The organism is Limosilactobacillus reuteri (genome assembly GCF_002254085.1).
In the GTDB taxonomy this organism is placed as follows: Bacteria; Bacillota; Bacilli; order Lactobacillales; family Lactobacillaceae; genus Limosilactobacillus; species Limosilactobacillus reuteri_K.
In genome coordinates this window covers 1-57,671 of sequence record NZ_NGPY01000002.1, presented here as the reverse complement: position 1 = coordinate 57,671, position 57,671 = coordinate 1, and the positions used below count along the sequence as shown (strand labels likewise).

At 39.8% G+C, this 57,671-nt stretch carries 45 protein-coding genes and 1 pseudogene (1 of these 46 running past the window's edge); 4 read left to right on the top strand and 42 right to left on the bottom strand.

What is annotated here, in order from left to right:
* From purK to CBG10_RS00600, 4 genes are all read right to left on the bottom strand, one after another.
* Positions 1–1,014 carry the 5' portion of a 5-(carboxyamino)imidazole ribonucleotide synthase gene (gene purK, locus CBG10_RS00615; protein WP_094511325.1) on the bottom strand. 141 nt of this gene lie to the left of the window's left edge, so only the first 1,014 of its 1,155 coding nucleotides appear in the window; its start codon is at positions 1,012–1,014; its stop codon lies beyond the left edge, outside the window.
* Positions 977–1,462, bottom strand: a complete 486-nt coding sequence (purE, locus tag CBG10_RS00610) for a 5-(carboxyamino)imidazole ribonucleotide mutase (protein ID WP_094502693.1) — start codon at positions 1,460–1,462, stop codon at positions 977–979. The genes purK and purE overlap by 38 nt, the downstream gene beginning before the upstream one ends.
* Before the next feature lie 152 nt (positions 1,463–1,614).
* A complete protein-coding gene (gene thrB, locus CBG10_RS00605; protein WP_019253968.1) occupies positions 1,615–2,475 on the bottom strand; it encodes a homoserine kinase in 861 nt (286 codons plus the stop codon).
* 11 nt (positions 2,476–2,486) lie between these two features.
* Positions 2,487–3,761, bottom strand: coding sequence for a homoserine dehydrogenase (locus CBG10_RS00600; RefSeq protein WP_029507535.1), 1,275 nt, complete (start codon positions 3,759–3,761; stop codon positions 2,487–2,489).
* A gap of 106 nt (positions 3,762–3,867) precedes the next feature.
* Here CBG10_RS00600 and thrC point away from each other — a divergent pair, with 106 nt between their 5' ends.
* Positions 3,868–5,361 (top strand): threonine synthase, encoded by a 1,494-nt coding sequence (thrC, locus tag CBG10_RS00595; protein WP_019253966.1) that lies wholly within the window; start codon positions 3,868–3,870, stop codon positions 5,359–5,361.
* A gap of 1 nt (position 5,362) precedes the next feature.
* Here the strand turns inward: thrC and CBG10_RS11385 are convergent, their stop codons facing one another.
* Positions 5,363–5,554: a helix-turn-helix domain-containing protein gene (locus CBG10_RS11385; protein WP_231122420.1), complete on the bottom strand. Its 192-nt coding sequence runs from the start codon at positions 5,552–5,554 to the stop codon at positions 5,363–5,365.
* A gap of 750 nt (positions 5,555–6,304) precedes the next feature.
* Between CBG10_RS11385 and CBG10_RS00580 the strand changes: the two genes are divergently transcribed.
* Complete coding sequence (locus CBG10_RS00580; RefSeq protein WP_225360447.1) at positions 6,305–6,466, top strand: hypothetical protein; 162 nt, start codon at positions 6,305–6,307, stop codon at positions 6,464–6,466.
* A 127-nt stretch (positions 6,467–6,593) separates the two neighbouring features.
* Here the strand turns inward: CBG10_RS00580 and budA are convergent, their stop codons facing one another.
* From budA to CBG10_RS00560, 4 genes are all read right to left on the bottom strand, one after another.
* Positions 6,594–7,310, bottom strand: coding sequence for an acetolactate decarboxylase (budA, locus tag CBG10_RS00575; RefSeq protein ID WP_065867260.1), 717 nt, complete (start codon positions 7,308–7,310; stop codon positions 6,594–6,596).
* A gap of 16 nt (positions 7,311–7,326) precedes the next feature.
* Positions 7,327–9,006 carry an acetolactate synthase AlsS gene (gene alsS, locus CBG10_RS00570; protein WP_094511323.1) on the bottom strand — a complete coding sequence of 560 codons (1,680 nt, stop codon included), beginning with the start codon at positions 9,004–9,006 and terminating at the stop codon, positions 7,327–7,329.
* Between the two features lie 194 nt (positions 9,007–9,200).
* On the bottom strand, positions 9,201–10,862 hold the full coding sequence (locus tag CBG10_RS00565; protein ID WP_094502696.1) for a formate--tetrahydrofolate ligase: 1,662 nt from the start codon (positions 10,860–10,862) through the stop codon (positions 9,201–9,203).
* 168 nt (positions 10,863–11,030) lie between these two features.
* Positions 11,031–12,074 (bottom strand): AI-2E family transporter, encoded by a 1,044-nt coding sequence (locus tag CBG10_RS00560; RefSeq protein WP_094511321.1) that lies wholly within the window; start codon positions 12,072–12,074, stop codon positions 11,031–11,033.
* Positions 12,075–12,245: 171 nt separating this feature from the next.
* Here CBG10_RS00560 and CBG10_RS00555 point away from each other — a divergent pair, with 171 nt between their 5' ends.
* Entirely contained in the window at positions 12,246–13,421 is a 1,176-nt protein-coding gene (locus tag CBG10_RS00555) for an SAM-dependent methyltransferase (RefSeq protein WP_094511319.1), read from the top strand.
* Positions 13,422–13,583: 162 nt separating this feature from the next.
* Positions 13,584–14,243 carry an HAD hydrolase-like protein gene (locus tag CBG10_RS00550; protein ID WP_094511317.1) on the top strand — a complete coding sequence of 220 codons (660 nt, stop codon included), beginning with the start codon at positions 13,584–13,586 and terminating at the stop codon, positions 14,241–14,243.
* A 70-nt stretch (positions 14,244–14,313) separates the two neighbouring features.
* Here CBG10_RS00550 and pyrE read toward each other — a convergent pair whose 3' ends face one another.
* The 33 genes and pseudogenes from pyrE to CBG10_RS00390 all read right to left on the bottom strand — a co-directional run.
* Complete coding sequence (gene pyrE, locus CBG10_RS00545; protein ID WP_094511315.1) at positions 14,314–14,955, bottom strand: orotate phosphoribosyltransferase; 642 nt, start codon at positions 14,953–14,955, stop codon at positions 14,314–14,316.
* Positions 14,952–15,698 (bottom strand): orotidine-5'-phosphate decarboxylase, encoded by a 747-nt coding sequence (pyrF, locus tag CBG10_RS00540; protein WP_094511313.1) that lies wholly within the window; start codon positions 15,696–15,698, stop codon positions 14,952–14,954. The genes pyrE and pyrF overlap by 4 nt, the downstream gene beginning before the upstream one ends.
* On the bottom strand, positions 15,680–16,606 hold the full coding sequence (locus tag CBG10_RS00535; RefSeq protein ID WP_094511312.1) for a dihydroorotate dehydrogenase: 927 nt from the start codon (positions 16,604–16,606) through the stop codon (positions 15,680–15,682). Before CBG10_RS00535 ends, pyrF begins: the two co-directional genes overlap by 19 nt.
* Positions 16,606–17,898, bottom strand: coding sequence for a dihydroorotase (locus CBG10_RS00530; RefSeq protein WP_094511310.1), 1,293 nt, complete (start codon positions 17,896–17,898; stop codon positions 16,606–16,608). The genes CBG10_RS00535 and CBG10_RS00530 overlap by 1 nt, the downstream gene beginning before the upstream one ends.
* A gap of 13 nt (positions 17,899–17,911) precedes the next feature.
* Positions 17,912–18,841, bottom strand: a complete 930-nt coding sequence (locus CBG10_RS00525; protein WP_003669696.1) for an aspartate carbamoyltransferase catalytic subunit — start codon at positions 18,839–18,841, stop codon at positions 17,912–17,914.
* Between the two features lie 344 nt (positions 18,842–19,185).
* Positions 19,186–19,821, bottom strand: coding sequence for a LysR family transcriptional regulator substrate-binding protein (locus tag CBG10_RS00520; protein ID WP_225361564.1), 636 nt, complete (start codon positions 19,819–19,821; stop codon positions 19,186–19,188).
* On the bottom strand, positions 19,725–20,057 hold the full coding sequence (locus CBG10_RS11380) for a helix-turn-helix domain-containing protein (RefSeq protein ID WP_225361563.1): 333 nt from the start codon (positions 20,055–20,057) through the stop codon (positions 19,725–19,727). The genes CBG10_RS00520 and CBG10_RS11380 overlap by 97 nt, the downstream gene beginning before the upstream one ends.
* A 95-nt stretch (positions 20,058–20,152) precedes the next feature.
* Positions 20,153–20,497: an AzlD domain-containing protein gene (locus CBG10_RS00515; RefSeq protein WP_003665402.1), complete on the bottom strand. Its 345-nt coding sequence runs from the start codon at positions 20,495–20,497 to the stop codon at positions 20,153–20,155.
* Positions 20,498–20,499: 2 nt separating this feature from the next.
* Complete coding sequence (locus CBG10_RS00510; protein ID WP_019253194.1) at positions 20,500–21,408, bottom strand: AzlC family ABC transporter permease; 909 nt, start codon at positions 21,406–21,408, stop codon at positions 20,500–20,502.
* A gap of 135 nt (positions 21,409–21,543) precedes the next feature.
* A complete protein-coding gene (locus CBG10_RS00505; RefSeq protein WP_065867276.1) occupies positions 21,544–22,689 on the bottom strand; it encodes a sensor histidine kinase in 1,146 nt (381 codons plus the stop codon).
* 31 nt (positions 22,690–22,720) lie between these two features.
* Complete coding sequence (locus tag CBG10_RS00500; protein ID WP_003665397.1) at positions 22,721–23,410, bottom strand: response regulator transcription factor; 690 nt, start codon at positions 23,408–23,410, stop codon at positions 22,721–22,723.
* Between the two features lie 179 nt (positions 23,411–23,589).
* A complete protein-coding gene (guaB, locus tag CBG10_RS00495) occupies positions 23,590–24,732 on the bottom strand; it encodes an IMP dehydrogenase (protein ID WP_094511309.1) in 1,143 nt (380 codons plus the stop codon).
* Positions 24,733–24,815: 83 nt separating this feature from the next.
* A complete protein-coding gene (locus CBG10_RS00490) occupies positions 24,816–25,748 on the bottom strand; it encodes a sugar-binding transcriptional regulator (RefSeq protein WP_019253197.1) in 933 nt (310 codons plus the stop codon).
* Positions 25,749–25,857: 109 nt separating this feature from the next.
* Positions 25,858–26,568, bottom strand: coding sequence for a purine-nucleoside phosphorylase (gene deoD, locus CBG10_RS00485; RefSeq protein ID WP_003665392.1), 711 nt, complete (start codon positions 26,566–26,568; stop codon positions 25,858–25,860).
* A gap of 21 nt (positions 26,569–26,589) precedes the next feature.
* Positions 26,590–27,888, bottom strand: coding sequence for a pyrimidine-nucleoside phosphorylase (locus CBG10_RS00480; protein ID WP_094511308.1), 1,299 nt, complete (start codon positions 27,886–27,888; stop codon positions 26,590–26,592).
* Between the two features lie 28 nt (positions 27,889–27,916).
* On the bottom strand, positions 27,917–29,110 hold the full coding sequence (locus tag CBG10_RS00475) for a phosphopentomutase (RefSeq protein ID WP_094511307.1): 1,194 nt from the start codon (positions 29,108–29,110) through the stop codon (positions 27,917–27,919).
* 52 nt (positions 29,111–29,162) lie between these two features.
* Positions 29,163–29,837 (bottom strand): deoxyribose-phosphate aldolase, encoded by a 675-nt coding sequence (deoC, locus tag CBG10_RS00470; RefSeq protein ID WP_003665386.1) that lies wholly within the window; start codon positions 29,835–29,837, stop codon positions 29,163–29,165.
* A 210-nt stretch (positions 29,838–30,047) separates the two neighbouring features.
* Positions 30,048–30,818: a DUF1129 domain-containing protein gene (locus CBG10_RS00465; RefSeq protein ID WP_094511305.1), complete on the bottom strand. Its 771-nt coding sequence runs from the start codon at positions 30,816–30,818 to the stop codon at positions 30,048–30,050.
* Between the two features lie 32 nt (positions 30,819–30,850).
* Entirely contained in the window at positions 30,851–31,948 is a 1,098-nt protein-coding gene (ychF, locus tag CBG10_RS00460; protein ID WP_094511304.1) for a redox-regulated ATPase YchF, read from the bottom strand.
* Positions 31,949–32,031: 83 nt separating this feature from the next.
* Positions 32,032–32,229 (bottom strand): DUF951 domain-containing protein, encoded by a 198-nt coding sequence (locus CBG10_RS00455; protein WP_003665382.1) that lies wholly within the window; start codon positions 32,227–32,229, stop codon positions 32,032–32,034.
* Positions 32,230–32,242: 13 nt separating this feature from the next.
* Positions 32,243–33,127, bottom strand: a complete 885-nt coding sequence (locus tag CBG10_RS00450; protein WP_019251490.1) for a ParB/RepB/Spo0J family partition protein — start codon at positions 33,125–33,127, stop codon at positions 32,243–32,245.
* A complete protein-coding gene (locus tag CBG10_RS00445) occupies positions 33,114–33,884 on the bottom strand; it encodes a ParA family protein (RefSeq protein WP_004562448.1) in 771 nt (256 codons plus the stop codon). Before CBG10_RS00445 ends, CBG10_RS00450 begins: the two co-directional genes overlap by 14 nt.
* Before the next feature lie 12 nt (positions 33,885–33,896).
* Positions 33,897–34,865: a ParB/RepB/Spo0J family partition protein gene (locus tag CBG10_RS00440; RefSeq protein ID WP_019251489.1), complete on the bottom strand. Its 969-nt coding sequence runs from the start codon at positions 34,863–34,865 to the stop codon at positions 33,897–33,899.
* A 17-nt stretch (positions 34,866–34,882) separates the two neighbouring features.
* Positions 34,883–35,608, bottom strand: coding sequence for a 16S rRNA (guanine(527)-N(7))-methyltransferase RsmG (rsmG, locus tag CBG10_RS00435; protein ID WP_003665378.1), 726 nt, complete (start codon positions 35,606–35,608; stop codon positions 34,883–34,885).
* A gap of 175 nt (positions 35,609–35,783) precedes the next feature.
* Positions 35,784–36,668, bottom strand: coding sequence for a 3-hydroxyacyl-CoA dehydrogenase (locus tag CBG10_RS00430; protein ID WP_094511303.1), 885 nt, complete (start codon positions 36,666–36,668; stop codon positions 35,784–35,786).
* 102 nt (positions 36,669–36,770) lie between these two features.
* Positions 36,771–37,679, bottom strand: a complete 909-nt coding sequence (rihC, locus tag CBG10_RS00425; protein ID WP_094511302.1) for a ribonucleoside hydrolase RihC — start codon at positions 37,677–37,679, stop codon at positions 36,771–36,773.
* An 80-nt stretch (positions 37,680–37,759) separates the two neighbouring features.
* Positions 37,760–38,965: a NupC/NupG family nucleoside CNT transporter gene (locus CBG10_RS00420; protein WP_035161956.1), complete on the bottom strand. Its 1,206-nt coding sequence runs from the start codon at positions 38,963–38,965 to the stop codon at positions 37,760–37,762.
* A 957-nt stretch (positions 38,966–39,922) separates the two neighbouring features.
* Positions 39,923–41,272 carry an amino acid permease gene (locus CBG10_RS00415; RefSeq protein WP_094511300.1) on the bottom strand — a complete coding sequence of 450 codons (1,350 nt, stop codon included), beginning with the start codon at positions 41,270–41,272 and terminating at the stop codon, positions 39,923–39,925.
* A gap of 304 nt (positions 41,273–41,576) precedes the next feature.
* Positions 41,577–42,320 carry an amino acid ABC transporter ATP-binding protein gene (locus CBG10_RS00410; protein WP_003665372.1) on the bottom strand — a complete coding sequence of 248 codons (744 nt, stop codon included), beginning with the start codon at positions 42,318–42,320 and terminating at the stop codon, positions 41,577–41,579.
* 1 nt (position 42,321) lies between these two features.
* Complete coding sequence (locus tag CBG10_RS00405) at positions 42,322–43,785, bottom strand: ABC transporter substrate-binding protein/permease (RefSeq protein WP_094511299.1); 1,464 nt, start codon at positions 43,783–43,785, stop codon at positions 42,322–42,324.
* Positions 43,786–44,051: 266 nt separating this feature from the next.
* Positions 44,052–45,359 (bottom strand): serine--tRNA ligase, encoded by a 1,308-nt coding sequence (gene serS, locus CBG10_RS00400; RefSeq protein WP_094502715.1) that lies wholly within the window; start codon positions 45,357–45,359, stop codon positions 44,052–44,054.
* 1,655 nt (positions 45,360–47,014) lie between these two features.
* A complete protein-coding gene (locus CBG10_RS11640; RefSeq protein ID WP_263851419.1) occupies positions 47,015–57,556 on the bottom strand; it encodes a mucin-binding protein in 10,542 nt (3,513 codons plus the stop codon).
* Positions 57,557–57,574: 18 nt separating this feature from the next.
* Positions 57,575–57,671 (bottom strand): annotated as a pseudogene (locus tag CBG10_RS00390) (IS30 family transposase); the annotation flags it as partial.

Here is a 57,671-nt window from a genome sequence, read left to right as displayed (position 1 = left end):
CTGAATCTGTTGTCGGACTCCATTAACATGCTGACCTAAAACATTTACCATTACCACCGGCTTTAATAACTCTACTTGTGGGAGCGGCCAGTTACAAATTGCTCGGTTATGGATGGCGAACTGGGAGAAGTTACAAGCTTCAATTGAATAATGGCCGGAATTGTGCGGGCGGGGAGCAAGCTCATTAATATAGATCTCTCCATTATCTGTTACAAACATTTCAACCCCTAAAATTCCTCGTAAATTAATCGTTTGGGCAATCTGTACCGCTATTTTTTGCGCCCTTTGTTGTAATTCAGAAGAGATCCTTGCTGGGACAATGCTTAAATGTAAAATTTCATCATGGTGAATATTTTCTGAAACCGGAAAAACCGTTATTTCTCCATTTTCATTACGTCCGACCATCACTGAACATTCGCGGCTAAAAGGCACCCATCCCTCTAAGATACAGTCGCCAGTGGCTAAAATAGGGGCACACTTATCAAGATCGTCCTTATTACGTAACACTTCTTGCCCATGTCCGTCATATCCCCCTTCACTGGTTTTCAAAACTGCTGGGTAACCGATTTTCTTTACCGCATCTTTTAATTCAGCCAAAGTATGCACTGCCATGAAAGGTGCTGTTTTTACCCCTGCCTGACGTAAGAAATTCTTTTCCCGTAAACGATTTTTGGTCGTGTAAAGCAAGTTAGTTCCTTGGGGAAGATAAACGCGATCCTGCACATCTTCCAAAGCGCTTAAATCAACATTTTCAAATTCGTAGGTTAATACATCCGCTTTATCAGCCAACTTTTCAATCGCTTTAGTATCGGCATAAGGAGCAACGATTTGTTCATCAGCAACCTGCCCCGCTGGACAATGAGGGGTTGGATCTAAAATAATAACCTTCATCCCCGTCTGTTTGGCATCCAATGCCATCATCTGTCCCAATTGTCCACCACCAATAATGCCAATCGTTGAACCTTGTGGAATAAATTTATTCAAGATACTGCCCACTTTCTTTTGCTTGATCATGCATCGCCTGTCGATATTCGATGATTTGTTGTTGGATATGCTTATCTGTGATCCCCAGAATTTGCAATGCTAATAACGCAGCGTTTTTAGCTCCTGCTTTTCCAATCGCAGTAGTTGCCACCGGAATTCCCGCTGGCATTTGAACAATTGATAAAAGCGAGTCCATTCCACCGAGAGCTTTCGTCTGTCCTGGGATCCCAATTACTGGCAGGGGGGTATTGGCTGCAATCATGCCCGGAAGATGGGCTGCTCCCCCGGCACACGCAATAATTACTTTAACCCCATTATCAACCGCATTTTGCGCAAACGCGAACATTTCATTTGGCATTCGATGAGCAGAAATCACATCCTTTTCATATGAAACACCAAATTCATCTAAAATATCACAAGTTTCTTTAACAGTTGGCCAATCTGATTTACTGCCCATCACAACACTAATATCACTCATAACAATGCCTCCTCAAATCTGCTTTAAGGATAGCAAAGATTTTTTATAATTCAATGTAAAAATCGAACTTAATCAAGTTAAAGCATAAAATAGTTCGTTAAAATTCACAAAAAAGAAAAAGGGCCGAATTCATTTCCAGCCTCTTTCCTAAATTATATTAGTTTAACTCCTTCAACATCTGGGTGTAAACGGACTACTTTTCCCTTTAGCCCCGCAGCATGTACTGCCTGTTCAAATAATCCGTAATCGTCATTATCGATAACTGTCATTACTGTTGGTCCGGCGCCGCTTAAATATGTTGCTAGTGCTCCATGTTTTTTTCCTAATTCACGAATTTGATCTAATTCTGGAACTAGTTCTTTGCGATATGGTTCATGAAAGCGATCTGCCTCCATTAATTTAAACGCTACATCATAGTTTTTAGCAAACAAACTAGCAACAAAGGTATTAGCAACCGCGCTCGCATGAACAGCTTGGGAATATTCTAGTTGATATGGCAAGGCAGCTCGCGCATCAGCTGTTTTTAGATTATAAGGCGGGATATATGCAGCAAAAGCATAGGGGAATAAGGGCGCTTCAATCGCAGAAAAATGCCCATTAATATGTGTCCCCACTACTAATCCCCCTAGAATAGTCGGTGCGACATTATCAGGATGGCCTTCAATCTGGCTGGCAATCTCAACTTTTTCTTCCTTGCTAAGGTTCAGGTTCTTAAGCTGATTTGCTAATTCGATTCCAGCAACAATTGCGCTTGAACTACTTCCTAATCCATGTGCTATCGGAATTTCACTGACTACCCGCAGGTGCTGTGGCAGCAAATCCGGTGCAACACTTAATGCCGTTGTTACAATCATATTCGTCTCATCATGAGGGAGCTTCCCAAGCTGGTGATCAACTTGCCAGTTATCGCTTGGACCAAGGACTTCTAATTTTAAATACAAAGAGACTGCAATCCCAATCGAGTCAAATCCCGGACCAAGATTAGCACTGGAAGCAGGTGCTTGAATAATCATTATACTTCCTCCTATCCCATCACTTTATAAGCCGCCGACAAGTTAATTGACTGATCATTAGCCACTTTAGTTAGTAATGTCTGTAATTGTTCTTTGCTCATCCGGTGAGTAATGATTGCAATGTGCGCAATTTTGCCATCTTTTGTTTGGGTTATTTCACGAAAACTAGCATTAATATTCGTCATCATCTGGGTTAGCTTCAACATTTGCCCAGGAACATCCGGCAAGGTTAACGATAAATAATATGGATATTTTATATCAGCAAGTTTTGCCGGAATATAAGGTTGTTGGTAATTATTAAAGAGATTCCCATTAGTTCCCAGGATAATGTTTTTCGTTACCGTTGTAATATCACTTAACACACTGTTAGCAGTTGGCAAGCCCCCTGCACCGCGGCCATAAAAGAGCGTATCACCGACCGCTTGGGCTGTAACCATTACTGCATTAAATTCATTATTGATTGTTGCTAAAGGATGATCACGGGGGATTAACACTGGGCCAACTTCGACAAATACTCCATTATTAACCAGCTTGGTAATCCCTAGTAATTTAATTACGTATCCAAATGACGCTGCTTGTTGAACATCAGCGTCATTCAATCGGTCAATCCCTTCTACCGCAATGTCCTTAATATCTAGTTGAGTTCCAAATGCAAATTGACTTAATATAATCATCTTGTAAGCCGCATCCTTACCCGTCACGTCATTGGTTGGATCACTCTCTGCAAATCCCAGCTGTTGTGCTTGAGCAAGTGCTTGGTGGTATGACCATCCCCGCTGACTCATTTGCGTTAAGATGTAATTCGTTGTTCCATTTACAATTCCCTTTACTTCAGTAACCTTATCTGCCGTAAAGCTATTAGCAATCGTCCGCAAAATAGGAATCCCACCAGCCACACTCGCTTCAAACATTAAGTCACAGTGATTTTCATGCGCGACAGTCATCAATTCTGGGCCATAAGACGCAATCAAATCCTTGTTCGCTGTGACCACGTTCTTATGATTTTTTAATAAGGTTGTAATATATTCTTTAGCCGGATGAATACCACCCATAAGTTCAACGACAATTTTTATTTCATCATCATTCAAGATTTCATCAAAATCAGTTGTTAAAGAAGTTTCATCAGCATACTTATTATAGTTACCAAGGTTTCGAACTAAAGCTGTTTTAACTGTTAACTTGCACCCAGTAACATCGATAATTTTATCCGCATTTTGTTGAACCATCTGTAAGACTCCTGACCCGACCGTACCCAGACCGAGCAGTCCCAGTTTAATGTTTTTCATTTTCCCGCCTCAGTTTCTCATTGTTTTTTCATTTTCAGCATTGTACCATAGCATATAAGAAACATACAATTAAAATAAAATCACCTTTGAAATTGGAGGAATTATCATGGACTACCGTAGCACTCAGGGAGACTTATCAACGATTTTAAAATCACCAACTGCTATCTTACAAGGACTTTCTCCAGACGGCGGTCTTTATGTACCGCTTCATTTTCCTCAACCAACTTATAACCTTGCAACCTTAATTTCGTTGCCGTACCAACAACTTGCTGCAACTATTCTTAACTGGTTTTTTGATGAATTTACGAGCGACCAACTACTGAAAAATGCAAATACCGCTTATGGTAGTCAGTGGGATAACCGTTTAATTGCCCCATTAACGCCCAAACACGCCAGCAATTATTATCTTGAGCTTTTTCACGGGCCGACACTGGCATTTAAGGATATCGCCTTACAAATGTTACCCCAATTAGTGTCACGTGCTGCACAAAACACCCAACTAGAAAAACAAATCGTTATCCTTACCGCAACTTCTGGTGATACTGGAACAGCCTCAATGCGAGGGTTTAGCAATCAAAAAGACACACAGGTAATCGTCTTCTACCCTGCTGGCGGGGTTAGTCCGGTTCAATTACGCCAAATGCTGGGGCAGCCTGGATCAAACCTTCACGCAATCGCAATTAAGGGTAATTTTGATGATGCCCAAACAAGCGTTAAACATATTTTCAACGATCAAGCATTTAATGACCGCCTTGCGCAAAATAATAACTGCTTTTCCTCAGCTAATTCAATGAATATCGGGCGGCTTATCCCCCAAATTGTGTACTATTTTGCTGCATACGGACAGCTTGTTCATACAGGCGGGATCCAACTAGGGGAGAAAGTTAATTTCACCGTGCCGACTGGTAATTTTGGCGATATCCTCGCTGGTTACTACGCTAAAAAATTAGGCTTACCAATTAATAAGCTCCTGTGTGCTTCTAATGAAAACAATGTATTGACCGACTTTTTCAAGAGCGGAAAATATGAGCGGCGACGCAACTTTTACCTAACTAACTCACCAGCAATGGATATTTTAGTATCAAGTAATCTTGAGCGGCTCCTCTTTGATCTTTATGATGAAAGCTGCGTAACAGTTGCTAAATTAATGAAGCAATTAGCTACTGACGGTCACTACCAGGTAGATTCCACCGTATTAAATAAGCTTCAGGAGCAATTTGTGGCTGGTTTTGCGACCCCAGATGAAGTTGAAGCCGAAATTAAACGAGTATATTTAAATGATGGATATGTTATTGACCCGCATACTGCAGTGGCATCACATGTAACACATCAATATCAGCAACAAAGCCATGACACAACTCCCACAGTTATCGTGTCAACTGCCAGTCCATATAAATTCCCTGAAACCGTCTACCACGCACTAACCAACCAAAAAGTTAGTCAAAGCGGGCTTCCTGCTCTTCAACAGTTACATGATCTTCTGGGAGATCAGCTTAGCGCTGGTGTCCAAGCGTTAGTAGACCAAACGCCGCGCCAAGAAAAAGTCATTAACCCAGCAGACATGGAAACATTGATAAGTAAAATTTTAAACTTAAAGTAAGCTACCCTTGACGCTGCCGGTATTCCCGTAGTGTCATCCCTACCCGTTCCTTAAATATTTTACTAAAATAGGCACTCGTACTAAATCCTGCCCGCAAAGCAATATCCGTGATCGAAAGCTCCGAATGCCGCAATAATTTCTTTGCCTGCTCAACCCGGTAATTTAATAAGTATTCAATTGGCGTTTGGTGAATGTTTTTCTTAAATGACCGAATACATTCTTTGGGACTAATATTGACCGCAGTTGCACTATCATTAATCGTTACCTTTTCCGCATAGTGTTTAAATACGCTAAAATATTTTTGCTGCGTTCACGTGGGATAACCGTCAATTGCTGGTGTTGTTCTTGAAACTTAATTTCAGCAATTAGTGTCAACCAAGCTTGTGAAAGGAGATTGCGGATTTAAAATTCCTTATCAGGCTGGTCCGCCACATCTGTTAGCTGGTGGAGTAAGGTAATGAATTTTTTGACGGTCGGGTTAGATTCTTGAATCACCAAAACTTCAACTGAACGATTTTTTAAAACAGGATTTAGGTATTTAGTGTAAAAAGCACTATTGAAATACCTGCCAAGCAGAAATGGAAATGTCACAATCATGTCCTAATGCTACCGGTGGGCACAAGGGATCAGAAAGTTCTTTATTATGATGACATGGTACAAATCTACAAAATGGCTAACCAGGAAATCTAGCTTATGTTACGATTAGGAATTATTGGAACCCATACTATTTTTGACCAGATGATTCATGCAGCACAAGATACTGGGAAATATTAACTTACTGTTGTATATTCCCGTAAGCTTAGCACCGCAGAAGCATTTGGCAATAAATATAGGCTTCGCGACACGCTAATAATTGACAGTATTTTCGATACTAAGAATGTGACTTATCTTAATAATCAGGGGGAGTATTCAAGTTATCAATAACCACTACTTAGATAACACCATGTTTGACGAGTTAAACGATTTTGCACAACTCTTTACTAACCCCGAATCGCCACAGCAGCAGGATAATTATCAACGATGGCTTGAACTAGCTAAAATTGTTAATATGACTCTATACCGTCTCCGTAAATCTGCAAATATTATTTTTCCAAGCGACTACTAATTAATCAACTCATTAAAAACGACAACTTAAGATGATATTTTAGAAATCACAAAAAGGGTTCCAGAGTTCGTTACCGAGCACTGGAGCCCTTTTTCGGCGTTATTTATACCGCTGCTTCATTTGTTCTTTAGTCTGCATTTCCTTCTGATTTAGCAATTCCATCACGTAAAGTTGCCATATCAACTTCACTCGCCCGAAATTCTTTATTATCAATCGGCAAATGCTGTTCCAAATTATCAAAGACTTCAAAACTCCCGGTCAATTTGGAAGCATCAAACGCCAGGAGATGCCCAGCAAATTGCCGATCATCGCTAATAAAATGAAGGTGCCAGCCAGCTGCCGTAATCGTGCCAAAAATGTCTGGTGCATAATAACCGATAATGGTCCCAGAAATATTTTCAGCCGTAAACTCAGGTTGGTGTTGCGCAACATCGAGTAAAGTCGGGTATGGCTTTTCTTGCTTCGGAGCAATCCGAATTTTGACGTGCTTAAACTCACCACTCAATTGTAAGAATGCAAAAACATTAGCAAGCTTATGTTCTTTAACAAAATCATTATTCAGTTTAGCAAAGTTTACATTCCTTAATGTTATATCCTGTTGTTCAGCAGGAAAATGGACTGAAGCAAATGGCATTGTAGCATCCATATCTGTAATGCGGTTAACTTGACCACTTGAAACGGCCTGGTACACTTCATTATTCAGGATAACAACCTCACCGTCTAATCCAGTAAAAGTTCCAATTCCCATCGAACCATGTTTTAACAAATCACTGACAGTAATTGTGCCATCAAAATTTCCTGCCATCAACGCAGCTAACGTTCCGTGTTCATATAATGTTGTCATAATCTTTGTTCCCCTCTTAGCCAAGTTGTGAATCAATCAAGTTGGCAGCTAATTCTTTATTGTTACTGTAATCAACTGGAACATCTACCACAACCGGGCCATCAATATTAAAGGCTTGGCTGATTACCTTAGTAAGATCAGCCGGCTCATTTACCCGTAGTCCAGTTGCGCCAAAACTCTCAGCATACTTAACGATATCAACATTGCCAAACTTAACACCAGCTGCTTGGGGGTACTTCATCTCTTCTTGGAACTTAACCATATCATAATAGCCACCATCATTCCATACAATCGTTACAACATTAAGATGGTATTGGACGGCTGTCGCTAATTCCGCCCCAGAGAAGAGGAAGCCTCCATCCCCGCAAACTGCCACTGATTTATGTTCGGGATAAAGCATCGCTGCAACCATCGCCCATGGCAAGCCAACGCCTAGTGTTTGCATCCCGTTACTGATTAACAAGTGTCGTGGTTGGTAGCAGCGGAAATGTCGTGCCATCCAGATATAGTGGGAACCCACATCTAGCGCAACGTGCATGTCATCAGTAACATTTTCTTGAATTGCATGCACAACCGCTAACGGATGACTGGCATCATCACTTGCTGGTATTTGAATCTTTTTATCTTGGGCAAGTTCTTGCTTATATTTAGCAAGTTGCTCAGTGGCTGCAACAGGATACTCATACCCCTTTAGTAACTTATCAAGCTCAGTTAAGCTTGTAGCAATATTACCAACTAATTGCATAATCGGTGTAAAGTGGTTATCTATTTGTGCTGGCAAAGTATCGAGGTTAACAATCCGCAAATTACCTTCTTTATTCCAATTCCGCGGTTCATATTCGATTGGGTCATATCCAACAGTAATTACTAAATCACTTTGTTGGAGCAATTGATCCCCAACTTGATTACGGAAAAGTCCAATTCGACCAAAGTATGATTGTTGTTCTAAGTCACGTGATACCACTCCAGCCGCTTGATATGTTTCAACAACAGGCAATGAATAATCACTTAATAATTTGCGGAGAGCAGTCGTAATTTCTTCATCCGCGCCCCGTTGACCAACTAAAATAACCGGCATTTTACTATTTTTAATTAGTTCGACTAGTTTTTGTAAGTCGTTTGGATCAGCAGGCCCCATCTTAGGTGTTTCATAAATTGGCAATGGCTTTTCAGTTACCTCAGTATCATCAACGTCTTGTGGAAGACTAACGAAAGCTGCTCCCTTACGTGCATCCTGACTTGCTTCAAATGCATTGGCCATAATTTCTGAAATATTATTAGGGTCTTGAATTTCAGCGCTATATTGCGTAATTGGTGCCATAATTTCAGTTGAAGGCGTGCTTTGGTGGGTTGCACGGTGAAGATCTTTCCGTTGTACTTGTCCCCCAATCGCTAACATTGGATCTCCTTCTGCGTTAGCTGTCATGATCCCAGTTGCTAAATTACCAACTCCTGGGCCAGATGTAGTGATCGCGACCCCTGTTTTTCCGGTTAAGCGACCATAAGCTTGGGCCATAAACGCCGCATTTTGCTCATGCCGAGTAACAATTAATTTAGGTGCATCTTCACTGTCTTGACCATCTAGTCCTTCAAACAAACGATCAATCTTCGCTCCAGGAATACCAAAGACGAGATTAACCCCGTGTTTTCTTAAACTATCAATAACAATATCGGCGCCATGTAGTTTCTTTTCCATTAGCCATTCACCTCTACCTAAATTAAACTTATAAAACGATATAGCTCTACTGTAGTCCTTATTTTATAATTTCACAAGAAAACGATTAAGTTCACATAGCGGTATATCAATAACTTCAACCCGCTAGCCTTGAAAAGTTTGTGAAAAAAACATCGATGTACGTTATTGCACAATCGATGTTTTGTGTTGGTTATTTAGAATAATCCAGTAATTTTACCATTATCGTCAATCGTCATGTTTACAGCAGCTGGTTCTTTAGGGAGGCCTGGCATTGTCATCATATTACCAGCTAAGGCCACGACAAAGCCGGCACCGATCTTTGGTACCAATTCCCGAATATGGAAAGTAAAGTCAGTTGGGGCACCTAGTTGTTTTTGGTCATCTGTAAATGAATACTGGGTCTTAGCAATACATACTGGCAAATCATTCCATCCATACTTAGCAAATCGCTTCAATTGATTTTGTGCTTTACGGCTAAATGATACTTCTTTAGCGCCATAAATCTGCTTAGCAATCTTCTCTAACTTAGTTTGAAGGTCATCAACTTGAACGTCATAGATATGAGTAAATTCACTTGGACTATCAGCAAGTTCGACTACTTTATTAGCCAAATCATGGGTACCTTTACCGCCCTTGGCCCAAGCATCAGTCAAAATCGCTTCAACATTTTGCTTAGCACAATCATCCTTAATCATTTGGATTTCTTTATCGGTATCACTGACAAAATGATTGATTGCAACTACGATTGGTAACCCATATAATTGCATATTCTTAATGTGACGATTAAGGTTTGCCATACCTTTTTTCAGCGCATCAAGATTTTCTTCATTTAAGTCTGCAAGTTTGGCACCGCCATTGTATTCTAGCGCTCGGACAGTCGCTACGATGACAATTGCATCTGGATGCTTGCCAAGAACACGTTGTTTAATATCAAGGAACTTTTCTCCACCAAGGTCAGCCCCAAAGCCAGCCTCCGTTACAGTATAATCAGAAAGGTTAAGAGCAGTTTGGGTCGCCAAAACACTATTACAACCATGGGCAATGTTAGCAAATGGGCCACCATGAACAATAGTTGGGGTATGGTCTAAAGTTTGAACAAGGTTAGGCTTCAATGCGTCTTTCAAGATAATTGTAATTGCATCCTGAAAATTAAGCTGGCCAACTGTGACCGGTTCTTTATCGTATGTATATCCTACTACAATTCGGCTAATCCGTTCTTTCAAGTCATGGAGACTAGTTGAAAGGCATAAAATTGCCATCAACTCGGAGGCAGCTGTAATGTCGAAGCCCGTTTCACGTGGAACACCAGCCATTGGACCGCCAAGACCAGTAACTACATTCCGAAGCGCGCGATCGTTAACGTCTTCTACTCGTTTCCAGATAATTCGCCGCGGATCAAGGTTCATTGCATTATCACGCATAATATAGTTATCAATTAGAGCAGCCAACGTATTATTAGCACTAGTAAGCGCATGTAAGTCACCGGTAAAGTTCAGGTTAATATCTTCCATTGGAACAACCTGACTATATCCACCACCAGTTGCACCACCTTTTATTCCAAAAACGGGACCCATTGATGGTTCACGCATCGCAATCATTGTCTGATAATTTAACTGATTTAATGCATCCCCTAAGCCAATGAGGACAGTCGACTTTCCTTCCCCAGCAGGAGTAGGGTTGATGGACGTAACTAAAATTAGTTTGTGTTTTTTATCAGGTAAAGGCTTTATATTTAAATCAATTTTAGCTTTGTACTTACCATATTGTTCGATTTCGTCTTCTGAAAGTCCGAGTTTCTCAGCAATTTCTGTAATTGGTTCCAGGGTCGCTTGGTCTGCAATCTCAATGTCTGTCATGAATATCAGCTTCCTTTCTTTAGGCCTATCTTAATTTCATTATACACTAACTCAAGACTTTTTCAGCCATTTTGCAAAATAAGTTCGATTTTCATTAACTTTATTTAACTCATACATGCAAATTGTTCGGATAATAAAAAGCAAAAAATAAATTTCCGCTATGGAATTTTATTTTTCACTTACTTCTTTTTTTATTCTTTTCGCTCCACGAATTGGTTTTACACCTAGTACATCAAGCAAGAAGGTAAAGATTGGTACTCCAACAATCAATCCCCATGTACCAAAAAGATGTTCACCAATCAATAATACAATAAAGGTATAAAAAATTGGGAGATCTGTCCGGCTAGCCATAAACTTAGGGTTTAAAACATAGGCCTCCAGAGTATGAATGATGATGATCATAATGATAATATAGACCACATCGCGAACTCCGCCAACTGAGTAACCGACCATCGCTAATGGAATTGTTGAAATAATTACTCCGGCAACTGGAACCAAACTAAAGATAAATACAATTAACGATAGGGCGAAAATCTGCGGCATTCGCATAAATAATAGGCAAATCGTGGTAATCACCGTGTTGCAAATAGCAATAAAGAATTGGGCCTCTAATACCACCCCAAAAGTGTTAACAAATTTCTTACCAAAATAGTCAATATCTTGGAAGAACCAGCCAAAATCACTATCTAAAAAGCTATGAGAAAATTCATTCATCTGTTTTAATTCAAGTGTATAGAAAAAGCTCAAGATTAAAGACATTACAAATGAAACGGTAATGGCACCAATACTTGTCAACGTACTAACCGCGATCGTTATTCCATGCCGAACCTGGCTCATAATGGTAGCTGTACTTACGTAATGACTGACATAACGATATATCATTGTTGCTTGGTGAGTACTATAGAAATGAACTACTGAATTAACCATTTTAGCAACTTGTCGAGACAAAACTGGTAAATAGCGTGTCACTCCTAAATATAAAAGAACAATCAATAACACATAGGTCACAATTACAATTAAACTTGTCGACATTCGTGGCAACCACCGCTGGACGAGTCTTACCCAACTAACAACAAGATAAGTAAGAATAAACGTAAATAAAATTAAATTCATCATTGATCTCATTAACCAGAGTACGACAATGATTAATAATAAGACGGTGAAGCGCCGTAGTTTCACATTCTCAATAAAATGCTTCCAGGCATTCGTCATTCAATCATCTCCCCTATTTTTCCTACTAATTAGCATAGTAGCAAGCTTTCATTTTTTCAGCAATTAGTTTATCGCTTTCTTATGAAATGTTTTTTATAAATTGTCTTGAAACACTTTTATTTTAAGGGTGTTATAATGAATATTATTATTGCAGAAAGAAGGATGCGTTTCATGTTAGAAAAGACGTTCTATAAGTCATTACTAAAGCACTCATTTAACATTCCAGTAAAGATCGTATTTTGGGATGGATCAAGTGTTATCTATGGTGACGGAACTCCCGAGGTAACTATCACTTTTAAGGAAAAAATTCCAATGCGTGATATTACCAAGAACGCCTCAATTGCACTTGGGGAAGCCTACATGGATAAGAAGATTGAGATCCAGGGTAGTATTCAAGAATTGATCAAATCAGCATATGAAAGTGCTGATAGCTTTATGCGGAGTTCTAAGTTCCGCAAATTTTTGCCTAAACAAGGCCACTCAGAAAAAGAGAGCGAAAATGATGTTCAAAGTCATTATGATGTTGGAAACGACTTTTATAAATTATGGCTTGATGACACCCTAACTTACTCATGTGCTTACTTTACTGATGGCAACCATGATGATCTTACAAAAGCACAAGTTGATAAGGTTCATCACATCTTAAAGAAGCTTGATCCAAAGCCTGGCAAAACATTGCTTGACATCGGATGTGGTTGGGGAACATTAATGTTAACCGCTGCTAAAGAATATGGCTTAAAAGTTACCGGGGTTACTTTAAGCGAAGAACAATACCGTCTTGTTAAGGAACGGATTGAAAAAGAAGGTTTGCAAGACGTTGCCGAAGTTAAACTTGTTGATTATCGTGAACTTGGTGACCAAAAGTGGGACTACATTACATCCGTTGGTATGTTTGAACACGTCGGAAAAGAAAATCTGGGTCTTTACTTTAAGAATATCCAAGGTTACCTTGCCGATGATGGGGTTGCCTTGATTCACGGGATTACTCGTCAACAAGGCGGTGCATATAATGGGTGGATTAACAAGTATATCTTCCCTGGCGGCTATATACCTGGTCTTGAAGAAATGATCGGTCACATTGAAGAAAATCATATGCAAATTGCTGATATTGAAATGCTCCGCCGTCATTATCAACGTACCCTCGAAATTTGGGATATGAACTTTAATGAACATCGTGACCAAATTCTTGATATGATGGGCGAACGTTTTACACGAATGTGGGATCTATATCTTCAAGCATGTGCTGCATCATTTGAATCGGGAAACATTGATGTTATTCAATACTTAATTACTAAGGGTCCATCAGGTAAAAACTTACCAATGACTCGGGATTACATGACAAAATAGAATAACAAATAGGCCTCCAACGTTCGGTGCGATCGGGCGATGGAGGCCATTATTATACCGTTCGTTATCATCGTGACACTGCTGATGGCTTTACAAAATCAATTCTCAATCAATGTATTCCCTTTCATTTTCGATTACGTTAAAATATAGACATAATTACCTATGAAGGGATGTTTAATCATGGACGGTGCGATTTTTTCGTTTAATAATATCTTTATTAATACAAATAAGTTATCCTTTACTGCATGGCAACGTTTTGCAATGTATGAATTTGGGATGGGATTACCTGGAAAATTAGCTTCCCAATTCGATAACCTTACTCCTTCGCAAGGGCTCTCCCTAGTCTTAGCACATTTTAATGCTAATCCTACCCCCAGCGAAAGGGCTTCAATGATTGCAGAATGGCAAAAATTCCTTAACGAAGAAGCAGATAGTCTGAGTGAAAAAGATCAACTTCCAGGAATTAAGCGTCTTTTACTAAATCTCTATGATCATTATGTTAAAATTGCCGTTTTAGATCCTAATGGGGATGTGCAAAATGTCCTCAAACAAATTGGCCTTGATAACTATGTCGATAGTATCGTTAAGACTAATGATAAAGAAAATCCATATCTAACTGCTGTTAATCAATTAAATCTTGTCGGCGCTAATTGCATTGGAGTTGGAACGACAGCTCATGATATTGAAAATATTCACCATATAAATGCAATTGCAATTGGCGTTGGTGATGCTACAACATTAGCAAATGCAGATTATCAAGTAGTACAAGTTGGTGACTTACGCTACCCAATGCTCCAAAAGATTTGGGAAGATAAACAATAAGATAAAGCCTAAGATTAATTCAGATTAACATTTTTCTGAATCAATCTTAGGCTTTTTTGATAATTAATTATTATGATGCTTGCTTTTTACTCCAGCTTAACGGGTCTTTTCGCCATTCTTGAAGAGATTTGAGGTGATCTGCACTAATTTGGTTATTTTCCTTGGCCACCTTAATCAGAGTCATATAATCCGTTACTGAATAGTACTTCAGCCCATTTGCCATAAAGTTTTGCTCGGCGGCAGGCAAATCATAAGTAAAGACAGAAACAACACCAATTACTTTCCCACCTGCATTGTTAACCGCCCGCACAGCGTTTAGTACACTACCACCAGTTGAAATAAGGTCATCAATCACGACGACTTTTTGTCCTTCTTTAAGCACCCCTTCAATTTGCTTGCCTTGACCATGATCTTTCGGTTTAGTCCGAACATAAATCATCGGTAATTCCATATTCTGGGCAACCCATGCCGCATGAGGAATTCCAGCAGTTGCTGTCCCGGCAATAACATTGGCCTCACTAAAATGGAGTTTAATTTGTTCAACCATCCCATTAAAAATTGCTTGCCGAACTTCTGGATAAGAAATCGTCAATCGATTATCTGTATAGATTGGGGATTTTAGACCACTTGCCCAGGTAAATGGTTGGTCTGGATTAAGGGTAACAGCATGAATATCTAATAATGCCTTTGCAACGCGTTGTGAATATGTCATTTTTCTTCCTCCTCATTTAAGAATGCTTTTTGAACTTCTTGATAAGCAGCAACCGGGTCAAAGCTCTGGGTGATTGGCCGTCCAACCACAATCGCATTGCTTCCATCTAGTCTTGCTTGGGCAGGAGTAACCACTCGTTTTTGATCATCTTTTATTGCATGAGTCGGGCGGATTCCTGGCGTTACACATAGGAAATCATCCCCAGTCACTTCACGAATCGCCTTGATTTCATGGGCTGAGCACACTACACCAGCCAACCCCACTTTTTCTGCTAAGCGTGCGTAACTTTGAACTGACTCAATCAACGACAAATCAACATGCTGTTGTTCATGAAGAATTTTTTCATCGATCGAAGTAAGTTGGGTAATTGCTAATAACTTTGCTGGTTCAACGCCTGCTTCCTTAGCTCCTTCTTCTAGACCGGCTAATCCGGCAATCAGTATTTCACTGCCCCCAGCTGCGTGAATTGTCGTAAAATCAATTCCCAATCGACCAATAGCTGCCATTGCGCGATGAACAGTATTTGGAATATCGTATAATTTCAAATCAAGGAATACCTTAAATCCTCGCTTTTTTGCCTCTTTAACAATTACTTGTCCTAGACCATAATATAATTCCATTCCAATTTTTACGATTGGCTGCGGTTTTACCATTAATTTATCAAATAGGTCAATTGCTTCCTGCTTAGTTGCAACATCAATCGCCACCATTGGTACGAAGCGTTTCAAAATCTTACCTCCCATAAATCCGTCAGTTTCTTAATCCCGTATCTATCCATTATGATTGGTAAATCAGCTGCAATTTTCGGACAAGCCAATGGATCATGAAAACTAGCTGCCCCGATTTGAACAGCATTAGCACCTGCCATCATAAATTCAAGGACATCTTCAGCTGACTCAATTCCACCCACGCCGATGATCGGTAAAGAAGAAACCTGGCGTACCTGGTGAATCATTCTTAATGCTAAAGGTTTAATTGCAGGACCTGATAAACCGCCAGTTACATTAGCTAAAGCCGGACGCCGGGTTTTTAAGTCGATGCTTAATCCTGTTAACGTATTAATCATCGTTAGACCATTAGCGCCCCCTTGCTCAGCTGCTTGCGCGAGGGGAACAATATTAGTTACATTTGGTGTTAGCTTTACATAGATAGGAATTCCTAGAGCAGCTTTAACTACTTGTTTTACTAATCGTTGAAGTACTTCTGGATCAGTTCCCATTGCCATCCCGCCGTGTTTTACATTCGGACATGATACGTTTAATTCAATTGCTTTCACTCCAGCCGTATTAGCAAATTCACTAACGACTTTAACGTATTCGTCTTCAGAAAAACCAGCAGCACTTGCAATAATCGGGAGTTGCGGATAATTTTTTCGTAACCACGGAATTTTTTCATTAGTTGCTGCGGTAATGCCCACATTCTGAAGACCATTAGCATTAAGCCAACCGGCACTGGTTTCACAAACTCGCGGACGCGGATTACCTTGACGGGGATGAAGGGTCGTGGACTTTAACACAAGGGAGCCTAAATGATTAAGGTTATACTTTTTAGCTGCTTCTTGCCCATATCCACAAGTCCCACTTGCTGCAATAATCGGATTTTTTAGTGACAATCCCGGCAATTCAACTGCTAATCGTTGTGTTCCTTGCATTATCCTTCTCCCTCCAGATATACGAGCTTTCCATCGACATAAGTTCGCTTAGTCATTCCGTATACTTGTTCACCAACAAATGGAGTGTTGTGACCCTTAGAGAAAAACTGGTCTGGGTGAATTACATCTTGATGATCGATGTCAAATACAGCAATATCTGCTGGGTCCCCTACCTTTAATAATCCAGCGTTATCAAGGTTAAAAATCGCTTGCGGCTTAACGGCCATCCAGTCAATCAATTGGGCAAGGGTAAAGATACCAGTTTTAACAAAGCGGGTATAGAGTAAGGCAAAAGCTGTTTCTGAGCCAACAATACCATTTGGTGATTTAAGAAATCCTTGTTGCTTCTCCGCATCGGTATGTGGCGCATGGTCGGTAGCAATACAATCAATCGTTTCATCTAACAGCCCAATTAAACAAGCCTGTTGGTCACGACGCTGCCGAAGAGGTGGATTCATCTTAAATTCAGCATCATCCTCTTTAATATCAGTATCAGCTAAAAGTAAATGATGAGGAGTCACTTCACATGTAACGTTAATTCCTTGTTGTTTGGCATGACGAATCAGGTCAATACTTTCTTTAGTTGAAACATGGCAAACATGATAATGAACCCCAGTTGCCTGCGCAATCACCAAATTCCGAGCAATTTGCGCTGTTTCACTAATCGCTGGCATTCCTGGTAGTGCTAGTTTTTTAGCAATAGTTGCCCCGTCATTGATTACCCCATTTTGTGCAAGTTGATTGTCTTGCGCATGATCACATAACGGAGCGTTAACTTTCGCTAGTTGTTGCATTGCTTGGTATACAACTCCAGCATCTTGAATTCCCGCACCATCATCGCTAAAAAGACGGGCACCTGCAGTATACTGCTCAGCAACATTAACTGCTTGTTTTCCAGCCCGACCAACTGTAACTGGTGAATATTGGAGGATTTTTACCAGTCCAGCTTGCTCGTTTCGATCAACCTGTTCTTTAAATTTTTCTGGTGTATCACATGTCGGATTAAGGTTAGCCATTGCAGCGATTGTCGTAAAGCCACCATGGGCAGCGGCTTTGCTTCCGGTGGCAATCGTTTCTTTATTGGTATAGCCTGGTTCGCGAAGATGGACATGAATATCAATTAGTCCTGGTGTAATCAAGCCATTATCTAGGTCAACTTTTTCTGCATCACTTGGTACTTGGATATGCTCGCCAATTGCCTTAATCTTGCCATCTACAATCAAAACTTCACTCTTAACCAATTCATCATTATAAATTCGCTGGCCATTCGTTAGTAAAATTGCCTTACTCATCGTAATCACCTTTTTACATCAATCCTTGGTAACGAAGAACTCGACTAAGAATTGCCATCCGGGTATATACGCCGTTTGTCATTTGTTGGAAAATGCGGGAATTAGGCGCTTCAACAAGGGAGCTATCAATTTCAACACCCCGGTTAACTGGCGCTGGATGCATAATGATTGCACCCTGCTTCATCTTTGCGGCCCGCTCTAAAGTTAAACCATAAGCTTGGTGATATTGATTAGCATCAAAAGCCTGACCGTCAGCAGTCGTTAACCGTTCATTTTGAACTCGTAGTAAATTAACTACATCCATTTGAGGAAGCAATTCGTCAAAGTCACCAAAAGTTCCATATTGTTCCAGTGTAGGATCATACCATTTTTCCGGACCAGCAAAGTAAACCTCTGCTCCTAGGCGATTAAGCATCATTGCATTTGAGTGCGCTACTCGGGAGTGACTAAGATCACCAATAATTAGTACTTTTAACCCCTTGAAATCGCCAAATTCTTCATTAATTGTCATCATATCAAGTAAACATTGGGATGGGTGTTGGCCACTACCATCACCACCATTTACAATTCCGATCTTAAGGTCTGAATGATTAATCAATTGGTTGTAATATTCATTTTCAGGATGACGGATTACCGCAACATTTACACCGATTGATTCCATTGTCTTAACAGTGTCATAGAGGCTTTCCCCTTTTTTCACTGAACTTGTGCCCGCTTCGAATTCTAGTACATTCATCCCCAACTTCATTTGTGCCATTTGGAAACTGGTCTTTGTTCGGGTTGAGTTTTCAAAGAAGAGGTTAACTGCGTATGCCGGGGCAGTGAGAACCGCTTGCTTTCCAGCTTTATATGCTTGAGCTTCATGAATTAAATCAATTGCATCTGCTGCGTCCATGTCGGCAACTGTTACTAAATTTGGTTGAATTCTTTCTGTACTAATCATCAATAGCGCTCCTTTTCCAGTCTAATTACAACAAAACAGTGATAACTTCCCATTTAAATTTCGAGAGTCATCACTGTTTGCTTTTAGGATATAAGTAGGCTAAAAACAACATACCGTTCTGCTCTCTCTGGAAACAATTAAATGGTCGGTCGTTTCAAAATACCTATTGATTTTACTGGCGCATTCTTGGTGCTATTGCTTAAAAGAAAAACCTCCTCAGCAATAGCTAAGAAGGTGTACTCAAACGCTCAATTAAATCCTTCCTAGCCTCACAGGACTAAGTTAAAGGTATTTTTGTTATTTATGATAATAAGCACAGTTTTCTAAATTGTCAAATCTTTTTTCTATTTTTCAAAAGATTCTTTTAGAGCTTGCCATAGCTTTTCCTGCCTTGGCGTGTGCTCCACATTTTTACGACGAACAAAAGCAAGGTTTTGGGTAACTTGGGGAACAATTGGTACCTTAACTACTTTGCTATCTAAGTTTTTACCTATGGATCGTTCCATCAACAAGGTTACCCCCATCCCTAAGGCAACCATATTTACTAATGTTTTTCCTTTTTCTCCTTCAAAAACGGAATGTAGGTCAAATCCCGCTGCAGCACAAACCTGTTGAACAAAGACAGCAAAGGGATTTTGATGGTTTAGGGTTAAAAACTTTTCTGCTTTTAGATCCGTAAGCGTTAATTCCTTTTGTTTAGAAAGTGGATTCCGCGCTGGGATATAAGCTACTAAATCATCAGTTCCCACTGAAAGTACTTCAAAATCATCGGGAAGTCTGCCGGCATAACTAATAAACGCCAACTCGCTTTCCCCTTGTTGTAGCTGTACCATTGGATCGACATCTTCAACAATATTCATCTTATGCTCCTGTGCCAATTGTTTCATAACCGGAGCTGCTTGATAATTAGCAAAGCCTGGAACGACAGCAACTTTAACTGCTTCTTCCGCTTCTTTTTTCGATAATCCGTAACTACCGATAATAATTTAGCGTGTTTTTGAGCAATTTCAGTAATCAACGGTAAACTTTTTGCTCCGATTTCAGTTAATTCAACTACGCCGCCTTCAGGTCTAATAAGCTTAATGCTAAGCTCTTCTTCGAGTGATTTAATTGTACGGACTAATTCATCAACTGTCATACCTGATTTTTTTGCTGCATATTGATAATCTAAAGTATTAGCAAGATTAACAAATGCAATTGTTTGCTTAAAGTCCAACGTACTCACTTCCTAAAATAAAAGGGATTGACTTCTTCGTAAGTTAGAAACCAATCCACTGTCTAAAGCTTAATTTAATTATAACAAAACTACTCTTAGAACGCTAAACTCAGAAGCCAAACAGCAACTAATCCAGCAATTACTGAGATTGACATTGACCGTGTAAAGTACGCAATCACAATCACGATCACTGCGGCAATGATTCGCTCTGGATAACCGAATAAAGTAAAATGATAAGAACCAGTTAAGAAGATTCCTTTTACAACCAGGGTCGCAAATAAACTAACTGGGACATATTTCATCCATTCATTAAACCATTCTGGGATTTTTCGCGTTGAAAAGAATAGTACTGGTAGATAACGGGGAATAAATGCCGCTAAAGCTGCCAAGATAATCACTATAATATGGTAAACGATTTTATTACTTAATAGTTGTTCCATGTCTAGCCCTCATCAGGATGTTGATCATCATGTTTTTTCTCTTCATGTTTCTCATCATGGTGTTCAACAACATCTTCAATCTTAGTTTCCAGTTTTTCAACTTCCTTAATTTCTTTTTGTTGAGCTTGTTTATCCTCGATCGTAGTCTTTGTGATCTTCGGCCTAAACATTTTTGTCAAGAACCAGTTCGAATTTGGATGCTTACTATGGTGACGAACTGTATTTTCAATCAAGAATCCAACAAAGGAAGCAATTAAGGTCGCAATAATAATCCCCAGTGTACTTTTAGTCAATGCCTGGAAGTATACACCAAGAACAGCTGCCAAGATGCCAATAACTAGGGTCAAGTGGTTTTGAACCTGCATTACGATCATATATAAGAATAAGGCTGTTAATGCAAAATCAACCACTTCAAGGTCAATCGAAATTGCACCACCAATCAAACCACCAACCATGTTTGAAATCGACCATGCTGCAAGTGAATAATACTCCACTAACAACGCGTCATCGGGGTTCCATTTCTTATCAGTTGCAAACTTCATATAGTTAACAGCATAGTTTTCATCGTTCATTGATGCAGAAAAGATGAAGATGAAACGAGCTGATTTATCCTTAATATATTTAGATAAACTTGATCCTAACAATGCATATCGTAACTCCAAGAAGAAAAGTGAGATAAAGATAGTCCCTAATGGAGCATTACTTGCTAATAACGATGCCAGGATAAATTGTGCCCCACCAGAGAACACTAATACTGACACCAATAAAATCATTATAAAGTTTAAACCTGCTGCGTGTAGTAAGATTCCGCAGGCCAATCCAATCGGAATATAACTAAGACACAGTGGCATTGAGACACCAAGCACCTCAAGCCAGCGTGTCCTTTCTGGATTTATTTGTGCTTTAGCCACAGAATTTCCTCCAATAATTTGTATCTTTTATAATATCAAGTGACACAATGCTCTTTTAGTCTACCACATATAAAATTAGTTGAATATAATTGGAAAAGAAAAAAGTCTAAAATCAAATGATTTTAGACTCTTTTCTCATTTTTGGGTGTTTTCTTTAATTTCTTGCTTTAAAGGTAAAGTGACAATAAATGCTGTTTCGTCTTCATTTGAGGTAACCTTGACACTCCCATGATGAAGATCAACAATGCTTTTAACAATCGCTAAACCTAATCCCGTCCCTCCAGTAGCTCGTGAACGGGAGGCTTCTGCTCGGTAAAATCGTTCAAATATGTGGTCAAGTGATTTTTCAGGAATTGGTGTCCCGTCATTAGCAACTTTGACGACCACCATGTCATTCGCTTGCCGGGCATCAATCCGGATGTAACTTGCACCATTGCCATATTTAAAGGCGTTTGAAACTAAATTATTAAAAATCCGCCCAAGTTTCTCAGGGTCTGCCTCGATCATTAATGGATTCGGAATAACTGAGGAAGTAATTTCAATGCCGCGGTGCTGAGCTTCTAATTCAAAACTTGCCGTTAACTGTTCAATTAACTGGTTAAGATCGATTTTCATGATGTTTACTGGTGCCCCATGTTGCTGAACCTTTGTATATTCAAACAAATCGTCTACCAAGTTCTTCATTTGCTTAGCCTTCTCGTAAGCAGTATGGGTGTATTTTAGAATATCTTCCTCACTACGATACTGCTTATCTTCAATCAGTCCCAAGTAGCCAATAATACTAGTCAATGGCGTCCGTAAATCATGGCTAACATTAGTAATTAACTCATCCTTTGACTTTTCAATCTTCCGTTCATCATCCATCGACCGCACCGCGCTATCAACTAATGCATTTACACTAGTAATAACATGCTGTTGATTTCCTTTTAGTCGAAACGGAATCCGATGATCTAAGTGCCCCTGCGCAATATAGTGTAATTCTGCGATAATATGATCCATTTGATAAAGATGATACCGTCGACGTAATCGCCACCATACCACCCACACATCAATAATTACTAAAAGGGCAATTAAGATCCGCTGGTAGCTCCATATTTGTGCTTGAAGAGGGCCAATCTTCAATGATTGCTTAATCATAAAGATTCCATTGGTTACTCCCGGATTTGACTGAATGGCATCTTGAATAATTACGATAATCGCCATATTCAGCAATAACAAGAGGATAACCGTTACTACCCCTTCTAAAATAAGCGAACTCTTTTCACGCCCCGTTAACTTCACAATCTTTCCTCCACATCATTAAGGCTAGGTTTTAGTGGTCTTCCACCTTATAACCAACACCCCAAACAGTTTGAATAACCTTTTCACCGTTAGTTGCTTCTTCAATTTTATCCCGTAAATGACTCACGTGAACCATGACTGTTTTTGCTGATACGACACTTTCTTGTTGCCACACCCGCTCAAAAATGTCATCTGCTGAGAAAACACGGTTAGGGTGACTGGCAAGTAAGTATAAGATACCAAACTCAAGGGCGGTTAACTGAATTACATCCCCCTTAATCGTCTTAACCTCGTGAGAATCTTTATTGATCAATAATGGACCGACATTAAGAATATCTGGTTGATCATTCGTCACTTCCCCTTGGCTCCGACGAAGTAATGACTTAACTCGTGCCATCACTTCTAGTGGATTAAATGGCTTAGTAACATAATCATCAGCTCCAGTGATTAGGCCTTGAATCTTATCCATATCTGCCGTTTTAGCTGAAAGCACTAAAATCGGAATGTCAGAGTCTTTCCGCACCCGCTTAATTACATCCATTCCATCAATTTCGGGCATCATTAAGTCAAGAATAATCAAGCCGATATCAGGATTAGTATTTAGTTTTGTTAATGCTTCTTTTCCGTCATAAGCAGAAATTGGCTCATATCCTTCATTTCGGATGTAAATTTCAAGTAATTGAACAATTTCTTTATCATCATCAACAACTAGAATTTTCATAAGAGGTACTCCTTTTTACAGCATAATATCCTATTTAATATTATAACTAACTATGAGAAAAAAGCGATCATTCTAGGATAGCCTTAACAAAAAGTTTACCCTCCATTATTTCTCGGGAAATAAAAACTGCCGTGACTATTCTTCACGAATAAGGTCATAGCAGTTTCTTATTGAATTAATTATTTATAGTTAGGTGCACTACGAGTAATTTGGACATCATGAGGATGTGACTCAATAAGCCCTGCGTTGGTAATTTGCACAAATTGGGCTTTTTCGATTAATGTTGGAATATTACCAGCACCAACGTAACCCATTCCTGAACGAAGGCCCCCATCAATTTGGAAAACAATATCAGAAACATCGCCCTTATATTCTACGCGAGCTTCAATACCTTCTGGAACAAGCTTATTAGCTTCATTTACTCCACCTTGGAAGTAACGGTCAGAAGAGCCATGGGCTTGAGCCATAGCGCCAACAGAACCCATTCCACGATAAGCCTTATACTTCTTACCATTGTCTTCAAAAATTTCACCAGGTGCTTCGGTCGTACCAGAAAGCATACTACCAAGCATTACTGCATTACCACCAGCAGCAAGAGCTTTTACAACGTCACCAGAGTACTTAATACCGCCATCGGCAATAATTGGCTTGTTATATTCACGAGCAACACTAGCAGCGTCATAAATAGCAGTAATTTGTGGAACACCAACTCCAGCGACCACCCGAGTAGTACAAATTGAACCAGGGCCGATACCAACTTTTACGACGTCAACACCAGCCTCAAACAAAGCGCGGGTAGCTTCACCAGTAGCAACATTACCAGCAATTAAGGTTGCGTCTGGGAAGTGTTCGCGAATTTCTGCAATCTTACGAAGAACACCTGCTGAATGTCCATGAGCTGTATCAATAACGATAGCATCTGCGCCCGCCTTCAAAAGGGCTTCAGCACGTTCAAAAGTATCACTAGTAACCCCAACTGCTGCAGCAACCAATAATCGATTATTATCATCAACAGCAGCCTTAGTTGCGCCTGCAGGTACGACTACGCTCTTTACATTAGCCACTTCTCCTGCTTGGGCTTGGATTGACATATTTTTGTGAACAACCCCTAAACCCCCTTGTAAGGCCATTGCAATCGCCATTGGTCCTTCAGTAACAGTATCCATTCCGGCACTAATCAACGGAATATGAAGCTTTAAATTATCAGCTAACTGTGTACTCAAGTTAACTTCATTTGGTAATACATGACTTTCAGCTGGGATAAGTAATACATCATCGAAGGTTAAGCCCTTCTTGGCAAATTTCGTGTCCCAATTTGACATCTGTAGTGCAACTCCTTTGATTTTTAATTAGGTATACTCTACTAGGATTTCGCACTGAGGTCAATCTAAATATTTAAATTAATTTAAATATTAACTAGACTATTTGCACTCTCTTGATCAATAACCAATGTATTTGCATATCCAGCACTCAAAACACCATGTACTGCTGGTACTTTAGCAACATTGGCCGCCACTAAAATGCTGTGTTTTTTCTTTCGCAATTCAGGAAGTGCAATTCCAATTGTTCGTTGATTGATATCTTCATTTACTATCTGACCCTTACTATCAATGAAACGAGAGAAAACATCCCCTACCGCCTCATGTTGTAATGTTAATTGCTCCTGCTTAGTAAAGTAACCTAATTTGAATAGTAAAGCTGAATCGCGTACTGTTCCTACTGTGAAAACCGCGATATTGGATTGCTCCCCTAATTTCATAATATGCTTGATATGAGTATCGTTAGCGACTAGTTCACGCGTCTTTGCATGATCAAAGATAACCGGTAACGGCAAATACTGCGGAACAGTATTAAAAGCATTCGCAAAAATATTAACAGTTTCAAACGCATAGTTTCGCGTATTAGTATTTGCCATACTGCCTTTCATTTGAACGACAGTGATATCAGTAACGTCTTTAGGTTTCAAATGCAATCCTACTTGATAAACTGTTTTCCCCCAGCCTAACCCAATAATATCTTTATCTTCTACGACTTGTTCGATATATTTAGCACCCGCTGCGCCAACTTCTTCAAGTGGATCATCCGCGCCTGGAACAATAATAATTTTATGCAAAGATGGATATTTAGCGAGCAAGTCCACTTCCAACTGGTGAAGCGGAGCAACTGGATTATGAATTTTAATGGTTACTAATCCTCGATCCCGACCAAATTGTAATAATCGTGACACTGTTGCCCGGGAAATATTCAGTTCAGCTGCAATATCGCTTTGGTTCCATCCATCACGGTAATATAAGGTTGCTACTTTCAGTGCTAATTCAATCTTATTTTTATCATCCATCTAATTCCCCTCCTTTCCCATATTAAAAGAGACTGGGCATTACCTCAGTCTCTTTCATTATCTAAACCACATTTTATTATAAAATGCACTCTCTAACCTATGCAAGAAGCTACTTTCCAGCAATCGCCGTTTCAAGCGAAATATTAATCATATCATTAAATGTTCGTTCACGTTCTTCAGCAGTTGCTTTTTCGTCGCCAAAGATTAAGTCGCTAACAGTCAGAACTGAAAGTGCCCGGAAATGAAGCTTAGCCGCTAACAAGTAAAGTCCAGCCGATTCCATTTCTGTTCCTAAAATTCCATAGTCCCGAAGCTTTTCCATATCAAGCTCATCATTGTAGAAACGATCGGCAGCAAAAATATCCCCAACTTTTGTTTCAATGCCTAATTTACCAGCTACATGATAGGCAGTATCTAACAACTTGAAATCAGCTAATGGTGCGTAATGGAATCCTGGTCCAAATGTATTTACCGTTACCGCTGAATCGGTTGAAGACCCTTGGGCAAGAAGAACATCGCGAACATGAACATCTGGCGCAATTCCTCCACAAGAACCAACCCGGATAATGGTTTTAACACCAAATTCACGTACTAACTCATTAATATAAATTGACATCGAAGGAATTCCCATCCCAGATCCTTGTACTGAAATACGGTGACCCTTATATTCACCAGTATAACCAAAGGCATTCCGGACTGAATTTACTTGTTTAACATTTTCCAGGAAGTTTTCAGCAATATATTTTGCACGTAGCGGATCCCCTGGAAGTAATACAGTGTCTGCGTAGTCACCCATTTTTGCATTAATATGTGTACTCATTGAAAGATTCCTCCTGTCTCTTTATTCAATAATTTCATGAATTAGCGTTGGTACCTTGCCATCATCGCTAATTTTAATACTTTCTCTTAGCAACTGTTCTATATCTGGAATTTCTTGGCGGTTACTATAGATTGTTAAAATTGGTTCGCCATCTTTAATGTAATCACCCAGCTTATGGTGTAATTCGATTCCTACACTATAGTCAAGGGCATCATCTGCCTTTTGACGGCCTCCACCTAATAACATGCTGGCAGTTCCAACTTCATCCGCTGAAAGCTTTGTCAAGACTCCATCTCGATCAGCTTTGAACGGAATCTTATATTTAGCTTGCGGCATTAATTGATAGTTATCAACAACAGCTGGATCTCCACCTTGTGCTTTTATCATTGCTGCAAACCGTTCAAGGGCTGATCCATCCTGAATAGTTTGCTCTAACATCTTTCGTGCTTCAGTAGTATTTTGTGCTTTTTCACCCATTACAACCATATAACTACCAAGCGTCAAAACTAATTCAGTAAGATCTTTTGGTCCCCTTCCTTTTAAGACATCAATTGATTCTTCAATTTCAAGGGAATTACCAATTTTATTTCCAAGTGGCTGGTTCATATCTGAGATTACTGCCATGCACTTTAGACCTGCTTGTTTACCAATCTCAACTAACGCTTTAGCCAGTAGCCTTGATTGATCAAGTGTCTTCATAAAGGCCCCGGTACCAGTTTTAACATCAATTACAAGCGCATCTGTTCCAGAAGCAATCTTCTTACTCATAATTGAACTAGCAATTAAAGGAATTGAGTCAACAGTGTCAGTAACATCACGTAATCCATAAATCTTCTTATCTGCTGGCGCAACCTCACCAGTCGCACCCACAATTGCTAATTTTTCTTTAGCAACTTGATTAATGAATTCATCTTCAGAAAGTTCTACCCGAAACCCCGGAATCGCTTCCAACTTGTCAAGTGTGCCTCCTGTATGACCAAGGCCACGACCTGAAATCATCGGAACCGGAATTCCTGTAGCGGCGACCATTGCTGCAAGTGGTAAACTCACTTTATCACCAACACCACCCGTTGAATGTTTATCAACCTTAATTCCAGGAATTCGGCTCAAGTCTAATCGTTCGCCAGACTCCATCATCTTCATTGTTAGGCTCGTCTGTTCTTCTTTGGTCATATCCTGGAAATAGATTACCATGAGGAGAGCACTAATTTGATAGTCAGGAATCGTTCCATTAACGACGCCATCGACAAAGAATTGTAATTGCTCATCGCTTAGAACTCCACCATTTCTCTTGGTGTCAATGATATCAACCATTCGCATCGTGTTTCGCCCCTTTCCTTAATTAATCTTAATCGTTACTAATTTCCTTGTAGAAGCTGGTACCTTTTACTGGTTCAACGTTAAAGTTCTCTAAGATAGTTGCACCAAGGTCTGAGAATGTCTTCCGCAACCCAAGTGATTGATTTGGCTTGTTCATTGAAGGAGAGTAAACCAACAATGGAACATTTTCACGAGTATGATCAGTTCCCTTAAAACCAGGGTCATTACCGTGATCAGCGGTTACCATCAAAAGATCATCAGGCTTCATTTCATCAAGAACTTTACCTAGACGCTTGTCAAAGTCCATTAATGCTTGACCAAAGCCCTTTGGATTACGCCGGTGACCATACATTGCATCAAAATCAACCAAGTTTGTAAAGCAGAAACCGGTAAAGTCTTGCTTCATTACTTCATCAACGTGATCCATTCCATCCATATTACTTTCGTTATGGTATCCTTTATCGATCCCTTCGCCAGAGAAGATATCATTAATCTTACCAACACCAATTACATCGTACCCAGCTGCGCGGAGGCGATCCATATCAGTCTCACCAATTGGCTTCAAACTAAAGTCATGTCGATTAGCAGTCCGGGTAAAGTGATCTTTATCGGGACCGACATATGGACGGGCAATAATCCGACCAACAGTATATTCTGGACCATTAACCAGTGTCCGAGCATATTCACAAATCTTGTAGAGTTCCTCAACAGGAATTACATCTTCATGGGCAGCAATCTGCATTACTGAATCACCAGACGTGTAGAGAATTAGTTCTCCGGTCTTCATTTGCCGTTCACCATAATCATGAATTACTTCTGTTCCTGAGTATGGCTTATTAACAATAACCTTTCGTCCTGAGAATTTTTCAAGCCTATCAACAATTTCTTGTGGAAAACCATTAGGGAACGTTGACAAAGGCTTCATTACTGGTAAGCCCATCATTTCCCAGTGACCATCCATACTATCTTTTCCGGCAGAAATTTCTTCCATTTTACCGTAATCACCAATAGCTGGATCAGCAACTGGCACCCCTTCAATTGGAGTATCACGTAAATTACTAATTCCTAATTTACCAAGGTTTGGTAGCTTCAAGGCACCTTTGTAATACTCACCAACGTGGCCAAGCGTATCTGATCCAACATCATCAAACTTTGCGGCGTCATGAGCAGCACCTGTACCAACTGAGTCCATTACAATAACAAAAACACGTTTATATGACATTTTCTGACTCCTCCTATTTCTGTAAATTAAGATTAGTAATTAAACTTTATTCTTATTGTTTTGCGGCTTCTTCTAAGATTTGAACAGAAGCGGAAACACCTAGACGGTTAGCACCAGCTTCAATCATATCGTAAGCTTCTTGAAGGCTGTGAATTCCACCAGCAGCCTTAATCTTAAAGTCAGGTCCAACTGCTTCACGCATAATCTTAACGTCGTCTACCTTCGCTCCTGAAGTTGAAAAACCAGTTGAAGTCTTAACAAAGTCAGCATCGCCTTTTACAGTAAGCTTACTTGCACGTGCTTTTTCTTCATCAGTAAGAAGAGCATTTTCAATAATAACTTTAAGAAGTTTACCCTTTTCGTGAGTAGCATCGGCAACCGCTTTGATATCAGCAACAACCGCATCATCATTTCCAGCTTTTAATTCACCGATATTGATAACCATGTCAATTTCATCGGCACCATCTTCAATTGCCTGCTTAGTTTCAAAAACTTTGCTTTCTGTTGAAGTTGCCCCAAGAGGGAAGCCGATAACTGTACAAGTGTTAATGTCAGTACCTTCTAATCCTTCATGAACTCGCTTAACCCAGTAAGGATTGATACAAACTGAAGCTGTGTTGTATTTCCGAGCTTCTTCAACCGTCTTATCAATCATCTCTGGAGTAGCTTCTGGTTTAAGCATTGTGTGATCCATGTATTTTGCTAATTGTGCTTGCGTTAACTTCATAATAATATGATCTCCTCTCAATCTTGAATGCGTTTTCATAAGATTACGTTTATATCTTAACAATCTATTGAACATTTGTCCATAGATTTTAAGAAATTTATTTCAAAAAAGAGCAAAATAAAAGAGCGAGAAAAACTTTCACCTTTCTCACCCTTATTTATTTTAAAGATAGCCTGGAAAATAGTTCCATTGCTAAGACTATTTGCCGTTTTAACGCCGCGGTGCACGGTTACCATAAAGTGAACCTGTAACATGGAATTTAGACCGGAAGTACATATCTCCAATGAAAGTAATAACTCCGATGCCAATGTAAACCCATGGATTAAGCCGTGGATTGATTACATTTGGCAACATACTTACAAGCATGTAAATAATCAACCATGCTGCTAAGCCGGCAACAATTAAAAGAATCCGTTGCCATAACGGCTTCTTACTTACCCGCTTACCGTTCTTATCAATTTGCGGTTGAACTTGAGTAGCCACATAACCAAAAATCAAGCCTCCAGTGATCGCCACGATTAAAATTGCGGTAATACCACTGCTTCCAGCATTCTTTGTTTGCATTGCAGCTGGTGATAACCAGAACATTAACCCAAACATAAAAGTAAAGATACTTAAGAAAATCAGCATATTATCAATTGCTAACAATTTAATTGATTGCTTACTTGCTTCAGCAGGAGTTGGCTTCGGATTCTTCAATTCTTTAGCATATTCGGTTGGAGTACCAAATAATGCCCGCGCAGTTTGGCCCTTCTTTTGCCCTGCTAGCAATTTATCAATAGTTTCCTTTAGCATTGGGTCTTTCTTATCTGAAGGAACACCGAGACGATCCAACTGTTTATTTAATTGATACATAAAATCTTCATTTTTTCGTGTTAGATCATAATTGCTAAAAGCATTTCCATTTGCTTGCCGGCGCTCTTTTTCTAATTGTTTTTGACGTTGGCCGGCTTGTGCATTCCGTGGTTGTTCTTCACTCACTATAAAACTACTCCTCTCTTATCTGCAGAGGTTTAAACGTTGAACCGGAATTCAACAATATCCCCATCTTGCATTACGTAATCTTTTCCTTCAAGACGGAGCTTTCCCGCTTCCTTTACCGCTGATTCAGAACCTAATTCATCAAGATCTTCAAAGCTCATTACTTCGGCCCGGATAAACCCACGTTCAAAATCAGAGTGAATAATTCCCGCTGCTTGTGGAGCCTTTGTTCCCTTCTTGTAAGTCCAAGCCCGCGTTTCAGGGCCACCAGCAGTAAAGAAGGTTTCCAGACCTAAGAGCTTGTACGCTGCCCGAATCAACCGGTTCAATCCCGGTTCAGCAACACCTTCCATTTCAAGGAAATCAGCCTTATCTGCTTCATCCATTTCGGCAATTTGCTCTTCAGCAGCTGCTGCAACACCAATAACTTCTCCGTCATCTTTTACATGCTCTTTAATTGCATCCATATATTTGTTACTATCTGGATCTGCCATATCTTCTTCGGCAATGTTAGCAACGTATAAGACTGGTTTACTTGTTAATAAGAACAGCCCTTTAACAATCTTTTGTTCATCATCACTAAAGTCAATTGAGCGAACACTCTTGCCATCTTCAAGAACTGGCTTAATCTTATTAAGCACTTCTAATTCTGCTAAAGCATCCTTATCACGACCCTTAGCAGCCCGCTGAACTTTTGCCAAACGCTTATTAACAGCATCTAAGTCAGCCATTACTAATTCCAAATTGATAGTATCGATATCTTCAATTGGGTCTACTTTTCCAGACACACTAGTAATATCATTATCATCAAATGCCCGCACTACATGGACAATTGCATCAGTTTGACGAATATTTTCCAAGAACTTGTTTCCAAGCCCTTCACCCTTACTAGCACCCTTAACAATTCCGGCAATATCGGTAAATTCAAAGGTAGTTGGGACGATCTTCTTCGCTGGAATTAATTCTTGGATCCGATCGAGTCGACTATCCGGAACTTCAACCATCCCCACATTGGGATCGATTGTTGCAAATGGATAGTTAGCCATTTCGGCACCAGCTTTAGTGATTGCGTTAAAAAGTGTTGATTTACCAACGTTTGGCAAGCCAACGATTCCTGCAGTTAATGACATAAATTGTTCACTTTCCTTTTCAATTAATCATTTATTATTTTAATCTACAATTAGGTATTTGTGATCATCAATCATTAAAAATATTAATCATCTTGATCAGCTTTTTCGATAACCTTTTTTAATCCCTTATCAAATTTTTGCCGGGTCATCATGACAATATGACCACAGCCTTGGCATTCAATTTTAATATCTGCACCCACCCGCGTAATCTTCCAGCGGTTAGTTCCACATGGGTGAGCCTTTTTCATCATTACAATGTCACCTTTATCATATGCTGCCATGAGTTATTCCTCCTTAATCTAGGGTTATATTTAATAATTCAAGAATTCGGGTAAAATCTTCATTTGACGTATAAGGTATTTCGATCTTCCCTGCGCCTTTTTTCCGACTTTGCGCGACAGCAACTTTTGTACCAAATTTACTCTGCAACTGTGATTCAGCTTCTCGAATATAGATTGGTTTTCGTTGCGTCCGCCGTTCTTCTTTCTTTTTGGCCGTTCCATTAGTCTGCGTTACAATCTCTTCCAATTGTCGCACTGTAAGATTCTGTTCGACAGCTCGTTGGGCAAGCGGAACAAGTTTTGTCTTATCTTTTAAACCAAGAATTGTCCGTGCTTGACCCATCGATAGTTTGCCAGTGTTAAGAAACTCTTTGATCACTTTCGGTAAACCTAGTAATCGCAAGTAATTGGCAATGTAAGGCCGACTTTTCCCTAGTCTGCTTGCCACCTGTGCCTGTGTTAATGATAATTTATCCATTAACATCTGGTAGGCCTGCGCTTCTTCAAGTGGTGTAAGGTCTTCACGTTGAAGATTTTCGAGAACCGCGATTTCCATCATCTGGTCATCGCTCATCTTACGCACAATTGCTGGGATAGTTTTCTGTTTTGCGATCTTAGAAGCTCTAAACCGTCGCTCTCCAGCGATTAGCTCATAACGGTTAATTTTTGGATCCGTTTGCCGCAGAATAATTGGTTGAAACACCCCTGATTTTTCAATCGATGAAGCTAACTCTGCCAACGCCTCTTTATCAAACGTTCGCCGTGGTTGATAGGGATTAGGATGAATTAACGATAACTTGATATCTTGAACCGTTTCATCCGCAAGTTCAGTTACTTCATTTTCCGCAAAGAGGGCTTCAATACCTCGGCCAAGCCCACCTTTTTTATTCTTTGCCATGGTTAGCCAACACTTCCTTTGCTAATTGTTGGTAGACGTGCGCCCCCGTTGAATTTTTATCATAATCAATAATTGCTAAGCCGTGACTTGGTGCCTCCGATAAACGAACATTACGAGGAATAATCGTATCATAAACCTGGTCACCAAAAAACTTTTTGACCTCAGAATTTACCTGTTGTCCAAGGTTTGTGCGCCGATCAAACATTGTCAAAAGGACCCCTTCAATCTTAAGTTGCGGATTGAAGTGTTTACGAACAAGCTTGATGGTATTTAAAAGCTGGCTTAATCCTTCCAAGGCATAATATTCACTTTGAACAGGAATCAGAATTGAGTCACAAGCAGTAAATGCATTAATCGTCAAGAGTCCCAAGGATGGTGGGCAATCAATTAAAATAAAATCATATTTTTGACGAATTTCACCAAACGAATCTTTAAGCCGTGTTTCCCGGGCCATTAAATTAGTTAATTCTACTTCGGCACCGGATAAAGCGATTGTTGTGGGAGCAATATCAACTCCTACGTGACTTGTCTTTTGAATGACATCCTCTAATGGCACTTCATTAATTAAAACGTCATAAATACTTTGCTTAATATTCTGTTTTTCAACGCCTAAACCACTAGTTGCATTCCCTTGAGGATCAAGATCAATTAATAAGACGCGCTGACCAGTCTCAGCTAAACATGCGCCCAAATTAACACTCGTTGTTGTCTTACCAACACCGCCTTTTTGATTTGCAAGGGCAATTACAGAACCCATTTTTTGGCCTCCCTACTGTTTCTTCGGAATTTCAATTGTTAATTGATAAGTATCGCCGTTTTCTTCCTCATGTAATTTAATCTCAAAGCCCTCATTTGTCGCTAGCTTAATTGATTTTTTAATCGTATTTAAAGCTAACCGTGCATCATTAACCTGCTGAGTTTTTTTGCTTCGGGCCTTCTTAGCTGTCTTTCGTTTAGGGGCGCGCTTCTTTTCCGTTGGCTTTTCTACTGGTACCTCTTCAACGTCTGCTGTTTCTTCAGTATGATCTTCAATAGATGCCAGTTCTTTGCGCTTAGCAGCTGCTTTTAATTCTGCAATTTCTGAAGGTAAAGGACGTCCTAGCAAACGAGCAACTTCATCTTCCGTCTGCCGAACTGTTAACCGTTCATTAACAATCCGCATTAACATATCACGTTGTTGCTTTTCATCTAAATCTAACAATGCTCGACCATGACGTTCCGTAATCCGGTGATCTAAAATAGCCGTTTGGACAGGAGTAATCAGGCGAAGTAACCGTAATTTATTGGCAACAAAGGACTGACTCTTTCCCATTCCCTTTGCTAATTGCGACTGCGTAAGATGGTTTAAGTCCATTAATTGCCGGTAGGCCTGCGCTTCTTCTACTGAACTCAATTGCGACCGTTGCAGATTTTCAATGAGGGCAAGCGATGCAGTTTCTTGATCACTCATCTTTTCGATTATTGCTGGTGCTTTTTCCCACTTCAAAAGCTTCATCGCCCGGTATCGACGTTCCCCAGCAATAATTTCATATTTTGCTGGTTCGTATTCACGCAAAACAATTGGTTGTAACAACCCGTGTTCATCAATTGTCTGTGCTAATTCACGAATACCGTCTTGATCAAAAACCTTTCGTGGCTGATAGCGGTTAGGAATGATTTGATCAATTTTTACTTCTACGACCTTATTTTTTGTATTATCAGAATTATTTTTTCCAATACCAAATAATGAAAAAGCCATACTTTCAACTCCTTATCTTATTGAATTGGTTTTTTACTTGGTAAGCCAGGACGACGTGGATATTTCTTAGGGGTCGCCTTTATCTTATCAATCACAATAATATTGCGTTCTTCATCAGTTCCCGGCAAAGTCAATGTCACCGTTTTTTGAACTTTTCCACCAAGCTGTTTGATTGCTGTTCCACCTTGTTGAAGTTCTTCGGGAGCAGCACTTGCCTTATAAGCAATAAATTCCCCACCAACTTTAGCAGCTGGCAAGCATAATTCGCTCAAAACCGATAGGCGGGCAACTGCGCGGGCGGTAACAATATCGAATTTCTCCCGATATGGACTGTTCTTAGCACTAAAAGTCTCTGCCCGATCATGAATCAATGTAACATCGGTTAACCCGAGCTTGGCAACTAAGTCTTCAAGAAAAGCGATGCGCTTATTTAACGAATCGACAATCGTTACCTTTAATTGCGGAAAAGCGATCTTCAGCGGTAACGAAGGAAAACCGGCACCAGCACCGATGTCACATAATGTCAATTCTTCACTCTCTAAGCGTGGTTCAGCAAACGCTCCCATAATTGAATCATAAAAATGTTTTAAATACACTTCATCCTTTTCAGTAATCCGTGTCAAATTTACATGTTCATTAGTTTCAACTAATAATCGATAATAGTCAGCAAATTGTTGCATTTGTTCTGCTGATAAGGCAATACCATGATCAGCTAATGCTTGTTGAAATTGTTCAGGATTCATTCATTAAGTCTCCTTTCGTGAAACATTTTTTGTTTCACGTTCTCTACTACTGTACCGTAATTTTGCCATTGTTGCAACCGGATTACGTGAAAATTGGAGCGCAAAATAGGGAGCAAGATAGCAGTCACGAGCGACTTCTATCCTGCTCCCTTTCCTAACGTTTTCAATATTTGATCTAATGTTTCAGAAAGTCTGGATCCATGAAGGCCGGATTGGGGTAATTATAAAATCCTTGACCCGATTCTTTTCCTTCGTGCCCTTCTTGAATCATCTGTTCCATCTTATCGGCAATTTCCTTATGACTTTCATCCTTAGTCTGGGCATAAGCATTCCGTTCAATTTGCGCTACCGTCCGTAAACCAACCATATCTAAAATACCAAATGGTCCCATTGGTGCACCTGTCGAAATCATCCAATCCTTATCAATCATCGCTGGATCAGCAACTCCTTTAGCCCACAAGCTAAGACCAGATGCAAGTAACGGAATCAAAAGGGAATTCAGAATATACCCGTGTTGTTCTTTATTAAGAATAACAGGAACCATCTTTATTTCCCGGGCAAACTTTGTAGCTTCTTCAATCACCTCTGGACTTGTTTGAGAGGTGCCCATAATTTCGACCACATTAAATTTCCAAATTTGGTTAGCAAAGTGCATATTAAGAAATTTTTCTGGCCTATCAGTATAAGGAGCTAGTTGGCTAGGGATAAATGTAGAGGAGTTGCTAGCAAAGATTGTTTTTTCAGGGGCTAATCCTGAAATCTCTTCGTAAAACCGCTCCTTTAACTCTAACGATTCTGGTAATGCTTCAATCATTAAATCAGCATCTTTAACCGCGGTCGCAACATCATCAGTAATTACTTTAATATTATCAAGGTCCTGTTGAAATTCCTTATCAGTCAAATGCAAGTCACGTTCATAATCACTTTTCAGCGCCTTGATCCGTCGTTCAGCGGTATCAATATGGTGATTATATACGCTGACATTAAAGCCGGATAAAGCCGTTTGATATGCAATCTGACTACCCAATACGCCAGCGCCGGCAATCATCATATTCTTCATTTGGTATTTCCTCCTTACTTTAACTACTACTATTATATCGTGAAGCGCTTACACTAGAAAGTAATAAAAAGAGCCGAAAGCAAACTCTCAGCTCCTAGTATCTTATTTCATTTTGCTTACTTCTTCTAAGAACCACTTATTGAAGTATTCAGCATCAATATCTAAACAAACCTTTGCGTTGGTCTTACCATCATGGTAAGCAGCGCGAATGTCACCAACAGTAGCACCAATTGCTGGACCGTCTGTTTGAACATCAACCCACATATCCTTCGTAGTAAATGCTTCTGGATGAAGAAGGTAGAAGATAGTATTAACATCGTGCATTGGACGCCCTTGATCACTACCATCATTATAGTGCGTGATTAATCCATGTAGCATTTCACCAGTCTTATTAAGACTACCAAGTTTCTCAATCGTATCCGCAGTTAAGAGCGCCTTTAAGGTAACATCCAATCCAACAGTTACAATTGGAACACCCACATTGTACATAATCTTAGCAGCATCTGGATCAGTAAAGACGTTGAATTCAGCTACACTAGTCATGTTACCGCCAGAGAATGAGCCACCCATCGCAACGATTTGCTTAACGTGACTCTTTACTTCTGGGTATTCACTAAAAAGTAATGCAATATTAGTGTATGAACCAGTTGGAACCAGGATGACTTCATCTTCAGCCATGATTGCGTCATGAAGTGCTTCAACAGCAGTCTTATCAAGAGGCTTACCATAATTGTCACCAAAGTCATAACCAGGCATTCCCGATTCACCATGAATTCGGGCAGCATCTTCAAAAGGCTTAATCAATGGTTGCTTGGCACCTGCTGCAACTGGAATATCCTTACCGAAGAAGTGAATAATCTTCAAAGCGTTAGCAGTTGTCTTATCAGCAGTAACGTTACCGGCAACTGTTGTAACTAATTTCAAGTCTAATGATGGGTCATTAATAGCCATCGTTAAAGCAGCTGCGTCATCAATACCTGGGTCAGTATCCATAATAATCTTTGTAGTCATAATTTTATCTCCTTTTTATCATGCAAGCGTTTTCGGATTTAATGTTGAAAAAAGCAGCCTTGCCAGCTGCTTTTCCATTTCTACCAAACAAAGAGACCAACAAATGCGGCTGATAATAATGAAACCAAAATACCAGAAAGCATTAAGTAACCAATGTTTGAAGCAATGTAATCGTTGTTTTCTTTGTCAACTAATCCTTTGAAGGCACCAATAATCATACCTAAAGTACCAAAGTTGGCAAATGAAGTTACGAAGACAGTCAAGACAGCCCGTAAGTGAGGTGCGTAACTGTTGATTTCACCAGTAACCTTACCCATAACAACGAATTCGTTAGTAATCAACTTCATACCCATATCTTGGGAAAGCATCCATGCTTGGTGAACAGGTAAACCAAGTAACCATGAGAATGGGAACATGATAACACCTAAGATACTTTCAAGTGAAAGGTCCTTCCAGAACAATGCTAAGATAGCATCGATCAAGGCTGCCAAAGCAACGAAGGCAACAACGTTAGCAATGATGATAAGGATTAACTTACCAGCACCTAAAATTGAGTCTCCCAAGAAACTGAAGAATGGTTCACGCTTATCAGAGTCAACTTCAGCACCGACCTTTTCGATGGTGTCATCTTCAGCTGGAACCTTAACAGGGTTTAACATACTTGCAGCAATCAATGAGTTAATAATGTTAATTGGAACAGCAGTCAGAATATATTGTCCTGGCATCATTTCAATATATGCACCAAGAATTGAAGCAGTAACACAAGACATTGACATCATGGCAATCGTCAAATTACGTTCCTTGTTCATGGCACGTAATTGCATACCAGAAACAGCCAAAACTTCGGTGTTACCTAAAAACATCATTTCTACAGCAAAGAATGATTCAAACTTAGGTTCACCAGTAATGAATGAAAGTCCACGTCCGATCCACTTAATAATCCATGGTAATACACCAATGTAGTTTAAGATATCGAACAATGGAACAATCATAAGGATTGGCATCAATGCAGAACAAATGAAGTTAAGGTTCTTTGGTGTGTACCAATCACCTAATGCAAACACAGTTCCTTTTGCAGAGACGTTAACAATCCAAGCAAAACCATCAGCGGCCGCTTTAACCCCAGCACGACCAGCTGCTGAACTTACTAGAAACCATGCTAAAAGTAAGTTCAAGACTACCATGATTCCTACAGTCTTCCAGTTGATTTCCTTTCGGTTCTTGGAGAAAAGCCATCCAATTCCAAGAAAGACAATCAACCCAATAATGTTGATAATAAGATACATAGACATGGCTGTGTACCCTCCTTAAATAGAATATTCGTTAACAGCCGTTCCAAATTAAGATAATATAATTGCAATTGTGGCGAGTTAACTACTTAAGAATATCTTTAAATTTGCTTCCTGTAAAGCGCTGTTTTGTAGACAATTTGTGAATTTCTATCATTTTTTAAATTATAATTTTACAATTCACTCATTTTATTAACTTTTCAGCTTTTTAAAATTTCACAAAGTTTTTTCAGAACTCATGAAAACGTTATCATATGTTAGTAAAAAGAAACGGAAAGGTTCACGTAGCAGATCGTCTTTGCTACGTGTCTTTCCGTCGCCCCTGCCAAGGTTTTCTATTATACTCAATAAAAACCAATTGAGCAAATGTTCAAATATTTAAAGAAGTAATTTACAGTTTCACTAACTTTCGTATTTCCCAGGAAATAATACAAATCTTTAAAGTTTAAACTGGCAGAAGCCCGGAACGTTTATCGATATAACATTCCGAGCTTCTCAACCATGAAAAAGTGGGAAGAAAGGCCGAGTATTATTATTTTTAATTTTTGGTAACTTATCTATCTGCTTAATACGAGGAACTTAAGCTTATCATTATAGGTTCGTTGTAGATATGGCCACTAATTACTTTTAGCTAACATACTTTTTACGGAAACTAAAGCGTTTCATGTGGAGTGGGGTGTTGGTATTTTCATGCAAAAAGTCTAATTAACGTACTTCAAAGTAGTTTTATTATGAGAAGATGTTTGTTAAATTCGGCCTTCTATCTTTCCACACTTTTAGTATAATCCCTCCCCCACTAAAAGACAATAAAACCGCGTCATAGCGGGATTTGTGCCCCTTGTAATTATTAAACAAAACCGTCTTTTCTATTACTTTTTACCATTCTCTTAAACTAATAATTGTCAAATGCAAAAGAAAAGAGACCCAAATTTTTTTCGAGTCTCTGCCAAGTTTTTAATTTTTCTTCTTCAAAAATCCATAACCATAAGCGAGCAGTGCAAAAATGACAATTGAAAGGATTAATGGAATTCGTGTTGAATCAATAAATAGTAAAATCACTAGGACTGCCAAGAAGAAAATGATTGTTAACCAACTAGTAATTGGATATCCTGGCATTCTGAAGTTCGCAACTCCCTTTGGATTCTGCTGCCGGAACTTAATGTGGGCAACCAAAATAATAATCCACGTAAAGATAAAGGTAATTGTTGAAATCCCCGCAATCACATCGAATATTCCTGCTGGCATAATGTAATTCAAGATAACCGTAATAAACAGAATCAATGAAGAAAAAGTTAATGCATGATTAGGCACTGCCTTCGCACTTAATTCACCAAAACGTTTTGGTGCATTTCCGCTTCGAGCTAAGGAGTAGAGGGAACGACTAGTACTAAAAATCGCACTGTTTGTTGCAGACATTGCAGCGGTTAAAACCACAAAGTTTAGAATCGCAGCTGCTCCTGGAACTCCAATTGCTGCGAACACTTGAACAAATGGACTAGAAGTAGTCTTGATCTGGAACCATGGGTAAATTGACATCATCGCAATCATTGATCCAATATAGAACAAACCAATCCGGACTGGTAAGGTATTGATCGCCTTAGGAATATCTTTATCTGGATTCTTAGTTTCTCCGGCTGTTAATCCTACCATTTCAATTCCTACAAAGGCAAAGACTACCATTTGGAAAGACATCAAGAAGCCCATCGGACCAGTAGGGAAAAAGCCACCCTGGTTAACTAAGTTTGAAAGGGTTACCGGCCGCCCTTCAACATGACCATGCATCACAAGTAAGACCGCACCAACTGCTATTAAGGCTAAAATTGCAATCACCTTAATCATGGAGAACCAACTTTCTAGTTCACCAAACAGCCCAACGTTTACCATGTTTACTAACATTAATAAAATAACAATAATTAACGGCCCAACCCATTGTGGTAATTTCGGAAACCAATATTTCAAGTAAATACCAGTTGCAGTAAGGTCAGCCATTGCTAATGTCAGCCAACATGCCCAGTACATCCAGCCGGCAACAAATTCCATTCGGTCACCAAGATATTCCTTAACCGAATCAATAAATGAATGTTTTGAAGTATCAGCTAAAATAAGTTCCCCTAACGCCCGCATCATAAAGAAGCAAAAGATACCGACGATCAGGTATGAAAGAATGATTGAAGGACCTGCTTGGTGAATGGCTGTTCCTGATCCAAGAAAAAGACCGGTCCCAATAGCTCCACCAATAGCAATCATCGTCACATGACGACTTTTAAGCGATCGTTCTAACTTCTGTTGTTGTTTTTCGTCCATAATATGCCTCCTTAAAAATTTAGTTAATAACAAAAACGTTTTCTTAAACAAATAAAAACGTCCCTGGCAATCATCTACCAGGGACGTTTTTTTAACGCGGTTCCACCCATCTTTATAGCTCACATTTGCGAACTACCTCTTGGTTGATAAGGAAACCACTCCATTTTAAACGCTCATGCCATTTAATTGGATCCAGCTTTCAGCAAATACTGGACTCTCTGTCAACCAATTATTGGAAGTTACTCATTATTATAATGATTATCCTAACTTTGTCAAATTTAAATTACTAAAAGTCAGTTGATAATTAAATATTTAATACTTTATCCAAGAAATTCTTCGTATCTGGATGTTGTGGATTATCAAAAATCTCTTCTGGGGTGCCTTGTTCACGAATATCACCATTATGGAAGAAAACTACTCGATCAGCAACTTGCTTAGCGAACCCCATTTCATGAGTTACCACGATCATGGTCATCCCCTCTTGCGCTAACCGTTTCATTACTTCCAAAACATCCCCTACCATTTCAGGGTCAAGGGCACTCGTTGGTTCATCAAAGAGCATTACATCCGGTTTCATTGCAAGGGCACGGGCGATGGCTACCCGTTGCTTTTGACCTCCAGACAGCTTGGTTGGATCTGCCCCTGCTTTATCAGCTAGTCCAACTAAATCAAGATAATGCATTGCGTCCTTTTCTGCCTCTTCCTTAGTCATCTTGCCAAGTTGAACAGGCGCCAAAGTGATATTCTCCAAAACATTCATATTTGGAAAGAGATTAAAATGCTGAAAAACCATTCCGATATTTTCCCGAACCTTATTAATATTTACTTGCGGATCAGCAATATCGTAACCATCAATATAAATATGGCCGCTATTTGGTTCTTCAAGCTTATTAATGCAACGAAGGAAGGTACTTTTACCCGATCCTGATGGTCCAATCATGCAAACCACCTCATTGGGTTTTACGTCCAAGCTAATACCCTTCAGCACCTCATTACTTCCATAACTTTTGTGCAGATTCTTTACTTGTACTTTATAGTTTTTATCCATATTAACCCATCCTCTTTTGTACGTAGTTTGATAACCAAGTCAACAGGGTAATGATGATGATATACATCGTCCCAATGATTAACCACATCTTAAATCCTTCCATGTTCTGGGAAATGATGACAGTTCCTGTTTGTGTAAGTTCCATTACACCGATTGCGGAAAGAATTGAAGTATCTTTCAAGGTAATAATAAACTGGTTAACTAACGAAGGAATCATTAACTTAAATCCTTGGGGAGCGATAACCTTAATCAGGGCTTTGCTATATGGCAACCCTAAGCTCCGCGCTGCTTCCCACTGTCCAATATTAACGGATTCAAATCCACCTTTAACAATGGCTCCAATATAGGCCCCTTCGTTAAAAGTCAGCGTTAAGATTCCTGCTAAGAATAATGGAACTTTATGGCCAATAACATTTGGAATCCCCATGTAAATAAAGAAGGCTAAAACAATCATTGGAATACCACGGAAGATATAAATCAGGGTGCTAGAAACAGCATTGGCGAATTTGTTTTGTGCAATACCTAATACACCTAAAATCACCCCAAAGATCATCGCAAAGATAATGCCGACAACGGTTAATTCAATTGTCATCCATAACCCGCGAAGCAAGGCTGGATAATTGGCGCGGATTAATCCCAGGATTGTCCGATCAGTTGCACTGTCCTTCGTTGTTTTGTCACTCTTAGTATATTTATCAATGATTTGATCCATTTGACCAGTATCTTTTAGCCATTTGATCCCATCATTCATCTTTTTCTGTAATTCTAAGTTCTTGCCCTTTTGGTATCCAACGGCAACTGGTTGTGCATCAATTGGCTTCTTTGTCACAACCTTAAGTGGAACACCTTCTTTAATTCCGTATTCAAGAACAGGGCCATCATCAAAAGTAGCTGCTGTGTTCCCATTCTTCACATCATTCCACATCGTATTTGAAGAATCAAAGTAGCGAATTTTGTAACCATATTTCTTTTGGTTGTTCTTCAAAAATAATGCCGCACTCGTTCCTGACTTAGCCGAAACTGTTTTGCCTTTTAATTGGCTCAGCGACTTAATATTGCTATCTTTTGCAACAGCCATAACAACCCCACTAGTATAGTAAGGTGTTGAAAAATCATACTTTTCTTTTCGTTCATCAGTAACGCTCATTCCGGCAATTACTGCATCAACTTGTCCTGCCTCAAGGGCTTGTAAGTCACCATTAAAGCTCATTGGCTTCAATTCATACTTAAAATGCTCATGCTTGGCAATTTTCTTAAGCATTTCAATTTCAATTCCAGGATTTTTTCCTGAATAACCACCTTTACTATCTTGAATTTCAAAGGGTTCAAAGGTGTTATTAGTTGCAAACGTATAAGTCGGTTCGGCAGCAGATACCTGCTGAGGTTCGACCATTTGCCACCCCACTACAATTCCAAGAACTGCAACAATGGTGATGATCATATTTTTTATCTTGCTGCTATGCATCTGCACCGACTCCTTTTTAATCAAATTTTAACGTTGATACTACTTTATCATCGCCAGAAAATAAAATAAATATCCTTCATTAGAGTTTGTGTTTATCTAAGATGTCAGCGCTTTAAACAATAATTTTTAAAGATAATAACCAATAAAAAGTTAATTTTATTAAGTCTATTTTATTCGTTTTCGATCTTTTCTTAGACTTTTTTAATCAAAAAAGAAGCTCAGATTTAACACTCCAAACTTCTTTAGTGAAAAATATTCTTCTATTCTTATTTATTAACCTTATTACGGAAAGGAACCGCATTTTCCTTAGTAATCTTAGTAACACCATGCATGTATGGTACCAATACTTCTGGAATTGTTACGGAGCCATCGGCGTTTTGATAGTTTTCCAAGATAGCTGCCACTGTCCGCCCAACGGCTAAACCAGAACCGTTAAGCGTGTGAACATATTGTAATTTACCATTCTCATCCCGGTATTGGGTGTGCATCCGCCGTGCCTGGAAGTCCAAGCAGTTTGAACAACTCGAAACTTCACGATACTTATTTTGTGCTGGCATCCACAATTCAAGGTCATGTGTTTCAGATGCCGTAAAGCTCATGTCACCAGTAGTTAAGGTAATAACATGGTATGGCAAGTTTAACTTCTTCAAGATGTTTTCAGCGTTAGCAGTCATCTTTTCAAGTTCATCCCATGAGTTTTCTGGCTTAGTATACTTAACCATTTCTACCTTATTAAATTGGTGCATCCGGATCAATCCCCGGGTATCACGACCCGCTGCTCCCGCTTCAGAACGGAATGATGGTGTTAAAGCAGTAACGTAAACTGGTAATTCTTCAGTTGGGATAACTTCGCCACGGTAGTAATTAGTCAATGGAACTTCAGCAGTTGGGATCAAAGTCATATCCTCACCGTTAACCTGGTAAACCCCTTCTTTGAACTTAGGGAATTGACCAGTACCGTACATTGACTCAGCATTAACAATATATGGTGGTAAAACTTCGGTATATCCTTCCTTCATGTGTTCATCAAGCATGAAGTTGTAAACTGCTCGTTCAAGCTGAGCACCAAGCCCTAAGTAGTAGACAAAACGCGCACCAGAAACCTTACCAGCGCGATCAAAGTCTAAAATACCAAGGTTTTCACCGATATCCCAGTGATGCTTAGGTTCAAAATCAAAGTCCCGAACCTTACCGACTTTCCGTAATTCAACGGCACCGTCTTCCGTTAAGCTAACTGGAACACCATCATGTGGAACATTCGGAAGATGAGCCATCTTATCATGAAGTTCAGCATTATTTGCTTCAACTTCAGCATCTAATTCCTTGATCTTATCACCAAGTTCACGAGTTTCCTTAATGGCTGCATCGGCAGATTCACCATTCCGTTTAGCTTCCCCGATCTTCTTAGATGCTTCATTACGTTGTGCCTTCATTGTTTCGGTTTGTTGAAGCAATTCACGCCGCTTTTTATCTAACGCAATAACTTCATCGATTTCTTCTGGTTTTACACCACGCGTAGCTAACTTTTCCTTATAAAAATCAGGTTCTTGACGAATCTTTTTAATATCTAACATCGTATTTCCTCCTAATTATATAAAAAAGAGCCATTTCATCCTTTATATTTTGGGACGAAATGGCTCTAGTTCCGCGGTACCACCCAAGTTTGACTATCTTTAGTCACCCTTCGAAGTAGATAACGGCTACTATCCGTGCAGAATTACCTGCCCACATATTTTTGCACCGGAGTTTCGGCTGACAGCTTTCACCACCCGCTGCTTCTCTGAACAACCTACTTGAAATGCATTCGTGTTTTCTATTCTGCAATTATCTTATTACACTTTTTCTAATTTATCAATTGAATTTTTATTTAAAAACAAAAAAGGATTTTCACTTCTGAAAATCCTTTTTTGGTTAGTTTACGCACAACTAACTTTGGTGATAAGTCCACCATTCAACATTTAAAACCTACCACCAAGCGGCTTACGTTACAGTAGGTTAGCACATTTACCATACTGTTGTAATTTCCGTGCCGACTTTTGAGGTATCACTAGTATTATGTGTACTATTGAATCATTGTTTAGCACAATTGTCATGAACAGTAAAAAACTTTTTGGTAGCAAATACACTTATATGATAAAACTAAACTGTTATCTGCTTATTGCTGTTGGCGTAGACAATAAGACTTTTAAGTTATCTGGGGGAGATATTGCTACCTATGCTTAAAGTTAAGTATTCGGGGGTTTCTTATAAGCATTATCAGTCTACCGTTTGACATATTTATCTAAACAGTGTTCAAACTTTTTATGATACCTGCTATATAAGGTTATAGACCTTATATCTATTAGGGAGTAGTAGTCGCAACAAACAATGCACAAAAATTGTTGCTCAACATTTAATAACTTGACTTTACCACTATCCAGTCAAGCGACAGCCACCATTATAATTAGCCCAAACAGGCATCGGGGGTCGCCTCTTTAAGGTTATTATAATAGCCTATATCCGCCAGTTTGAAAGGAAATTATCCCAAGCCACCTGGCACATACTTACCACTATCTTTTGGAATAAGTTAAGTCATTCAATAAACCATTTTATAAATAAAGGTAAAGTACTCCTTGAGATAAATAGTAACCATAAAGATCACTATCAGGTGGCATTTCATCTGTAGCTGTCGACCAGATGAATGGTGGCACCTGCTGGCAAGTTACAACCAATCATTTATTAAACAAGTGGCTAAACTAGCAATTTTTAAGAACTTCATTTTATTAAAAAGCTGATAATTAAATGATGATTAATCATTTATCTTGTTGAAACAGCATTTTAATAATAACTTTCAATTGTCATTCTACACTCTTAGTAACTTTTTTCAACTGATTTATCATCAGAAAATTTACTTTCTTAATAAAAAACAAATACCATTGTTATTATATCAGCTTTTAAGAGCGATAATAGTATGATATTTTCTTTTTTATTCACTTTTTATAAATGAAATGTTGGTCATATGTATAAATAGTCCCCCTCACATTTCTTATCATTTGATCATCGCTAATCAACCAAGTACGCAAAAAAGCCCATGTCATTTAGACATGAGCTTTTTCGTCTGCTTCGAGTTTGTTGCTATGAATCTGTTAAGCCACTATTCATTGCATTATGTGTTAAGTCATTGCAATAAACCATCTTCAAATTAACCACAACTCTCCGCATAACTTATCTTTGACAGTTCAAAGAATTACTAATCTTCTTTACGCCGTTTCTTTCCTGCAGCCAATAAACCAGTTAAGCCTAATGCAGCCAATCCAAGCGCAGCAGCTGAATTATTTTCATTACCAGTTTGTGGTAACTTCTTAGCTGCTTGCTTAGCAGGTGCAGCTGACTCAGCCTTTGCTTGTGGGGCAGCCGGAGCTTGAGGAGTAGCCGGTTGAACTGGCGTCGCTGGTGCTGGAGTAGCAGGTGTTTCTGGAGTTGCCGGTTCATCTGGTTGTGGTGTTACCGGCGTCTCTGGAGTTACTGGTGTTGGCATCGTGTAAACGACTGGCGTATCAACAGTTGGATGTGTTGGTGTTACGGTAGTAACGTTTGGCGTCATTCCGGGAACTGAAGGTACTGGTTCATTTGGTACAACCTTAGTTGGATCAGTTGGGTCATTGGTGTATGGCACAGCTGGAACATTTGGAATTGGGTTGCCATTTGGATCAACCGGTACAATGTTGCCAACCTTAGTGTAGGTAACCGTATCTTCAAGGTTCTGTTGAACTGTTTCCTTAGCTGGAACATTAGCCTTGTCCGCAACATAACCATTGATTACTGGAACCTTAACTTCATTGTAGCTGCCTTTGTCAGCAGTCCATCCTTCGTCAAGGTTAATAATTTGACCAGTTACCTTGTCGATGATTAATGTCCGGGTCCAAGTTGAAGTTTGCACATCGTCATCACGCATCTTATTACCGCTGTTATCCACGAAGTGGACCGTTGAAGTGTATTCCTTCGTGTAGGTGTCCTTAGCAGGCCACTTTGGACCATTTGGTTCATCAGGGTTAACCGGTGTACCAGGTTCATGTGGATTGTTTGGTCCTACTGGAGCATGACCGTGCTTCAAGACAACAGTGAAGACTTGATTTTGATCTGCATTATCATCAAAGGTTGCGCCTGCTGGGAAGCCATCGGTTACTAGTACATAACCTTGTGCTTCCAGTTGCTTGATCTGATCAGCCGTACTGTAGTTAATCTTGTCACCAGCCTTACCAGTCAAGTCACCGGAAGTTGCGATTTGAGCGTTGTTGTTATCTTGATCAACGTAGTTAACAATCGCAATTTGGTCAGCCGCTGGCTTTGGATTTACCGTATCTGGCGTGTACTTAACGGATGTATCAACACCTGGATCAGTTGGTGTTACCGTTGGTACTTCTGGCTTGTAGCCTGGAATAGTTGGTACTGGTTCATCTGGCGTTACCTTCGTTGGGTCAGTTGGATCAGTTGGGTATTGTGGTGTTGGAACATCTGGAATTGGGTTACCATTTGGATCAACTGGAATAATCTTTCCATTTGGTACATAAGTAACTGTCGCTTCTTGATCTTCCATTGTGACACTTGGCCCATCAACTTGTGCCCGGTCGGCATGGTAACCGTTAACAACTGGTGTCTTAACGCCATCATAACTTTCCTTGTTGCTTACCCATTCTGTGGAGCTAATAATCTTGCCAGTCACATTGTCCACCGTAATAGAACGAGTCCATTGCGCGTTTTGAACGTTATCAGCTGGATTATCGTTTCCAGCACCAACATAGTGAATAGTAAACTTAACATCCTTAAGGTAGTCAACATCTTCGTTGGTTACCTTTGGTCCGTCTGGGTAGTTAGGGTTAATTGGTTCACCTGGTGTACCTGGCTTATCTGGTTTGAACGTCGTGGTACCATGCTTCAAGACAACTGTGTAAGTTTGGGTTGTATTGTCATCATCGTCAAATACTGCACCAGCTGGGAAGCCATCACTTACAAGGACGTAACCTTGAGCCTCAAGTTGCTTGATTTGATCAGCCGTGCTGTAGTTGATTACACTACCTGGCTTACCAGTTAAGTTACCAGAAGTTGCGATCTGAGCATTGTTGTTATCTTGGTCAACATAGTTAACAACAGCGGTTTGATCATTAACGATTGGGGTGTATGGTACTGGCGTATCCTTACCAGGATCCGTTGGTGTTACTGTTGGAACACTTGGGGTGTAACCAGGAATTGTTGGTACTGGTTCATCTGGTGTTACCTTTGATGGATCAGTTGGATCGGTTGGGTATTGTGGCGTTGGTACGTTTGGAATTGGCTTGCCACTTGGGTCAACTGGAACGATCTTACCGTTCTTAGCGTAGGTAACTGTTACCGTGTAATCATTTGTTTCGTGGTTAACAGTCGTACCATCAACATTGATGTTATCAGTACTATCCTGGCTTACCCGTACAACATGGTAACCTTCAACCACTGGTGTCTTTTCGCCAGTTAAGTTTCCATCACCAGTCCAAGTAATTGGTGTAATCCATTGACCAGTTACCTTGTCAAGAACTCCTTCACCTGTAAAGTGAGCAGTTTGTTCTACTGGTTCACTAACCTTGTTACCATTTTCGTCCACGTATTGGATTGTCCGTGTAACGTCCTTAGTTACTTGGTCAGAACCAGCTGGGTACTTAGGTCCATCTGGATCGTTAGGGTTGATTGGTTCCCCTGGCTTACCCGGGTTAGTTGGCGTTACTGGTTGTTGACCATGTTTCAAGACAACCGTGTAAGTTTGGGTTGTATTGTCATCATCGTCAAATACTGCACCAGCTGGGAAGCCATCACTTACAAGGACGTATCCCTGATCTTCAAGTTGCTTGATTTGATCAGCCGTGCTGTAGTTAATTACACTACCTGGCTTACCAGTCAAGTTACCAGAAGTTGCGATCTGAGCATTGTTGTTATCTTGGTCAACGTAGTTAACAATGGCGGTTTGATCATTAACGATTGGGGTGTATGGTACTGGCGTATCCTTACCAGGATCCGTTGGTGTTACCGTTGGAACACTTGGTGTGTAGCCCGGTACATTTGGTACTGGTTCGTCCGGTGTTACCTTTGATGGATCAGTTGGATCAGTTGGGTATTGTGGTGTTGGGACATTCGGAATTGGCTTGCCACTTGGGTCAACTGGAATAATCTTTCCGTTCTTAGCGTACTTAACTGTTACTGTATAACTGTCATTTTCATGAGTAAGGGTTACACCAGCAACGTTGTTACCATTGCCATCACGATCAACATTTACTACGTGGTAACCTTCAACCACTGGTGTCTTAACACCCGCAACAGATTGACTACCACTCCAAGTCAATGGAGTCGTCCATTGACCAGTTACCTTATCAAGAACCCCTTGAGCAGTGAAGTTAACAGTTTGTTCTACTGATTCACTAACCTTGTTACCATTTTCATCCACATATTGAACTGTCCGCGTAACATTCTTTGTTACTTGGTCAGAGCCAGCTGGGTACTTAGGTCCATCTGGATCGTTAGGGTTGATTGGTTCCCCTGGCTTACCTGGGTTAGTTGGTGTTACTGGTTGAGTACCGTGACGGAAAGTAACAGTGAAGATTTGATCATGGTCCTTATCGTTATCAAAGGCAGCATCCGTTGGGAAACCGTCATTTACAAGAACATAGCCCTTATCTTCAAGGCTCTTAATTTCGTCAGCCGTACTGTAGTTAATCTTGTCGCCTGGTTGACCGCTTAAGTTACCAGAGTTAGCAAGCTCTTCATTGTTAGTTAAGTCAATGTAACGAACTTGAGCATTTTGCGTATTGTCTACTGGATGGTAAACAACTGGCGTATCCTCGCCCGGCTTATCAGGAGTTACTGTTGGTGTTTCTGGAGTGTAACCAGGAATTGTTGGTACCGGTTCATTTGGCGTTACCTTAGCTGGATCGCTTGGGTCAGTTGGGTATTGTGGTGTTGGGACATTCGGAATTGGTTTTCCCGATGGATCAACCGGAATAATCTTTCCGTTCTTAGCGTACTTAACTGTTACTGTGTAACTATTATCATCATGAGTTAGCGTTACACCCTTAACATCATTACCAGCGGCATCACGATCAACATTTACTAAGTGGTAACCATCAATAGCTGGTGATTTAACCGCAGAAACAGTTTGATCAATACTCCAAGTTAATGGAGTTGTCCATTGACCAGTTACCTTATCAAGAATCCCTTCCGCAGTGAAGTTAACAGTTTGTTCTACTGATTCACTAACCTTATTACCATTTTCATCCACATATTGAACTGTCCGCGTAACATTCTTTGTTACTTGGTCAGAGCCGGCTGGGTACTTAGGTCCATCTGGATCGTTAGGGTTGATTGGTTCCCCTGGCTTACCGGGGTCAGTTGGTGTTACTGGTTGGGTACCGTGACGCAATACAACTGTGTAAGTTTGAACAGTACCGTCATCGTTATCATAAGTTGCGCCTGCTGGGAAGCCATCATTTACGAGAACGTAACCCTTATTTTCAAGATCTTGAATAGTTGCAGCTGTACTGTAATCAATACGTTCGCCAGCCTTACCACTCAAGTCACCAGAAGTAGTAATTACCTTGTTGTTTTCATCAGCATCAACGTAATTTACAAGTGCTTGTTGATCCTTAGCTGGAGTTACTGGAGTGTATGGTACTGGAGTGTCCTTACCGGGGTCAGTTGGTGTTACCGTTGGAACACTTGGGGTGTAGCCTGGAATTTCTGGTACTGGTTCGTCCGGTGTTACCTTCGTTGGATCGGTTGGATCCGTTGGATATTGTGGTGTTGGGACATTTGGAATTGGTTTTCCACTTGGATCAACTGGAATGATCTTTCCATTTGGTGTGTAAGTTACTGTTACTTCTTTATTTAAATCATCGGGAGTTACAGTTTCACCACCCGCTACCCGCTTATCAGCGTGGTAACCTTCGATTACCGGGCTATCTACACGGTCAAAGGTATGGCTCGAGACATTCCAACCAGTTTCACTGATTAACTTACCAGTTACCTTATCTACTACGCCCGTCTTCGTAAAGTCAAAGCTTTGAACATCGTCGTCCTTCGCTTTAGTTCCATCAGCGTATACGTAGTGAACCGTTTGGGTTCCTGTTTTCTTCAGGCTGTTTTCATCCGTTCCATCTGGCCACTTAGGACCGTCTGGATCGTTAGGGTTGATTGGTTCCCCTGGCTTACCGGGGTCAGTTGGTGTTACTGGTTGGGTACCGTGACGCAATACAACTGTGTAAGTTTGAACAGTACCGTCATCGTTATCGTAAGTTGCGCCAGCTGGGAAGCCATCATTTACGAGAACGTAACCCTTATTTTCAAGATCTTGAATAGTTGTAGCTGTACTGTAATCAATACGTTCGCCAGCCTTACCACTCAAGTCACCAGAAGTAGTAATTACCTTGTTGTTTTCATCAGCATCAACGTAATTTACAAGTGCTTGTTGATCCTTAGCTGGAGTTACTGGAGTGTATGGCACTGGAGTATCTTCTGTAGGTACACCTGGAGTAACAGTTGGTGTTGATGGAGTGTAACCAGGAATTGTTGGTACCGGTTCGTTTGGGGTTACCTTCGTTGGATCTGTTGGATCGTTAGTGTAACTTGGCGTTGGTGCATCTGGAATTGGTGTTTTACCATCTGGACCAACTGGGATAATCTTACCAACCTTCTTATAAACAACAGTGAATACACGGTTACGTTGCTCATCGCTTGCACCATGAGTAGTAGTAAAACCACCAGCAGTGTACTTACCATCATTGTTAGTGTAACCAGATACTGCTACATAACCATCAATTACTGGAACGTTTTCAGCAGTAAAGTCATTGCTATCTTGGTTCCAAGTACCACGTGAAATGAGGTCACCAGTTTCTTTATCGTAAGTGTCACCTGTGTAGTTGTAAGTGAAGTTTTGTGTCTTGGATGGATTTAATTCATTTCCTTGTTCATCAACATACTTAACTGTTTGTGATGCCTTAACCGTTTGTTGATCACGAGTTTCTTGACCATTCTTGGCGTAAGTTACGGTCGTTTCACTAGTCGGGTTATCAACAGTTACAGTAGCACCGTCTACAACAGTCTTATCTGCGTGATAACCATCAATTGTTGGTGAAGTTACATCGTTAAATTTGTGACTTGCTGGAGTCCAGCCTTTGTCTTCGATTTGCTTACCAGTTACGTTGTCAAATACTAATGTGTGGTCGAAGTTAGTGTTTTGAACATTATCATCGGCTGCCTTCGTACCATCTGCGTATACATAGTGAACCGTTTGTGACCCTTGCTTAGTTAAGCTCTTAGCATCAGTACCGCTTGGCCACTTAGGACCGTCTGGATCGTTAGGATTAATTGGTTCACCTGGATTACCTGGCTTGTCAGGCGTAATTGTTGTGGTGTTGTGAATGAAGTGCACTTCATAACTACCACCATTTTGAGGCATTGTAGTTACGTTGAAGTTGTCACTCACAAGCTTGTAACCCTTATTTTCAAGTTCGGCAATTGAACCTTGAGTAGTGTAGTTAAGGGCTTCACCTGGCTTTGCAGTGATTGACTTGTCGTAAGAACTTAAGTCAGTGTGGCCTTCGCCAGTAGTGTCATCAATGTACTTAACAGTAACAGTTTGATCTTCTGGAGTAGGAGTTGGCTTAGTATAAGGAACATTTGTATCCTTAGTTGGTACTTCTGGAGTTACATTAGGAACATCAGTAGTCCAACCTGGAACGTTTGGTGTTGGCTCATTTGGTGTTACCTTGGTTGGATCAGTTGGATCGTTAGTGTAACTTGGTGTTGGTGCATCTGGAATTGGATTTCCTGATGGATCAACTGGAATAATCTTACCTACCTTGTGGTAAATAATTGTAATTTCTTTATTTGGATCAGTTGGGGTTGAAGTTTGACCTTCATAAGTTCTTTTTTCTGCAACATAACCATCAATTACTGGAGCATCAACATTTTCAAACTTATGACTATCTGCATTCCATTGACCAGTCTGACCTGATTTAACAAAAGTAAAGGTACCATTAGTGCTATCTTCACGAATAGCAGTATTAGTATCGCCATCAATATAATGAACAGTCTGTTTACTATCAACAGTTTGATCTTCTGGAGCTGGTTTTGTATAAGGAACCGGCGTATCCTTACCAGGATCTGTTGGTGTTACTGTTGGAACACTTGGAGTATAACCTGGAACATTTGGTACTGGTTCATTTGGAGTTACTTTAGATGGATCTGTTGGATCTGTTGGATATTGTGGAGTTGGTGCATCTGGAATTGGGTTTCCTGATGGATCAACTGGAATAATCTTACCATTAGGAGCATAAGTTACAGTTACAGCAATATTTCCACTATCCTTAGTCAAACCAGTAATTGCAGCAACATCATTACCATCTTGATGATCAGAAACGCTGATTAAATGGTAATTTTGTTCTACTGGAGAAACAACCTTATCAAATGAAGTCTTATCACTAGTCCATGTAATTTGTGGAGTTGCGGTATTATTTTCATCAATTACCCACTTGCCATCTTGTTGAGTAGCATTAACTAATTGACCAGTAACTTTATCTACATAAGCAGTTCCAGTAAATGTAGCAGTTTGCTTAGCATTTGCAGGAACAGTAGCAGTAAAGGTTGAACCATCGCTATTTACGTAGTTAACAGTTAAGTTAATCTTTTTAGTTAATTGATCAGGTTGAGCTTCTGCTGGAGTCTTGTCTGGTACCTCATTTGGTGGTGTTGTTGGAGTAACTGGCTGTACACCATGTTTCATATGTACAGTTACCACTACATTTTGGTTACCTTCAATAGTAGAAGGAATTGTACCATCAGTTATTACATATACATAACCTTGATTTTCGAGATTACTAATAGTAGTTGAAGTATTGTAATCAACCTTAGTTCCAGCATCTACTAAACCAGTATTGTATTCAGTATTAGGAATATCAGTGTTGGTAGTGTCATCGTGGTAGACAACCTTTACTGAGCCCTTTTCAGCTGCCTTCTTGTAAACAACAACAGTTTCATAGTTTTCTGGAATACCAGTTGTACCATTCGTACGATATGCATCAGAAAGCATTCCATTTTGAACTACATCGTTAGCGGCATCGAATGTAAGGTTAGCTTTTACGCTTGAGCCATCAGCCCCAACAGTCACGCCAGGCGCATTCGTAGATTGGATAGTTGCAGTGTAGCCTTCTTCTACTGGAGATGTTACCACTGCATATGGGTCAGTTACTGTTTGACCCTGATTGTTTGTCATCTTCCAACCGGAGTCTTGAGTTACTGAATATCCACTTCTAATGTAATCTAAAACTTCATCAGCACTATGGGTCAATGCATAATCTTGAACTGACTTAATTTGATCTGCAGTTAAATCAAGAGTCAAATCGCGAGTCAAGTTTAAATCTTGAGTTACAACAAGTGGTTGACCATTTGCATCAAGGACTGGAGTACCATCTTCGTATACATACTTAATAGTGTTAGTGTGAGTCCCCTTAATTTGAGTTGAAGTTTCGTGAGGAATCCAAATTTGGTGACTAGCACGTTGGGTAGAAATACCATAATATTGACCTGGATCTGGTGCAGTACTTCTATCCCAAATCCTATTTGCTGGAATGCCACCAGTTAAGCCATTCCCAGAAATAGAAATATCTGGGTTAGCCCCGTTATCTTTATAGTTTTTAGCTGAGAATCCAGTCTTATCAAAAGTAACACTATTTACATCTGTCCAAATTTGCTGGGTACCATTAGACTTGATTTGTTGGTAAACAACGTAATCAGTACCACCGATGGTTAATACACCTTTTGAGTCACTCATGTAAATCAAGTTAGCAGTGTATTGACTAGACGTGGTATTAATGTCAGTTCCACCAACACCTGCCATCCAACCAGTAGTTGCACCACCAGCAGAGTAACGTTGTAAGTTAAGGAGCAGCGGATCTTGGATATCAATACGTGAATAAGAATTTCCTAATGGGAAAGAAATTAACTCTGCATAGAAGTTAGTGTTGTCATCACGAATATCGACAATGGCACCCTTCTTAGAAGTAAAGGCAGCATTCGTACTTCCATTTCGTGAATCAAGAGAAACTACGTCGTCCCATGCATTGTCACCACGGTTTTGAAGAATAACACGGAAAGTGGCATCTTCGCCGATGGTAATATTTCCGCCTTCATTTACACCAATGTAGTTGTAACCATCGTAACTACCTGAAGGGCCCGCTTCATTACCACGAGCATTAATAGTATTTTTACCATTAGAGTGGAAATAAGTTACTGCATGATTGCCAACATTAATGTTACTATTATTAGCTAAGTCAAGAGCAACCCCACGACCTTGATTTTCAAAGTTAACATTAGCATATTCACCAACATTAAAGTTAGAGTTATCACCTAAAATTACCCCATCACGACCTGTGAAGTTAAAGGTTGAATATTGGCCTAAGTTAATCTGACCTGAACCATTTGGACGAGATTGACTAGATGTATAACCACCAAAGCGATCACTATCGGTTGTATTTGGACGAACACCAGTCATTGAAATAGCTTGACCAATGCTAGTATTAAAGTTAACTACGGATTTGTAACCAGTATTAAAAGTACCATTACTTTCTGCAAAAATACCTGCGTCATGATAACGAGCTGTAGTGCTCAAATCATTGCCAGTGTTCATGTTTACAGTCAGTTGAGCATTATTACCAACATTAACTGAGCTATTGCTGTTAACTAAATGGATTCCATCCCCGATAGAAGCACGATTAATAGTTAAAGAAGCACCGTTTTCGATGTTAACCGTACTTGCTTGAATGTTGTAGCCTTTAGTTTGACTCCAATTAGTAAAGTGTTCATTCTTTTCAGAAGATGTTAGAGTTGCACCATTAGAATCGTTAACAGTTGAAACAACAGTACCCTTAATGTTAACAGTACCATTACCCATGATTGATCCATTAACAGTTACATCATCAAGGGTTAATTGATTATTATTAGTAATCCGATTACCGTTAAGATTTAATACTGCCCCATCAACACCATGGATAGTGAAGGCACGGTTAATATTAAGGTCACTAAAGAAGTCGATATTACTTTTTACATTAACACCATTAACACTAGAGTTATTAACAGCATTTTGGAGTTCAAGAGCATTCGTAACATCTTTGTAACCACTATATTCATCATTATTTGCTGTTGAACTAACAGCTGATGATTGAGCAGCAGTGTTTGCTTGTGGCATTGCAGCTAAACTAGCAAATACAGATGCGTAGTTTAAGTCATTGTTTACAGCAGATGAACTCACTGTAAACGATTGTGTAGCAACAGCACTTGCGGTACTTGCTTGTGCGCTTGAGCTAGCAGCTGATGTGTTTTGGGCTGCATTGTTTTGAGCAGCAGATGAACTGTTTTGAGCAGCTTCACTAGCAGTATCACTTGAAGCATTAGCAACAGCAGCATTAACAGCAGCTTCGTAATCGTTAGCTGCTTGTGCCTTAATATCCCCTGCTGGATTTTGCACAGCGGCAGATGCATTGTTGCTTTGATTTTCAGCAGTAGCAGACTTCAAAGTAGAAGTGCTCGCTGAATTTAATGTAAGATTATGATCTGTTTGTTCTGCTGAATCGCTCCCAGAAGCAGAATCAGCATTTGAAATCGTACTATCTGCTGAGGCGGTTCCTGCAGCAAAAGTTACACCTAGTAAAACAGACGCTACACCAACAGATAATTTTTTAATGGTGAAACGTTGCTTTTTAGGTTCGGCAGATTGCAAGAAATAACTTGAACGAATTTAGTGACGTAGATTAAGCAAGAAGATCTCGATTGGTGTATGCCAATTAAGACATTTAAGTGGCCGTGAATTCAGATACCAATTGATTTGAACCAGT

What these genes read in the sequence shown, in the direction of transcription:
- CBG10_RS00565 (WP_094502696.1), bottom strand. Translation starts at nt 10,862, where the DNA reads ATGACAGACATTGAGATTGCAGACCAAGCGACCCTGGAACCAATTACA.
- CBG10_RS00535 (WP_094511312.1), bottom strand. Translation starts at nt 16,606, where the DNA reads ATGCAAGGAACACAACGATTAGCAGTTGAATTGCCGGGATTGTCACTA.
- thrC (WP_019253966.1), top strand. Translation starts at nt 3,868, where the DNA reads ATGGACTACCGTAGCACTCAGGGAGACTTATCAACGATTTTAAAATCA.
- budA (WP_065867260.1), bottom strand. Translation starts at nt 7,310, where the DNA reads ATGACAACATTATATGAACACGGAACGTTAGCTGCGTTGATGGCAGGA.
- serS (WP_094502715.1), bottom strand. Translation starts at nt 45,359, where the DNA reads ATGTTAGATATTAAAAAGATTCGTCAAGAACCTGATTTTTATAAGGAA.
- CBG10_RS00555 (WP_094511319.1), top strand. Translation starts at nt 12,246, where the DNA reads ATGTTAGAAAAGACGTTCTATAAGTCATTACTAAAGCACTCATTTAAC.
- alsS (WP_094511323.1), bottom strand. Translation starts at nt 9,006, where the DNA reads ATGGAAAAGAAACTACATGGCGCCGATATTGTTATTGATAGTTTAAGA.
- CBG10_RS00445 (WP_004562448.1), bottom strand. Translation starts at nt 33,884, where the DNA reads ATGGGTTCTGTAATTGCCCTTGCAAATCAAAAAGGCGGTGTTGGTAAG.
- pyrE (WP_094511315.1), bottom strand. Translation starts at nt 14,955, where the DNA reads ATGACATATTCACAACGCGTTGCAAAGGCATTATTAGATATTCATGCT.
- CBG10_RS00560 (WP_094511321.1), bottom strand. Translation starts at nt 12,074, where the DNA reads ATGACGAATGCCTGGAAGCATTTTATTGAGAATGTGAAACTACGGCGC.
- guaB (WP_094511309.1), bottom strand. Translation starts at nt 24,732, where the DNA reads ATGTCAAATTGGGACACGAAATTTGCCAAGAAGGGCTTAACCTTCGAT.
- deoD (WP_003665392.1), bottom strand. Translation starts at nt 26,568, where the DNA reads ATGAGTACACATATTAATGCAAAAATGGGTGACTACGCAGACACTGTA.
- CBG10_RS00490 (WP_019253197.1), bottom strand. Translation starts at nt 25,748, where the DNA reads ATGGATGATAAAAATAAGATTGAATTAGCACTGAAAGTAGCAACCTTA.
- rsmG (WP_003665378.1), bottom strand. Translation starts at nt 35,608, where the DNA reads ATGAATCCTGAACAATTTCAACAAGCATTAGCTGATCATGGTATTGCC.
- deoC (WP_003665386.1), bottom strand. Translation starts at nt 29,837, where the DNA reads ATGAAGTTAACGCAAGCACAATTAGCAAAATACATGGATCACACAATG.
- CBG10_RS00480 (WP_094511308.1), bottom strand. Translation starts at nt 27,888, where the DNA reads ATGCGAATGGTTGATATCATTGACACCAAGAGAAATGGTGGAGTTCTA.
- CBG10_RS00525 (WP_003669696.1), bottom strand. Translation starts at nt 18,841, where the DNA reads ATGATTAGTACAGAAAGAATTCAACCAAATTTAGTAACAGTTGCCGAC.
- CBG10_RS00500 (WP_003665397.1), bottom strand. Translation starts at nt 23,410, where the DNA reads ATGAAAATTCTAGTTGTTGATGATGATAAAGAAATTGTTCAATTACTT.
- CBG10_RS00450 (WP_019251490.1), bottom strand. Translation starts at nt 33,127, where the DNA reads ATGGCAAAGAATAAAAAAGGTGGGCTTGGCCGAGGTATTGAAGCCCTC.
- CBG10_RS00455 (WP_003665382.1), bottom strand. Translation starts at nt 32,229, where the DNA reads ATGGCAGCATATGATAAAGGTGACATTGTAATGATGAAAAAGGCTCAC.
- CBG10_RS00600 (WP_029507535.1), bottom strand. Translation starts at nt 3,761, where the DNA reads ATGAAAAACATTAAACTGGGACTGCTCGGTCTGGGTACGGTCGGGTCA.
- CBG10_RS00430 (WP_094511303.1), bottom strand. Translation starts at nt 36,668, where the DNA reads ATGAAGAATATGATGATTGCCGGCGCTGGCGTATTGGGTAGTCAGATT.
- thrB (WP_019253968.1), bottom strand. Translation starts at nt 2,475, where the DNA reads ATGATTATTCAAGCACCTGCTTCCAGTGCTAATCTTGGTCCGGGATTT.
- ychF (WP_094511304.1), bottom strand. Translation starts at nt 31,948, where the DNA reads ATGTCATTAACTGCAGGAATCGTTGGCTTGCCAAACGTTGGTAAATCA.
- CBG10_RS00530 (WP_094511310.1), bottom strand. Translation starts at nt 17,898, where the DNA reads ATGAGTAAGGCAATTTTACTAACGAATGGCCAGCGAATTTATAATGAT.
- CBG10_RS00405 (WP_094511299.1), bottom strand. Translation starts at nt 43,785, where the DNA reads ATGCATAGCAGCAAGATAAAAAATATGATCATCACCATTGTTGCAGTT.
- CBG10_RS00475 (WP_094511307.1), bottom strand. Translation starts at nt 29,110, where the DNA reads ATGTCATATAAACGTGTTTTTGTTATTGTAATGGACTCAGTTGGTACA.
- CBG10_RS00440 (WP_019251489.1), bottom strand. Translation starts at nt 34,865, where the DNA reads ATGGCTTTTTCATTATTTGGTATTGGAAAAAATAATTCTGATAATACA.
- purE (WP_094502693.1), bottom strand. Translation starts at nt 1,462, where the DNA reads ATGAGTGATATTAGTGTTGTGATGGGCAGTAAATCAGATTGGCCAACT.
- CBG10_RS00515 (WP_003665402.1), bottom strand. Translation starts at nt 20,497, where the DNA reads ATGGAACAACTATTAAGTAATAAAATCGTTTACCATATTATAGTGATT.
- CBG10_RS00550 (WP_094511317.1), top strand. Translation starts at nt 13,584, where the DNA reads ATGAAGGGATGTTTAATCATGGACGGTGCGATTTTTTCGTTTAATAAT.
- rihC (WP_094511302.1), bottom strand. Translation starts at nt 37,679, where the DNA reads ATGACTACAAAGATTATTATGGATACTGACCCAGGTATTGATGACGCA.
- CBG10_RS00410 (WP_003665372.1), bottom strand. Translation starts at nt 42,320, where the DNA reads ATGGATAAAAACTATAAAGTACAAGTAAAGAATCTGCACAAAAGTTAT.
- CBG10_RS00415 (WP_094511300.1), bottom strand. Translation starts at nt 41,272, where the DNA reads ATGGACGAAAAACAACAACAGAAGTTAGAACGATCGCTTAAAAGTCGT.
- CBG10_RS00420 (WP_035161956.1), bottom strand. Translation starts at nt 38,965, where the DNA reads ATGTATCTTATTATCAACATTATTGGGTTGATTGTCTTTCTTGGAATT.
- pyrF (WP_094511313.1), bottom strand. Translation starts at nt 15,698, where the DNA reads ATGGGAGGTAAGATTTTGAAACGCTTCGTACCAATGGTGGCGATTGAT.
- CBG10_RS00580 (WP_225360447.1), top strand. Translation starts at nt 6,305, where the DNA reads ATGTTTGACGAGTTAAACGATTTTGCACAACTCTTTACTAACCCCGAA.